The 57,671-nt window shown below is 62.6% G+C and carries 50 protein-coding genes and 1 tRNA gene; 23 read left to right on the top strand and 28 right to left on the bottom strand.

Features of this window, described 5'->3' with window-relative positions; all coding sequences use genetic code 11:
• Positions 1 to 105: 105 nt before the first annotated feature.
• Entirely contained in the window at positions 106 to 906 is an 801-nt protein-coding gene (locus tag NKJ67_RS27170) for an SDR family NAD(P)-dependent oxidoreductase (RefSeq protein ID WP_127318852.1), read from the bottom strand.
• Positions 907 to 1,071: 165 nt separating this feature from the next.
• On the opposite strand from NKJ67_RS27170, the gene NKJ67_RS27165 reads away from it, so the two are divergent.
• The 6 genes from NKJ67_RS27165 (at position 1,072) to NKJ67_RS27140 (ending at position 7,492) form a co-directional block, all read left to right on the top strand.
• A complete protein-coding gene (locus NKJ67_RS27165) occupies positions 1,072 to 1,932 on the top strand; it encodes a DeoR/GlpR family DNA-binding transcription regulator (protein ID WP_127271648.1) in 861 nt (286 codons plus the stop codon).
• Between the two features lie 39 nt (positions 1,933 to 1,971).
• The gene (locus tag NKJ67_RS27160; protein ID WP_023809131.1) at positions 1,972 to 2,772 is read left to right on the top strand and encodes a BtpA/SgcQ family protein; all 801 of its coding nucleotides are present in this window, start codon (positions 1,972 to 1,974) and stop codon (positions 2,770 to 2,772) included.
• A gap of 162 nt (positions 2,773 to 2,934) precedes the next feature.
• Positions 2,935 to 4,455, top strand: coding sequence for an FGGY-family carbohydrate kinase (locus NKJ67_RS27155; RefSeq protein WP_256746056.1), 1,521 nt, complete (start codon positions 2,935 to 2,937; stop codon positions 4,453 to 4,455).
• A complete protein-coding gene (locus NKJ67_RS27150) occupies positions 4,455 to 5,084 on the top strand; it encodes an HAD family hydrolase (RefSeq protein WP_352584228.1) in 630 nt (209 codons plus the stop codon). The genes NKJ67_RS27155 and NKJ67_RS27150 overlap by 1 nt, the downstream gene beginning before the upstream one ends.
• Positions 5,085 to 5,237: 153 nt before the next feature.
• On the top strand, positions 5,238 to 6,224 hold the full coding sequence (locus tag NKJ67_RS27145) for a tagatose kinase (protein WP_352584226.1): 987 nt from the start codon (positions 5,238 to 5,240) through the stop codon (positions 6,222 to 6,224).
• On the top strand, positions 6,224 to 7,492 hold the full coding sequence (locus NKJ67_RS27140) for a D-tagatose-bisphosphate aldolase, class II, non-catalytic subunit (protein ID WP_352584224.1): 1,269 nt from the start codon (positions 6,224 to 6,226) through the stop codon (positions 7,490 to 7,492). Before NKJ67_RS27145 ends, NKJ67_RS27140 begins: the two co-directional genes overlap by 1 nt.
• Positions 7,493 to 7,548: 56 nt before the next feature.
• Here the strand turns inward: NKJ67_RS27140 and NKJ67_RS27135 are convergent, their stop codons facing one another.
• The 13 genes from NKJ67_RS27135 to NKJ67_RS27075 all read right to left on the bottom strand — a co-directional run bounded on the left by NKJ67_RS27135 (position 7,549) and on the right by NKJ67_RS27075 (position 21,680).
• Positions 7,549 to 8,895, bottom strand: coding sequence for an NAD(P)/FAD-dependent oxidoreductase (locus NKJ67_RS27135; protein WP_127318818.1), 1,347 nt, complete (start codon positions 8,893 to 8,895; stop codon positions 7,549 to 7,551).
• Between the two features lie 200 nt (positions 8,896 to 9,095).
• Positions 9,096 to 10,190: a four-carbon acid sugar kinase family protein gene (locus NKJ67_RS27130; protein ID WP_352584221.1), complete on the bottom strand. Its 1,095-nt coding sequence runs from the start codon at positions 10,188 to 10,190 to the stop codon at positions 9,096 to 9,098.
• Positions 10,187 to 11,191, bottom strand: coding sequence for a 4-hydroxythreonine-4-phosphate dehydrogenase PdxA (pdxA, locus tag NKJ67_RS27125; RefSeq protein ID WP_127271304.1), 1,005 nt, complete (start codon positions 11,189 to 11,191; stop codon positions 10,187 to 10,189). Before pdxA ends, NKJ67_RS27130 begins: the two co-directional genes overlap by 4 nt.
• A 41-nt stretch (positions 11,192 to 11,232) precedes the next feature.
• Positions 11,233 to 11,982 carry an SDR family NAD(P)-dependent oxidoreductase gene (locus tag NKJ67_RS27120; RefSeq protein WP_352584218.1) on the bottom strand — a complete coding sequence of 250 codons (750 nt, stop codon included), beginning with the start codon at positions 11,980 to 11,982 and terminating at the stop codon, positions 11,233 to 11,235.
• A 13-nt stretch (positions 11,983 to 11,995) separates the two neighbouring features.
• Positions 11,996 to 12,946 carry a 3-hydroxyacyl-CoA dehydrogenase gene (locus NKJ67_RS27115; RefSeq protein WP_352584216.1) on the bottom strand — a complete coding sequence of 317 codons (951 nt, stop codon included), beginning with the start codon at positions 12,944 to 12,946 and terminating at the stop codon, positions 11,996 to 11,998.
• Positions 12,934 to 13,809: an N-acyl homoserine lactonase family protein gene (locus NKJ67_RS27110; RefSeq protein WP_352584214.1), complete on the bottom strand. Its 876-nt coding sequence runs from the start codon at positions 13,807 to 13,809 to the stop codon at positions 12,934 to 12,936. Before NKJ67_RS27110 ends, NKJ67_RS27115 begins: the two co-directional genes overlap by 13 nt.
• Positions 13,781 to 14,398: a hypothetical protein gene (locus tag NKJ67_RS27105; protein WP_352584212.1), complete on the bottom strand. Its 618-nt coding sequence runs from the start codon at positions 14,396 to 14,398 to the stop codon at positions 13,781 to 13,783. Before NKJ67_RS27105 ends, NKJ67_RS27110 begins: the two co-directional genes overlap by 29 nt.
• Positions 14,391 to 15,431 carry a LacI family DNA-binding transcriptional regulator gene (locus NKJ67_RS27100; protein WP_292336016.1) on the bottom strand — a complete coding sequence of 347 codons (1,041 nt, stop codon included), beginning with the start codon at positions 15,429 to 15,431 and terminating at the stop codon, positions 14,391 to 14,393. Before NKJ67_RS27100 ends, NKJ67_RS27105 begins: the two co-directional genes overlap by 8 nt.
• Before the next feature lie 20 nt (positions 15,432 to 15,451).
• On the bottom strand, positions 15,452 to 16,741 hold the full coding sequence (gene hisD / locus NKJ67_RS27095) for a histidinol dehydrogenase (protein WP_352584210.1): 1,290 nt from the start codon (positions 16,739 to 16,741) through the stop codon (positions 15,452 to 15,454).
• 65 nt (positions 16,742 to 16,806) lie between these two features.
• Complete coding sequence (locus NKJ67_RS27090; RefSeq protein WP_352584208.1) at positions 16,807 to 18,027, bottom strand: sugar ABC transporter substrate-binding protein; 1,221 nt, start codon at positions 18,025 to 18,027, stop codon at positions 16,807 to 16,809.
• Between the two features lie 103 nt (positions 18,028 to 18,130).
• Positions 18,131 to 19,159, bottom strand: coding sequence for an ABC transporter permease (locus NKJ67_RS27085; protein ID WP_292336019.1), 1,029 nt, complete (start codon positions 19,157 to 19,159; stop codon positions 18,131 to 18,133).
• Positions 19,156 to 20,148, bottom strand: a complete 993-nt coding sequence (locus NKJ67_RS27080) for an ABC transporter permease (RefSeq protein WP_256746045.1) — start codon at positions 20,146 to 20,148, stop codon at positions 19,156 to 19,158. Before NKJ67_RS27080 ends, NKJ67_RS27085 begins: the two co-directional genes overlap by 4 nt.
• Positions 20,145 to 21,680: a sugar ABC transporter ATP-binding protein gene (locus NKJ67_RS27075; protein ID WP_352584205.1), complete on the bottom strand. Its 1,536-nt coding sequence runs from the start codon at positions 21,678 to 21,680 to the stop codon at positions 20,145 to 20,147. Before NKJ67_RS27075 ends, NKJ67_RS27080 begins: the two co-directional genes overlap by 4 nt.
• A gap of 109 nt (positions 21,681 to 21,789) precedes the next feature.
• On the opposite strand from NKJ67_RS27075, the gene NKJ67_RS27070 reads away from it, so the two are divergent.
• Positions 21,790 to 22,152, top strand: coding sequence for a hydroxymethylglutaryl-CoA lyase-like TIM-barrel protein (locus NKJ67_RS27070; protein WP_502905241.1), 363 nt, complete (start codon positions 21,790 to 21,792; stop codon positions 22,150 to 22,152).
• Between the two features lie 434 nt (positions 22,153 to 22,586).
• Here the strand turns inward: NKJ67_RS27070 and NKJ67_RS27065 are convergent, their stop codons facing one another.
• Positions 22,587 to 23,231, bottom strand: coding sequence for a TetR/AcrR family transcriptional regulator (locus tag NKJ67_RS27065; RefSeq protein WP_352584203.1), 645 nt, complete (start codon positions 23,229 to 23,231; stop codon positions 22,587 to 22,589).
• A gap of 160 nt (positions 23,232 to 23,391) precedes the next feature.
• Between NKJ67_RS27065 and NKJ67_RS27060 the strand changes: the two genes are divergently transcribed.
• The 8 genes from NKJ67_RS27060 (at position 23,392) to NKJ67_RS27025 (ending at position 31,261) form a co-directional block, all read left to right on the top strand.
• On the top strand, positions 23,392 to 24,363 hold the full coding sequence (locus tag NKJ67_RS27060; RefSeq protein ID WP_352584201.1) for a shikimate dehydrogenase: 972 nt from the start codon (positions 23,392 to 23,394) through the stop codon (positions 24,361 to 24,363).
• Positions 24,360 to 25,346, top strand: a complete 987-nt coding sequence (gene dctP, locus NKJ67_RS27055; RefSeq protein ID WP_352584199.1) for a TRAP transporter substrate-binding protein DctP — start codon at positions 24,360 to 24,362, stop codon at positions 25,344 to 25,346. Before NKJ67_RS27060 ends, dctP begins: the two co-directional genes overlap by 4 nt.
• 89 nt (positions 25,347 to 25,435) lie before the next feature.
• Positions 25,436 to 25,954, top strand: coding sequence for a TRAP transporter small permease (locus NKJ67_RS27050; protein ID WP_352584197.1), 519 nt, complete (start codon positions 25,436 to 25,438; stop codon positions 25,952 to 25,954).
• Positions 25,951 to 27,252, top strand: a complete 1,302-nt coding sequence (locus tag NKJ67_RS27045) for a TRAP transporter large permease (protein ID WP_352584195.1) — start codon at positions 25,951 to 25,953, stop codon at positions 27,250 to 27,252. The genes NKJ67_RS27050 and NKJ67_RS27045 overlap by 4 nt, the downstream gene beginning before the upstream one ends.
• 18 nt (positions 27,253 to 27,270) lie before the next feature.
• Positions 27,271 to 27,702 carry a type II 3-dehydroquinate dehydratase gene (locus NKJ67_RS27040; RefSeq protein WP_256746040.1) on the top strand — a complete coding sequence of 144 codons (432 nt, stop codon included), beginning with the start codon at positions 27,271 to 27,273 and terminating at the stop codon, positions 27,700 to 27,702.
• A gap of 98 nt (positions 27,703 to 27,800) precedes the next feature.
• Complete coding sequence (locus tag NKJ67_RS27035; RefSeq protein WP_256746039.1) at positions 27,801 to 28,634, top strand: cyclase family protein; 834 nt, start codon at positions 27,801 to 27,803, stop codon at positions 28,632 to 28,634.
• A gap of 85 nt (positions 28,635 to 28,719) precedes the next feature.
• On the top strand, positions 28,720 to 30,621 hold the full coding sequence (locus NKJ67_RS27030; RefSeq protein WP_352584192.1) for a bifunctional sugar phosphate isomerase/epimerase/4-hydroxyphenylpyruvate dioxygenase family protein: 1,902 nt from the start codon (positions 28,720 to 28,722) through the stop codon (positions 30,619 to 30,621).
• Positions 30,622 to 30,631: 10 nt separating this feature from the next.
• Complete coding sequence (locus NKJ67_RS27025) at positions 30,632 to 31,261, top strand: alpha/beta fold hydrolase (RefSeq protein ID WP_352584190.1); 630 nt, start codon at positions 30,632 to 30,634, stop codon at positions 31,259 to 31,261.
• Between the two features lie 126 nt (positions 31,262 to 31,387).
• On the opposite strand, the gene NKJ67_RS27020 is transcribed toward NKJ67_RS27025, so the two are convergent.
• Positions 31,388 to 31,666, bottom strand: coding sequence for a hypothetical protein (locus NKJ67_RS27020; protein ID WP_352584188.1), 279 nt, complete (start codon positions 31,664 to 31,666; stop codon positions 31,388 to 31,390).
• Positions 31,667 to 31,685: 19 nt separating this feature from the next.
• Here NKJ67_RS27020 and NKJ67_RS27015 point away from each other — a divergent pair, with 19 nt between their 5' ends.
• The gene (locus tag NKJ67_RS27015) at positions 31,686 to 32,405 is read left to right on the top strand and encodes a lyase family protein (RefSeq protein WP_352584186.1); all 720 of its coding nucleotides are present in this window, start codon (positions 31,686 to 31,688) and stop codon (positions 32,403 to 32,405) included.
• A gap of 139 nt (positions 32,406 to 32,544) precedes the next feature.
• Here the strand turns inward: NKJ67_RS27015 and NKJ67_RS27010 are convergent, their stop codons facing one another.
• The 4 genes from NKJ67_RS27010 to NKJ67_RS26995 form a co-directional block, all read right to left on the bottom strand.
• Positions 32,545 to 33,378, bottom strand: a complete 834-nt coding sequence (locus NKJ67_RS27010) for a 3-oxoadipate:acetyl-CoA acetyltransferase (RefSeq protein WP_352584184.1) — start codon at positions 33,376 to 33,378, stop codon at positions 32,545 to 32,547.
• Positions 33,379 to 34,542: 1,164 nt separating this feature from the next.
• Positions 34,543 to 35,223 (bottom strand): site-specific integrase, encoded by a 681-nt coding sequence (locus tag NKJ67_RS27005; protein ID WP_352584182.1) that lies wholly within the window; start codon positions 35,221 to 35,223, stop codon positions 34,543 to 34,545.
• A gap of 738 nt (positions 35,224 to 35,961) precedes the next feature.
• Positions 35,962 to 36,038, bottom strand: a tRNA-His gene (locus NKJ67_RS27000).
• A gap of 370 nt (positions 36,039 to 36,408) precedes the next feature.
• Positions 36,409 to 36,867, bottom strand: a complete 459-nt coding sequence (locus NKJ67_RS26995; protein WP_127327947.1) for a phasin — start codon at positions 36,865 to 36,867, stop codon at positions 36,409 to 36,411.
• A gap of 248 nt (positions 36,868 to 37,115) precedes the next feature.
• Between NKJ67_RS26995 and NKJ67_RS26990 the strand changes: the two genes are divergently transcribed.
• Positions 37,116 to 40,880 (top strand): PAS domain S-box protein, encoded by a 3,765-nt coding sequence (locus tag NKJ67_RS26990; protein ID WP_352584180.1) that lies wholly within the window; start codon positions 37,116 to 37,118, stop codon positions 40,878 to 40,880.
• Positions 40,881 to 41,207: 327 nt separating this feature from the next.
• On the opposite strand, the gene NKJ67_RS26985 is transcribed toward NKJ67_RS26990, so the two are convergent.
• Positions 41,208 to 43,166, bottom strand: coding sequence for an acetoacetate--CoA ligase (locus NKJ67_RS26985; RefSeq protein ID WP_352584178.1), 1,959 nt, complete (start codon positions 43,164 to 43,166; stop codon positions 41,208 to 41,210).
• A gap of 254 nt (positions 43,167 to 43,420) precedes the next feature.
• On the opposite strand from NKJ67_RS26985, the gene NKJ67_RS26980 reads away from it, so the two are divergent.
• The gene (locus NKJ67_RS26980) at positions 43,421 to 45,271 is read left to right on the top strand and encodes an AsmA family protein (RefSeq protein ID WP_352584176.1); all 1,851 of its coding nucleotides are present in this window, start codon (positions 43,421 to 43,423) and stop codon (positions 45,269 to 45,271) included.
• 22 nt (positions 45,272 to 45,293) lie between these two features.
• Here NKJ67_RS26980 and NKJ67_RS26975 read toward each other — a convergent pair whose 3' ends face one another.
• The 6 genes from NKJ67_RS26975 to NKJ67_RS26950 all read right to left on the bottom strand — a co-directional run bounded on the left by NKJ67_RS26975 (position 45,294) and on the right by NKJ67_RS26950 (position 52,305).
• A complete protein-coding gene (locus tag NKJ67_RS26975; protein WP_127271643.1) occupies positions 45,294 to 46,112 on the bottom strand; it encodes an ABC transporter permease in 819 nt (272 codons plus the stop codon).
• Positions 46,113 to 46,116: 4 nt separating this feature from the next.
• A complete protein-coding gene (locus NKJ67_RS26970) occupies positions 46,117 to 47,091 on the bottom strand; it encodes an ABC transporter permease subunit (protein WP_127327953.1) in 975 nt (324 codons plus the stop codon).
• A gap of 8 nt (positions 47,092 to 47,099) precedes the next feature.
• The gene (locus tag NKJ67_RS26965) at positions 47,100 to 48,239 is read right to left on the bottom strand and encodes an ABC transporter ATP-binding protein (RefSeq protein ID WP_127272201.1); all 1,140 of its coding nucleotides are present in this window, start codon (positions 48,237 to 48,239) and stop codon (positions 47,100 to 47,102) included.
• 84 nt (positions 48,240 to 48,323) lie between these two features.
• Positions 48,324 to 49,421: a polyamine ABC transporter substrate-binding protein gene (locus NKJ67_RS26960; RefSeq protein WP_352584172.1), complete on the bottom strand. Its 1,098-nt coding sequence runs from the start codon at positions 49,419 to 49,421 to the stop codon at positions 48,324 to 48,326.
• Between the two features lie 340 nt (positions 49,422 to 49,761).
• A complete protein-coding gene (locus NKJ67_RS26955; RefSeq protein ID WP_127268368.1) occupies positions 49,762 to 50,712 on the bottom strand; it encodes a DMT family transporter in 951 nt (316 codons plus the stop codon).
• Between the two features lie 150 nt (positions 50,713 to 50,862).
• Positions 50,863 to 52,305: a helix-turn-helix domain-containing protein gene (locus tag NKJ67_RS26950; protein WP_127268367.1), complete on the bottom strand. Its 1,443-nt coding sequence runs from the start codon at positions 52,303 to 52,305 to the stop codon at positions 50,863 to 50,865.
• Positions 52,306 to 52,532: 227 nt separating this feature from the next.
• Between NKJ67_RS26950 and aceA the strand changes: the two genes are divergently transcribed.
• From aceA to NKJ67_RS26935, 3 genes are all read left to right on the top strand, one after another.
• Positions 52,533 to 53,822, top strand: a complete 1,290-nt coding sequence (gene aceA, locus NKJ67_RS26945) for an isocitrate lyase (protein WP_128309403.1) — start codon at positions 52,533 to 52,535, stop codon at positions 53,820 to 53,822.
• A gap of 57 nt (positions 53,823 to 53,879) precedes the next feature.
• A complete protein-coding gene (locus tag NKJ67_RS26940; RefSeq protein ID WP_023766759.1) occupies positions 53,880 to 54,122 on the top strand; it encodes an SMc00767 family acetate metabolism repressor in 243 nt (80 codons plus the stop codon).
• Positions 54,123 to 54,401: 279 nt separating this feature from the next.
• Positions 54,402 to 54,806 carry an ANTAR domain-containing protein gene (locus NKJ67_RS26935; RefSeq protein ID WP_245463682.1) on the top strand — a complete coding sequence of 135 codons (405 nt, stop codon included), beginning with the start codon at positions 54,402 to 54,404 and terminating at the stop codon, positions 54,804 to 54,806.
• Positions 54,807 to 54,857: 51 nt separating this feature from the next.
• Here the strand turns inward: NKJ67_RS26935 and NKJ67_RS26930 are convergent, their stop codons facing one another.
• Positions 54,858 to 55,571 carry an HAD family hydrolase gene (locus NKJ67_RS26930; RefSeq protein WP_352584168.1) on the bottom strand — a complete coding sequence of 238 codons (714 nt, stop codon included), beginning with the start codon at positions 55,569 to 55,571 and terminating at the stop codon, positions 54,858 to 54,860.
• Positions 55,572 to 55,735: 164 nt separating this feature from the next.
• Here NKJ67_RS26930 and NKJ67_RS26925 point away from each other — a divergent pair, with 164 nt between their 5' ends.
• Both NKJ67_RS26925 and NKJ67_RS26920 read left to right on the top strand, forming a co-directional pair.
• Positions 55,736 to 57,172, top strand: coding sequence for a glutamine synthetase family protein (locus NKJ67_RS26925; protein WP_164749124.1), 1,437 nt, complete (start codon positions 55,736 to 55,738; stop codon positions 57,170 to 57,172).
• A 30-nt stretch (positions 57,173 to 57,202) separates the two neighbouring features.
• Positions 57,203 to 57,571 (top strand): four helix bundle protein, encoded by a 369-nt coding sequence (locus tag NKJ67_RS26920; RefSeq protein ID WP_127321903.1) that lies wholly within the window; start codon positions 57,203 to 57,205, stop codon positions 57,569 to 57,571.
• Positions 57,572 to 57,671: the final 100 nt, after the last annotated feature.

The raw sequence follows: 57,671 nt of genomic DNA, 5'->3' as shown, positions 1-57,671 counted from the left end.
AGAGAACAAAATGTAACATTGAAAGCCTGCCTTCTGATCATATGTGTTCACTTTTTTGGATGGCGCGTGCCAGCATCAGGATCCGGTTACAGCCGCCAAAAGCCGTCAGGTCATGTAGACGCCGCCGGTCACGTTGACGCCCTGGCCAGTCATGAAGCGGGCTTGATCCGAGCAGAGGAACACGACGACGTCGGCGACATCCTCCGGCAGTTCGAGCCGGCCGAGCGGCGTCTGCGCGATATAGTCGGCGACCACCCGTTCGGGCGTGACCTGCCGCAGATGCGCCTCCCATTCGACTTCGCGCGATTGCATGCCGGTCTTGACGAACCCCGGGCAGACGGCATTGACGCGGATTCCCTTGGGCGCGAGCTCGCGGGCAAAGGCCTGGGTCCAGCCGAGCACGGCGAACTTGGATGCCGAATAATGCGCCAGGAGCGGCGCACCGACCTTCGCGGCAAGCGAGGCGGTGTTGACGATGCAGCCCGTGCCTTGCTTGACAAAATGCCGTCCAGCGATCTGATTTGCGAGGAATACCCCGCGCGCATTGACCGAGAAGTTGAAGTCCCACTCCTCGTCGGTCAGATCGAGCGCGTGCTGCATGGTGGACACGCCGGCATTGGCAATCAGGATATCGCAGCCGCCTAGCGCTTCCAGCACAGTGGCAAAGGCCGCCTCGACGGAATCGCGACGGCGAACATCGACCGTGACGGCGGCGGCACCGCCGCCAATCTCCTCGGCCGCCTTGCGCGCCGCGTCGGGATCCAGATCGCCGATCGCCACGGCGACACCCTGCCGCGTCAGGGCGGTCGCGATCGCGCGACCGATCCCCGCGCCGCCACCCGTCACAAAGGCACGCTTGCCCGCGAGTTCGGCAAGCACTGGAGGAATGACGGAGGCAGCCGGCATGGTCGTATTCTCTCTGCTTGGTGGCGGAACGCGTTCTGTTAATATCGAGATGCATACCAATAAATTCGAACACTGCAAACATATTTTTGTTTGAAAATGTTTGATCATGCGGTAGAGTCGAAGTTGCAGACCGCTTCGTCAGCGGCTTACCCACCGGATACATCGATGGCCGACGACACCGCCTCTCCCCTATCGTCCACGCATGGCGCACCGCGTGATGCCGATCGTCAGCGCCTTCTCGCGCACGATCGGCAGGCACGCATCCTGGCTTTCCTGCGCCGCACGGGGTCGCTCACCGTCGCTGCGGCAGCGGCCGAACTCGCCGTTTCCGACATGACGATCCGCCGTGATCTGGTCGAATTGGAGCGCGAGGGCAGGCTTGTACGAATCCACGGAGGTGCGATCGAGGCGGACAACCCGCCGCTGGTCGCCATGGACAGTGAGGAGCCGAGTTTCGATTCGCGCTTGCGCCAGCGCCGTGACCCGAAGGCCGCGATTGCCGCCGCCGCGGCCGCCTTGGTTTCGGGATACCGCACGATCGCATTGGATGTCGGCACCACCACCTATCTGATGGCCGAGCACCTCAAGGACCTTCCGCACGCCAAGGTGTTCACCAACAGCCTCAGGATCGCGGCGGCGCTGAACGGCGGCGTGCCCGAAGTCTATGTTGCCGGCGGCCGTGTACGGGCCGACGAGATGTCGACCGGCGGGCCCGCGGCCATCGCCCAGTTCGAGGCGCTGTGGTTCGATGTCGCCGTGATCGGCGTCTCCGGCATCACGGCGGACGGCCTCTTCGACTATTCCTTCGATGATACCGATATGAAGCGCGCCTATCTGAGACGCTCAGGCACCAAGATCGTGCTCTGCGATTCCGCCAAATTCCTGCGCATGTCGCTGGTGCGGATAGCGCCACTGTCGGACATCGACATCCTCATCACCGATGCCGAGCCGCCGGCCAAGATCGCCGCAGCGCTCGCCGCGGCCAAGGTCGACCTGCGCATCGCGCCGCCGCTGACGCGCGACTGAGGCGCAACATTTTCACTTTATCCCCAAGGAGACGACTCGATGGTATTTGAATTTTTCGGCGACAAGAAGAAGGCTGTCATCTCGATGGCACATATCGGTGCCCTGCCGGGAACGCCCCTCTATGATGCCGATGGCGGCCTCGACAAGCTGATCGATGGCGTGCTCTCCGACATCCGCAAGCTGCAGAGCGGCGGCGTCGATGCCATCATGTTCGGCAACGAGAACGACCGCCCCTATGTCTTCAAGGCGCCGCCCGAAGGCATTGCCGCCATGACCGCGATCGTCCAGGCGGTGAAACCCGAGCTGAAGGTGCCGTTTGGCGTCAATTATCTCTGGGACCCGACTGCCAGCGTCGCGATCGGGGCGGCCACCGGAGCCCGTTTCGTGCGCGAGATCTTCACCGGCCTGTTTGCTTCCGACATGGGCCTGTGGGAGCCCGATTGCGCCGCCGCCTCGCGCCTGCGGCACAATCTTGGCCGCGACGACATGAAGCTTCTCTTCAACATCAATGCAGAGTTCGCACACTCGCTCGACCAGCGTCCTATTGAATTGCGCGCCAAGAGCGCGGTGTTCTCGTCGATGGCCGACGCCATCCTCGTTTCCGGTCCGATCACTGGCCAGCCGGCCGACCAGTCCCACCTGCGCAGCGTCTGCGAGACGATCAAGGACGTGCCGGTCTTCGCCAACACCGGCGTGAACATCGACAATGTCCGCGATGTCCTTTCGCTGGCGAGCGGGGTCGTGATCGGGACCCATTTCAAGATCGATGGCAATACCTGGAACGCCGTCGACGGCGATCGGGTCAAGCGCTTCATGGACGTTGTCGCCACTTTGCGCTGAGAACGGCTTCCACGGCGATGCCGGCCATCGCGCCGGCTCGCGGTGATCATATCGATCGTTGCGGGCCGGCGTCCGGAATGATCGACTGGTATCGAGCAGCGGGACACGACGAGGCAGACAGGTTCGCCCGCCTGCCCTTCCCGGCATTTCAATGGATTCGACATGGCGTTCGTTCTCGGTCTCGATATAGGCACCACCTCGACGATCGGCATTCTGATCCGGCTTCCCGATCAGGTGCTGGGCCTCGCCTCGCGCCCCGTCACGCTGCATTCCGAGCATGCGGGCTGGGCCGAGGAAGATCCCGCGCAATGGTGGACCAATGTCCGCGACATCGTGCAGGAGCTGCTGAGGACCAGCGGCATCAAGGCCGAAGAGATCGTGGCGATCGGCACCACCGGCATGCTGCCGGCGGTCGTTCTTCTGGACGACCAGGGCGAGGTGCTGCGACTGAGCATCCAGCAGAGCGACGGCCGCTGTGGCGCCGAAGTTGCCGAACTGCGGACCGAATGCGATGAGGCGGCTTTCATCGCCAAGGCCGGCAACGGCATCAACCAACAGCTGGTCACCGCAAAGCTGCGCTGGATAGAGCGTCACGAGCCGGAGGTGTTCAGCCGCATCGCCACCGTTTTCGGCTCCTATGACTATATCAACTGGCGCCTCACCGGCGAACGTGCGGTTGAGCAGAACTGGGCGCTGGAGGCCGGCTTCGTCGATGTTTCGACGCACCGGATCGACGACGACCTGGTGGCGCTCGCCCACATACCGCGCTCGGCCGTGCCACGAAAGATCGCCTCGCATGAGATCCTCGGTTCCGTCTCGGCGAAGACCGCGGATGAGACCGGCCTGATGGCGGGAACACCTGTCGTCGGTGGTGCGGCCGACATGATCGCTTCCGCGCTCGGCGCCGGAGTTGCCACAGCAGGCGATGTCCTCCTGAAATTCGGCGGCTCGGTCGATATCCTGATCGCCACCGATCAGATCAAGCCAGATCCCCGCATGTATCTCGATTACCATCTGGTGCCGGGCCTGTTCATGCCCAATGGCTGCATGTCGACCGGCGGCTCGGGCCTCAACTGGTTCGTACGCAATTTCGCCGGCGGCGAGATGGCCGCGGCACAGGCCGATGGTATTTCGGTACACCAGCGGCTCGATGCGCTGGCGGCAGAGCGTCCCGCCGGTGCCGACGGCCTCACCGTCCTGCCCTACTTCCTCGGCGAGAAGACGCCGATCCATGATCCAGCGGCTCGTGGCGTGATCGATGGGCTGACGCTGTCGCACGATATCGGCCATGTCTGGCGCGCTTTGCTCGAGGCCTATGCCTTCGCCATCGCGCATCATATCGAGGTGCTCAACGACATGGGCCACCGGACCGAGCGCTATCTCGCCTCCGACGGCGGCTCAAGCAGCAAGGTCTGGATGCAGATTGTCGCGGATGTCCTGCAAAAGCCGGTCCAACGCCTGACCGGGCACCCCGGCTCTTGTATCGGCGCTGCCTGGACGGCGGCGATCGGCGTCGGCCTGACCGACGACTGGTCGGGCGTTTCCGGTTTCGTCAGCTTCGCCGACCGGCTCGATCCCGACCCGCGCAAAGCTGATATCTACCGCGACGGCTATCGCCGCTATCGCGATCTTTATGCGCGCCTGTCGGCTCCTGGCGCGACCAGAGCGGGATCGTCATCGTGATGTATCGCGCCGTCGCCTGGGACATCGACGGAACGCTGATCGACAGCGAGCCGTTGCATCATCAATCCCTCCTCGCCGGCTGCCGCAACTGGAACGTCGATCTTGACGACCTGCCCGACCAAGCCTTTCGCGGCATCCATATGGGTGACGTCTGGACAACGCTGCGTGCGCGTCTCCCGGTCGGGCTCGACCAGGCGGAGTGGCTCGCCGCTATCAATGCCCACTACGTCGCGAACCGGGCGAACGCCGTCCCGATCCCCGAGGCGGTCGAGACGATTCGGACCCTGGCTGACCGCGGCGTCCCGCAGGTCTGCGTCTCGAATTCCGGCCGGCAAGTCGTCAATGCCAATCTCGATGCGCTCGGCGTGCTCGACCATATGAGTCTCACAATCAGCCTCGACGACGTGTCGGCCGGCAAGCCCGACCCCACGCCCTATCGCGAGGCCTGCCGGCAGCTCGCCGTAGCTCCAGGGTCGGTGGTGGCCGTGGAAGACAGCCGCACCGGTACCAGGGCCGCACGGGCCGCTGGTCTGTTCGTGGTTGGCTATCTCCCCAGCGGCGTCCTGCTCGACGACGTCGATCTCAGTACCAACCGTCTGTCGTCGATCCTGGACCTGTTTCCCGGCTGAGGGTTTGCGCGTCGTTCCAAGTGTGCGCTTGACCATGCATGCAGGTTCGTAGCGTGATGGCAGCTGATCGATTCACATCGATCCGGTAGGAATCCTCTTGCGCCTCGGCGTCGTGAAACCGCAAACGACACCACACCCAGGATTGGACGCTTGATGAACGACCTCCCCCAAACGCTTGCACCGGACACGCTCGGGCCAACCCTGACGATTGGAGAAATCCTGGTGGAGATCGTCGCGAGGCAGACGGGCACCGGTTTCCGGGAACCGATCGACTTCATTGGCCCCTTTCCGAGCGGCGCGCCCGCCATCTTCATCGATCAATGCGCGCGTATGGGCGGAGCGGCGGCAATGGTGGGCGTGGTCGGCGACGACGATTTCGGCGTGGTCAACATGGAGCGCCTGAAGCGAGACGGCGTAGACATCTCCGCCATCGCAGTTTCCTCGGATTATCCGACGGGCAGCGCCTTTGTTCGCTACCGCACGGACGGAAGTCGCGATTTCGTCTACAACATCGCCAAATCCGCCGCCGCCCGACTGGAATGGAGCCCGCAGGTCGAGGCGCTGATCGCGCGTTGCGGGCATATCCATGTCATGGGAACGGTGTTCGCAAGTCCCGCAGCCTGGGCGATCACCGAACGCGCGATCCCGCTGATCAAGGCACGCGGCGGCACGATGTCGCTCGATCCGAACCTGCGCAAGGAATTGCTGGCGCACGGCCAGACCGAGGAGAAATTCGCCGGTCTGGTGGACGAAGCGGACCTGCTGCTGCCGTCGGGCAATGAATTGTTCCTGGCCGCCGGCACGGACGGGGAGGAACGCGCGATTGAGGCGCTGTTCAGACGAGGGGTCAAGGAGATCGCCGTGAAGCGCGGCGAACATGGCGCGTCAGCCCGTCAAAGCACCGGAGCCCGCGCCGATTGCCCCGGCCTCATCGTCGAGGAAACGGACCCCACCGGCGCCGGCGACTGTTTCGGGGGAGCCTATGTCGCATGCCGGCGGCTGGGGATGGCGCTGCAGACGGCGCTCGAATTCGCCAACGCGGCAGGGGCGCGCAACGTCACACGCCTCGGTCCCATGGAGGGAGCCGGCACGCCGGCCGAGCTGGAAGATTTCATGGCAAGAACGGCGAGAAGAAATTGATGCGTGTGGCGATCGACGATTTGCCGGACCTGCACAGGGACGGGAAGAAAATCGGGGTGACCTCGGTGTGCTCGGCGCACCCGCTGGTGCTGAAAGCCGCACTGCGCCACGGGCGGGAAACCGGCACCACCGTCCTAATCGAGGCGACGTGTAATCAGGTCAATCATCTGGGTGGTTATACGGGCATGACGCCGGCCGATTTCGCGGCGATGGTGGAAGCGCTCGCGGCAGCCGAGCAGTGCCCGCAAGAGCTGATCGTGCTTGGCGGGGATCATCTCGGCCCCAATCCCTGGAGAGACCGGCCCGCCGAGGAGGCGATGGCGCAGGCCGGGACGATGATCGATGCCTATGTCCGCGCCGGCTTCCGCAAGATCCACCTCGATGCCTCGATGGGCTGCGCGGGTGAACCGGCGGCGCTCGACGACCACACGGTGGCCGGGCGCGCGGCCAGGCTGGCGGGCGTCGCGGAGCAGGCGGCAGCGCAGAGCGGCGGGGCCAACCCGGTCTACATCATCGGCACGGAAGTGCCGCCGCCCGGCGGCGCCGATCACGCTTTGGATGCGATCACCCCGACCAGTCCGGAGGCGGCTCGCCAGACACATGCCATTCACGCCCAGGCATTCCAAACCGCCGGGCTTGAAAGCGCATTTTCCCGCGTCATCGGGCTTGTCGTGCAGCCGGGCGTGGAGTTCGGCAACCAGAATGTGATTTTCTACGATCGGACCAAGGCCAGCGACCTGGCGGCAACTCTGAGCACATTGCCGTCGCTCATTTTCGAAGCTCATTCGACGGACTATCAGGGCGAGAGGCCGCTGCGTGAACTCGTCGAGGACGGCTTCGCCATCCTCAAGGTCGGCCCCGAGCTGACCTTCAAACTGCGCGAGGCGCTGTACGCGCTCGACCTGATCGCTTCCGACCTGGTGCCTGGCTATGGCGAGCGGCCACTTTACCACGCCATGGAAGAGCAGATGCAAGCCACCCCCAAGAATTGGGCAAGCCACTATCATGGAAGCGATGCCGACAAGCGGACGCTGCGCCACTACTCCTATTCCGATCGCATCCGATATTATTGGGCGATCCCGCAAGCCCGTGCCGCCTGCAACCGTCTCTTCGATACGTTGAACGGCCGCAAGGTGCCGGTGACGCTGTTTCTCCAGCACCTGCCTTCTGCAGTCACATGGGCTGACCGCGCCTGCGACGTCGAGGAGATCGCGATCGGTCACGTCCGGCGGAGCATCGAGGCCTACGCCGGGGCATGCGGCACCTGAACCCTTCGCCGGTTGTTCAAGGCCAGAGCGGATGGGCTGGCGGGCGGCAGGAACGCTTACAGCGATGGCCCCAATCGGATCGGACTGCCGTCGCTGAAACGGGATTGACGGAACCTGTAGAGATTGTGCCCGGTCTCGTTGCCTTGGACGAGGTCGGACAGCACACGGCCAATGCCGGGTCCGATGCCGAAGCCGTGACCACTCATCCCGGTCGCTATGACGAGACCTGGGATCGCAGCGGCGCGATCGACGATGGGCACGACATCAGGCATCGCATCGATCATGCCCGCCCAGCTCGCCTTGATCGGCACAGTCGTGAACTGAGGGAAAAGCTCCCTGAACCCGCGGTCGATGGCGCGAAGCGCCGACGTCTCGGGAGCGGGATTGAGGACCCGCATCCGTTCGAAAGGGCTTTCTTCATCCGCGTTCCATCTGCGCGGCGTCGACCAGCCATCCGGGTATCCTCGCGGCGCGGCCGGCAGGTAGCGCGTGCCGAAGGGATTGGCCATCAGGGCGCTGAAATATTTGCCCGCATGGCGAAATGCGTCCGGCCCTATGTAGAGTTGGCTACTGCCTCCCGATGCGAGCGTATACCCGCCATCCTGCCTGCGCCGGAAAGCGATGCATTCATCCGCGGCGGCACCGGTGTGGATTTCCGGCATCGGTGCTGTCGCGGCGACGGTCGCCCTGACGCTGAGCTGCGGAATCGAGATGCCGTGGGCGCGCAGAAAGAGCGACGTCCACGCGCCGCTGGCGACGACGACGCTCGAGGTCGCGATGTGCCCTTTCTCGGTCCAGACGCCACTGATGCGTCCCGCGGAGATGTCGAGCATACGTGCCGCGCAATTCTCGATGATCGTCACACCTTCGCGGGCCGCCAGGCGAGCAAGCGCGGGCACCGCGACCCAAGGTTCCGCCCGCATGTCCGATGGTGTGATCATTGCCCCTTTGAACGGTCGCGACATGGCAGGGATCAGGCTTGCCAACTCACCTTGGTCGAGGAGACGCGTGTCGACGCCATGAGCCTGGGCAATCTCGAGAAACTTCGCGAAACCGGCCATCTCCTTGTCTGTCCGCGCAAGATAGGTAACGCCCGTCTGCTTCAGTCCTATGTCCTCGCCACATTCCTGCGCCAGTTGCCGCCAGAGGCGCTGCGCTTCGATGACGATCGGCAGTTCGTCGGCATCGCGGCCCTGCTGCCGGATCCAGCCCCAATTGCGCGAGGATTGCTCGGCGGCGATGCGGCCCTTTTCCAGCAGCGTCACCGAGACGTTCCGTCGCGCCAGGAACAGTGCCGTGCTCACGCCAATGACCCCGCCGCCGATGATCACGACGTCCGAAGTCTTCGGCAGGGGATGCTGGAACTGGATCGAGGTGGCTTCGGTGAAGGGGAAGATTGTCAAAGAGCACCGTCCTTCTTGGTATGCTGCGGCGACATCCGGTCCACGCTGGCAGCGATATCTGGGCAGCGATATCTGGCCGCCGTGAAATGTCGATACCACGCGAGGAGATTGATCGTCAGCTAGTGCTTCAAGGCCGCCTGTCGCGACGCGGGCGGCAAAGGTCGAAACGGCATCGTAAAAGCGAACGGACCTGACGCGCCCTACGGTAGACGATTTCGTCTATCTGGAAATACCAAGTGAGCGAGAAGATCGTCGCTCCCGAACCCGCCTGACTTGGAGACGATGACAGCGCCATTCCATGTGGCCGACACCATCCTGCTGACCGCCACGCCGGGCTCGTAGAGTCCCTCGCACAAGAAATGGCTGGCTCCGCAGATGCCTGCCAGCAGCCGCAGCGTCGACCCGCCTGTCACCAAGACAGAACGCGGCGTCGGCAGCCTGGCCACAAGCTGGATGAGCGATCGCTCGATGGCAAGGCGCGCCTGGGATTCCGAAGCAGCGTGGGAGGGCGCGAGCAAAACAAACGGTGGTTCGAGAGACATGGGACTAGAGCCGTCCATCACGACGGTCTTCAGCCCGCTGACCGCCGCGACCTGGCGCAAAGCAACCGGATGGTTCGTGCCGCAGATGGCGAGATCGAGTGCCTGTGGCCGAAGGTGGGCCGTCCGACTTCCAGCGAGCATGGAGGCCAATCCACCTGAGCCGACATAAAGATCCTCGCTATCCACTCCAAAGGCTGCAATCGCCGCGGCAAGCTCGGCATCGCTTGACGCATCGGCGACAAAAAATCCCTCGCTTGCGCAGGCCTCGCCGATCATGGCAGCCGGAACCCCGTGGCCCAATAATGCATCGACAAGTGCCGGGCCGACGGGTGTTATCCCATCCTGCGATACTACGTGCTGCCGGCCGTTGACTGTTGCCCGGCCCAACGCCGGAAAAGCAGGGGCGAAAAGGGCACGCCTAAACCGTCCGGCGCGAAAGGCCGCAACCGACTCTGCGACAGGGTGTCCACGCATGACGCTATCGATTTTCTTGAACGACAGCGACCGTGCGCCGGCTTTGCGATCGGCAAAAACGCCTGTGACACGATCGTATGCCGCTCGTTCCCCTAAGTCCCGGCTGTCGAGATCAATGGCGTTGCAGCCGGAGAGGCCCGGCGGCACGTCGAGCCAGACCTTCACCGGTTTTTCTGAACTCGCGAAATAGCCGGCCGTGTCGAGCGCACCGGTGATGTCGTCCGCGACGATCAGGACATCCGGCTTGCCAAGCTCGCGCCCGTCGGGGCTACGGTTCACGCAGCGTTCTCCGTGGTCAGCGACAAGGCGTAGTCGATCGCCTCTATGAGGCTGCTTTCGCGGGCGATCCCGCGGCCGGCGATGTCGAAAGCGGTCCCGTGGTCGACGGAGGTCCGCGCGATCGGCAGGCCGAGCGTGATGTTGACGCCGCTCAGGCCAAGCCATTCACCGGTCTGCGGGTCGATCTGGAAGCCAAGCAGCTTCACCGGAATATGGCCTTGATCGTGGTACATGGCCACGACCGCGTCATAGGCGCCGCCGCGCATTTTCACGAAGACGGTATCGCCCGGAACGGGACCATGGACGTCGTGGCCGCGCGCCCTGTAGTCGGCGACAATCGGCTGGGTAATGCGGATGTCGTGGGTCCCGAAAATACCGCCCTCCCCGGCGTGCGGATTGAGCGCGGCAATCGCAACGCGAGGCGCCGTGATCCCCAGATGATTCAGGGCTTCGATCGTCAGGTCGAGAACCCGCCGCATGCGCGGCTCCGTCGCCCTCTTCGGCACATCTTCCAGCGGAATGTGGGTCGTGACGTGGCTGACGCGAAAAGAACCGTGCGCGAGCATCATCGCGCTGTCTCGCGCCCCGGTAAGCGCCGCCAGCAGCTCGGTATGACCCGGGAACCGATAACCGGCAAGATGCAGCGATTCCTTGTTGAGCGGCGCGGTGACGATGGCCGAAGCCTCGCCGGCCATCGTACGCCGCACACCCTCGGCCACGGCCTCATAGGCCTGCCTGCCGCCTTCCGCCGACACCTGTCCGATCTCAACGGCGGAACCCTCGATCGGCCAGATGCCGAGAGGTTCATCCGCATTCGCGACGGCGGGCAATGGTAAGGCCAGCGACCGGGCTGTCCCGCCCAGCGCCGCAAGTGACCCGATCAGGCGGAGCCGAACCGTGCCAGTCTCAAGGACCGCCGCGAAATGATGGGCGGCCTTGAGCGCGATCTCGGGTCCAACGCCGGCCGGATCGCCGATGGTGATGGCTATGGTTGCGGTCATTCAGCTCTCCATAAGCGCTGTGCGGACGTTCAGGACAAAAATCATACCAGGGGCCGCCCGCCGTCGACCGGAATGACAACTCCTGTCGCGAAGCGAAGATGGGTCGCGACTGCCAGAACCGCCTCGGCAACATCGTCGGGCGTGCCCAATCGCCCGAGCGGCGTCCGGTTCGCCTGTTCATCTCGCCAGGACTCGTCGCGGCCCTTGATGAAATCGGTGTCGACGACGCCCGGTGACACCGACACGACCCTGATTTTCGGAGCCAGGGCGCGCGCCAGCGACTTGGTTAGGTTGTCGACAGCGGCCTTGGAGGCGCAGTAGGCGATGTTGCTGCCCATGGCGGTTACGCCAGCAATCGAAGAGATATTGACAACGACGCCGCTGGCGGCGCGGTCGAGCAGCGGCCGCATTGCCCGCGTCGCGGCGATGACGCCACGCACGTTGACGCTGAAGATGCTGTCGATCAACGCGTCGTCCAGACCATCGAGGTCCGGATGCGATACGAAACGGGTTATGCCGGCGCAATTGACCAGGATATCGAGCCGGCCGAACCTTTCCTCGATCTGGCCGGCCAATCGCGCGAGGCAGTCGCTGTCGGTGACGCTCGCCTCGGCGACGAGATGATCGCGGGGCGTTAGCGACGAGACCAGCGCTTCGGCCGCCTGGCGTGAACTGTTGTAGCCGACGACGACCGACGCCCCTTCCTGCGCGAGCCTCGATACGATCTGCGCGCCGATACCACCGGTCGCTCCGGTCACCAGGGCAACCTTGTCTTGCAGCATTGCCGCCATGGCCCTCTCCGTGTCAGACGCTGGTACGTTGCTTATAAGCGACGAGCGCCATGAGATTGCGGTCGCGCCAGGTGCTGCGTTCACCGAGGCGGGATGCCGACAGTTTCTCGCGGCGTTCGGCTTCGGCCTTGCCGATCAGCGCTTCGGACCAAGGTGCCGGATCGCGCCTTGCCAGTGCGATCGCGTGGTAGAGCGGCCCCAGACGCCGCGCATAGTCGGCAATCCCGCCAGGCGCGTTGAGGTCGATCGTCTCGAACGGTCCCATGAAGGACCAGCGGTAGCCGAGCCCGTGCGACACCGTCAGATCGATGTCGGCGGCACTTGCGACACCTTCCTCAAGCAATGCCCAGGCTTCGTTGAGCAGCGCACCCTGGAGCCTGTTCAGGACAAAGCCCTCCACCTCCTTGCGCACGACGATGGCCGCCTGGCCCACGGCTTCCATTTGTTCCCGTAGCCAAGGAACGATGTTTGCGTCCGTCCATGGCGCCGGAACCAGTTCGACCAACGGGATCAGATGTGGAGGATTCACCGGATGCACCACGAGGAAGCGTGCGCGTTTTACACATTGTTCCGTAAACGCCGAGGCAGGAATACCTGAGCTGGAGCTGCCTACGACGGCATCGGGCCGCATGGCCCGATCGATCTCGAGGCAGACCGCCTGCTTGACATCGCGCCGTTCGAGCACCGACTCCTGGATATAGTCGGCATCGGTAACCGCACTCTCGAGCGTGTCGACCACCCTTAACCGCCGCATGACAGGATCGATCGCATCGATCAGCCCGGCTTCGTGCATGTCGGCAAGACTGGCGCGGATCCTGTCAATCACCGCCACGCGGATGTCGTCGCTGCCGTCATAGATGGTCACGTCATGACCAGCACGAGCGAAGACGATCGCCCAGCCGCGGCCGACGAGCCCTGCCCCGACAATGGCCACCTTGCGGATTTGCTCCATTACTGCACCCACGATTTCTCGCCGTCCGCGAGGCAGATTTCAGTGATGCGCAGGCCATCCTTGGTGATGCGCGAGGGGAAACGGTCCTTCAGCCGCTCTTCGTGGATGGGAATGACGCGCCGTGCCGCGTAATTCACCTGCTTCATCATCTCCTCGGTCGCCAACACGAGATTGGTCTGGCTGCCGACCGCAAGGCCCACCGGGACGTAGAGCGTCTCGACATCGACGGCAGCTCCCGAGCCCTCGATATTGTCGAAGACATAGACGAGATCGCCTGCCAGCACCCAGGTATCTTCGTTGCCGTTGCGTACGGTGACCCACATCGAACCGTAGGTGTGGCTATCGAAGGCGGGATTGAGATCGACATTCGGCAGCACGTCCTGCTTTGCGCCATCGATCGTCACCAGCCGCTTCTGGCGGGCCAGGTCGACACCGCGTACGATATCGCCAGGGTCGACGGCGACGTTCATCCAGCGCATGCGGTCCGGCAGCGACATCGCCCAGACCCATTTCGCGATTTCGCGCTCCTGGATGTAGAAGGTCGCCTTCGGGAAGTCCTCGACATTGCCGAAATGATCGAAGTGGGCGTGGGTGACGAAGACCGTGTCGACGTCCTGCGGCGACAGGCCGATCTCGCTGAGGACGGCCTCGGGTGAGTGCCAGTTCTCGACGCCGAACTTGTCGCCGAGATGCTTGCCGTAGTCCTTGTTGTTGTAGCCGACATCGACCATGGCGACGTGGCCGTTGCCCTTGATCAGCGCATAGCAGTAGGGAAGCTTGACGTGACCCTGATTGTGGGCGCCGTAGAGCACGCCGCTCTTGTGGTAGTTGGTGACGTAGCTGTACTCAAGCACCCAGATCGAATATTGACCCATCGTTTCCTCCCTGTTTTCGCCAGCGCTGTGCACAACTGCAGCAGGCATGATTGAAATCGATCGGCGTCATCCCGGCGCGCGGCTCCGACGCCGCCTGCAGCCAGGCATAGGCGTGCTTGATCCTCTCCGCTGCCCGGTCGAGATGCTGCTGCCAGTCGCGCCGCAGCCGGGCCAGGCCGAATTCGTCAAGCACTTCGCCGAGCGTCGCGTGCGCGGTCTCCAGGCGCACGCAATGGGCCTCCAGACCGCGCGGCGTCTGCAAGGCGCCCAGGCGCTGCTTGACCTCGGCCCATTGTTCACAGGCCGCCGGGATATCCGGCAGGTCGAGCACATCGCGGCGACCGCCAGCTTCGGCCAAAACCAGCAAGCCCGCGACCTGCCCGATCAGCCGGCGCAGGCCGTCATAGATGGGACGGGTGGCGACCACGTAGCGGACGACGGCCTCGTCGGTCGCCCCGTCCTTGTCGATGGCTGGTTGGAATTGCCCGCTTTCAGCGTCCGACGGCTGCGGCGCTGCAACCAGCTCGCAGTCGTAGCGGTGAATGTTGACCGCGCGTTCGAAGAAGCGCTTTGCGGATAGATCAGTCATGATGCCTCCTGCGCGTCGTCGCGCGCTCGATCACGGCGCCTGGCGCAATCATCTGCACGACCGGCTCCCGGCCAGCATTCGTGCCTAGTTCCTTGGCCAGCGAAATCGTCGCCTCCAACATCTTTTCGATGGGCTGCTTGACGGTCGTCAGCCCGTGCGAAGGCCAATGCGCCATTTCGATATCGTCGAAGCCGACGATCGAGAGGTCGTCCGGCACGTTGAGGCCGAGTTCCCGAACGCCGTCGAGAAAGCCTATGGCGAGAATGTCGTTGGCGCAGAACACGCCGTCGGGCATCTCTTCGAGATCACGTAGCTTGCGGGCGGCCTCGTAGCCGGCGTGGTAGCTGAACTGCCCCGCATCGATGACGGCAGGCGCTGCAAGGCCGCGCTCGACCGCGCGTTCGCTGAAGCCGCGGTGACGGGCAACATTGGTCGAGGCATCCGCCAGCGCGGCGATGTAGGCCAGGCGCCGGTGGCCAGTATCGGCCAGATAGTCGGCAATGCTGCGGCCGCCCAGGATGTTGTCGCAGGAGATGCCGAAAGCGTGGTCGTCGGCCGACAGCCGGTTGAAGAAGATCACCGGCGTGCCGGCGTTGCGGCACTCCTGCGCAGCTTCCGACGACAATGTTGCCGCGAGGATGATGGCGAGGTCGGGCTGGTAGTTGAGAAGAAGGCGCAGCGCCTGGTCGACCTCGCCCGACTGGTCGGCCGCGACCAGCATCACGTTCATGTCGATGGCGCGCAGCTCGGTGGTGAGCCGGGTGAGGACTTCCGGGTAGAACGGATTCTTGATGTCGGCGACGACCACGCCGACAATGCGCGTCTTCTTGGTGATGAGACTGCGCGCGAAGGGGTTTGGCGAATAGCCAATCTCCCTCGCGCGGTTCAACACCACGTCGCGCGTGCCCTTGGCGATCACCGCATCGGCGTGAAAAGCCCTGGAGACGGTCGAAACAGACATGCCGAGGTCGCGCGCCAGATCCTTCACGGTCAGGCGGGGTTTGCTGTTCTTGTTGCGGGCGATGACCGACATGAAAACTCCGTTGCGCTGCCTTAGGCCTCGTTGCGACCTCCGTAGCGGCGGACCCGGATGTTGGCCTGCTCGGCATGTCCGTAGAAACCCTCCAGGGCACACAGGCGCGAACAGTACTCGCCGATCATGGCGCTCGCTTCGTCGGTCAGGACGCGCTGATAGGTGCAGGTCTTGATGAACTTGCCAACCCACAAACCGCCAGTGTAGCGGGCCGCCTTCTTGGTCGGCAGCGTATGGTTGGTGCCGATGACCTTGTCGCCATAGGCGACATTCGTGCGCGGCCCCAAAAACAGCGCACCGTAGTTGCGCATGTTGCCGAGGAAGTAGTCGGGATCGCGCGTCATCACCTGCACGTGCTCGGAGGCGATACGGTCGGCTTCCACAACCATTTCCTCGTAGGAATCGCATACGATCACCTCGCCGTAGTCAGCCCACGCCTTGGCGGCGATCTCGGCCGTCGGCAGGATTTTCAGCTGCCGCTCGATCTCCGCCATGGTGTCGCGCGCCAGCTTCGGCGAATTGGTCAGAAGCACCGCCGGGCTTGTCGGGCCATGTTCGGCCTGGCCGAGCAGGTCGGTCGCGCAGATCTCGCCGTCGACGCTGTCGTCGGCGATCAACAGCGTTTCGGTCGGACCGGCGAACAGATCGATCCCGATGCGCCCGTAGAGCTGGCGCTTGGCCTCGGCGACGAAGGCGTTGCCCGGACCGACAAGCATGTCGACGCGCCCGATGGTCTCGGTTCCGAGCGCCATGGCGCCAACGGCCTGGATGCCGCCCAAAACGTAGATCTCGTCGGCGCCACCCATGTGCATGGCGGCGACGATGGCCGGATGCGGCCCGCCTTGGAACGGCGGCGCGCAGGCGATGATCTTCTTCACGCCGGCGACCCTTGCCGTCACCACGCTCATGTGCGCGGAGGCGACCATCGGATATTTGCCGCCCGGCACGTAGCAGCCGACCGTGTCGACGGGAATGTTCTTGTGGCCAAGGACGACACCCGGCAGCGTTTCCACCTCGAGATCCTGCAGGCAGGCGCGCTGCTTCTCGGCGAAATTGCGGACCTGCGCCTGGGCGAAGCGGATGTCCTCAAGATCCCTTGCCGAGACTTTGGAGATGGCCTGTTCAATATCGCTGTCGGTCAGCCGGAAGCTCTGCGGCGACCACTTATCGAAACGCTCCGACAGTTCCCGGACGGCGGCGTCGCCCCGCTTCTCGATATCGGCGAGGATCGTCTCGACGGTCGTTCGGACAACCGCGTCGCCCTGGGCGACAGCCTCGGGATCTCTGCCCCGCTTCAGAAAGGTCGGCATGTTTTCATCCTTGTCTTGGGTGGGATGGACGGCAGGGTGCCGTCCATCTATCGCATTGCTGGTCGTCAGGGCTTCACCGTCGCCTCGATCTTGGTGAGCTTGTATTCGTCGGCCGGGGCCTTGCACGACGAGCAGTTGATGCCGGGCGCGTCGGGCGCCTGCTTCACATCCGCCGGCAGCGGCTGGATGGTCGCTCCGGGCGTCGGCTTGCCCTCGAGCGCCGACTGTAGCGACAGTTCCGGCAGAAGCTCGGGATTGAAGACCTCGGTGACGAAGGATGAGGGCACCTTGTCGGACGGGAACACGTTGCAGCCGTCGGCGAAGGTGTCGCCCTTGCAAGGCTTGACCTGATCAGCCGGCACCCACGGCAGCGGGTACTCGATGTTCATCGGCTTCAGGTCGCGCTTCTTGGTCAGGATCTCCATCATCAGCTTGAAGGCGTAGCCGGAGGTGGCGGGCGGCGAGCCGGCCGAGACGCCTTTGAGACCCATGCCCTGCATCTTCGGATCGGCAAGGCCGAGGCGAAAGCCGTCGGAGTTCTCGCCGGTCATCGGCACGAGCTTGTTGCCCTTGTCGAGCTGGGCTTGGATCGCACCGTATTCGCCGGCCTGGGCCCAGATGCCGTCGACGTCCGGATGCGCGGCGAGCGCCTTGGCCGTCTCCTGCTGCGTGGTGCGGTCATCCCAGTAGGAATAGTATTCCGCGACCACCTTGATGCCGGGATACTGGTTGAAGATGTGCATCGCGCCGTCGGTGTGGCGCTTATCGACCGAGTTGCCCGGAACGCCACGGCTCAGGAAGATGTTGCCCTTGCCGCCGAGGATGTTGACCAGCGCCTGGGCGCTGTTCTCGCCGAAACCAGCCGTGATGTAGCTGACATTGTAGGCGCAGGGTTCGGTCACCGTCGCGTCATACATGAAGAAGAGCACGCCCTTCTGGCAGCCGCGATGGATGGTGCGGTTCAGCGCCGTCGACGAGATCGGGAAGCTGATGATGCCGTCGGCGCCATCCTGGATCATGCTCTCATAGGCCGAGATCTGCGCCTGCGGATCGGTGCCGGAGATGACCTCCTTCAGCTCCACGGTCTTATCGTAAGGCGGCGTCTGCGCCAGCGCCTTGACGATGTTCGCGGCCTCCGACTGCCAGGAATTGCCGCTGTAGCTCAGCGACAGATAGACCTTGAGCTTCTTGTCCTGCGCGTCGGCATGGTCGACGACCGTCGCAACGCCCGCAGTTGTGGCAAGCGTCAGCGACGCGGCCAGTCCCAGTCTTCTTAACAGCTTCATTTCCATCAACCTCCCTTTGGAATTTGGCCCTTTCAGGTGCCGGACCAGAGCTTGTGAGAACGTTCTCACAATTGGACAAAAAGCATCACACGCAGGCGCATGGTCATTTCCTTCGCGTCAGCATCCGATTTCCGATGTGGGTCAGGAACTCACCCCGCAGCACCAGCAGCGCCCCGACGATGATCGCGCCCTCGATGATGGTGCGCCATCCCTCGCTGAGCCCGATGGCCGAGATCATCATGCCGAGCGTGGTCAGAAGGATTGCGCCGCCGACCGTGCCGATGAAGGTTCCGCTGCCACCGAGGATCGAGGAGCCGCCGATCACGACGGCGGCTATCGAGGGCAGCATGTAGCTGTCGCCCATCCTGAGCGTCGCGCCGTTAGAGTAGCCGACCAGCATCATGCCGACGAAGCCGGCGCAAACGGCGCTGATCGCATAGGGCACGAGTTCGAGCCGGTTGACGTTGACGCCGGCGATGAGCGCGGCGTTCCTGTTGGTGCCGAGCGCGCGAAGCCGACGTCCTAGCGCGGTGAAGTTCTGCAGCAGCCAGCCGAGCAGGATGAAGGCGAGGGTGAAGTAGATGACCACCGGCACGCCGAGAAACCACGCCTTCATCAGCCATAACAGGGCCGATGGCGAACCGCCGCGCGGCGTGCCGCTAGTATAGCCGAGCGCCGCGGAGGCGATGACGATCGACGTCGCCATCGTCATGATGAAAGGCGGCACCTTTAGCCAGACGATACCGACGCCGCTCACCGCGCCGACCAGGGCACAGATGAGCAGGATGGCCGGCAGCATGTACCAGATGCCGGCGTCGTTCGTGCCGATCCAGTTCGTCGTCAAAACGCCGCCGAGCGTGATGAGGGCGGGTATCGACAGATCCAGTCCGCCGATCAGGATGACAAGCCCCTGCCCGAAGGAAAGGATGATCAGGAAGGATGCAAGGATCAGCACTGTGAGAACCTGGCTCCAGGAGCCGAGCGCCGGACTGATGAAGCGCGAGCACAACACGAGCACGATGCTCAGTCCGAACACGACAAGTGTGTTCACCGTTTCGCGGTCCAGCTTCTGCCTGCCGCGCTGGTCGGAAGAGGCGTCGAAAGGCATCGCCATGTCCTTATGCGCGTTCACCGGGCGTCGTCCTTCTTGAGCAGGCGCGCCACCGCGTTGCCGAAGACGATCGCGAGCACCAGCACGAAGCCCTGGAAGATGCCGGTGTAGAAAGACGACACACCGCCCGAGAACAGCACTTTCTGCAAAAGCATGAGCGTGCCGGCGCCGAGGATCGAGCCGATAAGGCTGCCGCGGCCACCGCTGAGCGGTGTGCCGCCAAGCGCCACGGCGGCAAAGGTGAGCATCAGGAATGGAGTGCCCGCCGTCGGATTGCCGGTCGCGGTCTGGGCGCTCAGCATGAAGCCGGCGACGCCATAAAGGATGCCAGCGCCGACGAAGGCAGTGATGCGCACGCCCGATACGGCCACGCCGGAGTAACGGGCCGACTGCTCGTCGGCGCCGATCGCATAAAGGCCGATGCCGGTGTTCGTTCGCCGGAAGGCCAGCCACAGCACGGCGGCGGCAACCAGGAACAGACCGGCAATCGGAACGACACCGAAGAGCGTGTCGGTCAAGGTGTAGGTGACAAAGTCGGAGACCATGCCGCCGGGCGCGTCGAGGATGACGAGCGCCAGCCCCTGGCAGATGATCATCGTGCCGAGCGTCGCCGCGATGGTCTGGAGCCCGAGCCTGGCAACCAGAATGCCGTTGATCATGCCGACGATGGCGCCGATCGCGCAGCACATCAGCAGGCTGATCAGCGCTCCGCCCGGGCCGTCGAGCGGATAGACGGCCATCAGCACGTTGGTCAGCGAGACGACGCCCGCGACTGACAGGTCAAAGCCGCGACTGATGACGACCAGCGTCTCGCCCGCCGCCGCCAGCGCCAGCGGCGTCGAATTGTTGACGAGGTCGGTGAATGTGTAGACCGAGAGCGCATCGGGCTGCCAGAACGCGTAGAGCGCGTAGAGCAGGACGTAGATCAGCGCGACGATACCGGTGCCGCTGATGACGGCGCGCCAGAAAGGCGAGCGGCGAGGCGCTGGATTTGCCGCGATCGCGCTCATGCAGCCACTCCCTTCGCCGCACTCCGAGCGTGGCCGATCAGCGCGCCGACGATGGTCTGCTCGTCGATGGCGTCGCCCTGATATTCGGCAAAGATGCGGCCGCCGTAGAGCACGATACAGCGATGCGCGAGATGGACGAGTTCCGGCAGTTCGGATGAATAGAAGAGCACCGAGCCGCCGTCGGCGGCGAATTTGCAAATCGCCTCGTAGATCGACTGCTTTGTGCCGACATCGACCCCGCGCGTGGGATCGAAGAGCAGCAAGGTGCGCGCGCCGGTCATCATGACGCGCGCCAGAAGCGCCTTCTGCTGGTTGCCACCCGAAAGCTCGTCGATCTTGAAATGCAGGTAGCGCTCCTGAAGGTCGACCGCCGCGGCGGTTTTCCTCGCGGCGCGACGCTCGCCGGCGGGCCAGACGATGCCGCCCTGCGCAATGCGGGAAATGATCGGCAGCACCATGTTGCTGGCCGTGGTAAGGCCGCCGAGGATACCTTCCGATTTGCGATCCTCAGGCAGGTAGGCAAGGCCGTTGCCAAAATAGAGCGCGTCGCCTGGGCTGCCGATATGAGCGCGCACGCCGTCGACCTCGATGCTTCCGCCCTTCGCCTTGGCAAGGCCGACCAGTGTCCTGAACAGGTCGCGCTGCCCTTGACCTTCAAGCGCGGCGATGCCGACGATCTCGCCCTGCCTGACATTGAACGACACCTCGTTCAGGATGCCGCCCGAAAGCCCTTTGACGCTTAGCGCGATGGGCGCGGCATCACCTGCTACGGGCAATGTGTTGACCGTTTCACGCGCGCTGCGGCCGACCATCATCTCGAATATGTTCTCGTCCGAGGCGCCCGAAAGCTCGACGGTGCCGATGCTGCGGCCGTTGCGCAGTATAGTGGCACGCGAGCACAAGCTGCGTACTTCCCCGAGGCGATGGGAAATATAAAGGATTGCGGTCTGCAAGGATTTTTGCCGCCGCACCAGCTCGAACAGCCATTCGACGTCGGCCAGCGCGGCCGTCGGCTCGTCGAGGATCAATAATTTCGAAGCGTGGGTGAAAGCACGGACGATTTCGAGCCGCTGACGGTCCGACAGCGAGAGCACACCCACGGGCGTGTCAGGATCGAAATACGCCAAACCATAATCCTTAAGCGTCTTTCGAGCGGAGGCTATCGCCGTGCGATGCGACGCGAGACCGAGCATGCCCCTGGGCATTTTCGGCAGCATCAGATTCTCGGCGATGCTGAGGTTGGGCAGCAGGCTGAGTTCCTGGAAGGCCGTCGCCACGCCCTGCGCCCGCGCACCGACGATGTCGTGCGGCGCATAGGGCGCGCCAAAGATCGACAGCGATCCGCTGTCCGGCTTCACCACGCCGCTGAGGATCTTGACAAGCGTCGACTTGCCGGCGCCGTTCTCGCCCAGCAGTGCATGGACTTCACCCGGACGCAGGTCAATGGAAACGGAATCGAGCGCGACTGTCGGTCCGTAAGACTTCGCAATCTTGGCGATGCGAACGGCTAGAGGGGTCTCGTCGGTGCTCATCCCTCCTCCCAAGGTAAGGTCGCAACTGCAGTGAGAACGTTCTCTGAGAACGTTCTCACCCTTTCATAAACCGATATTCGTTGTCAACCGGGTATTTGGCGGCCGCATCATGAAATCGGTCATCGCAGCCACGGCGCCAAGGCGTGTCGCCTGTCATTTCCACGATACGCGGGGGCTCGGCCTCGCCAATGTGACAGCGGCGCTGGATGTCGGCATCCGTGCTTTCGATGCCTCGCTGGGCGGACTGGGGGGCTGTCCCTTCGCGCCGGGCGCGACCGGAAACATCGACACGGAGGATACGGCGTTCCTGCTGGAACAGCTTGGCTTCGACACCGGTGTCGATGTCGAAGCACTGGTCGCATTCCGGCGTCGCGTCGAGGAGTGGCTTCCGCTGGAGCGGTTCTCGGGAGCGATCGCAAGGGCCGGCCTTCCCAAGACCTACAGGGGAGCGCCCCCGCTTCATCAAGCGTGAAGTGAACGCAAGACCGGGCTGTCGCGACGGGTGAATCCTTTCTCACCCGCCCAATATCGCGCGCCTATTCGCGGAGGAGCCTATCCGGATCCTCGTTTTGGACTAAGCCGTGTACCTCCGATAGCAGAAGAACGCCTCTTCGATAGTGGGTCTCGCGATGTAGCGGTCTCCCGCTACAAAATCCAGTAAGTTGTTGAAATAACTAGAAAATCACGCATATGTGGTAGCGCCCCCGGACAAAATTACCCAATAATTTCAATGCTGCACGGCGACGGTACCGACAAGATGCTCATATCCGTCACAAGCCGTCATTCGGGCTGAGGTCCGAGCGCGGTCGACGGCGGACGGCGACGGGTTGTCGCCGAGTATGCGATTGCTACATGCATCATTGGTCCGCAGAGGAGCGTCCCAGTTGCTAGGGGCGGAACCGCCGGTCAGATTAGAGCAAGGCCGACGACCATTTCGACCAAATGCTTCTTGAGCAATTGCTGTCGGTCGGAGCTGAAGAGCCTGTCGCCGAAGATGCGGGAGAAAGTCGCCCGGTTGGACACATTGAAGAAACTCAGGGCACTGATATGCCAGTGCAACTCCAGCGGTTCAACGTCGTCCCGGAACAGGCCCGCCTCCCGCCCTCGGCGGCAGATTATCTCCAGCTTCTGGATCGCGCCGGCATTAAGCAGGCGGATCAGGTCGGATTTCTCCAGATACGCCCCGTGATGGATGTTCTCGATCATGACGATGCGAATGAAATCGGGATTGCGGCTATGATGGTCGAACGTGAACTCTGCCAGGCGTCTCAGGGCATCGACGGGCGGAAGGTGATCGAGTTCCAGTTCCTGTTCCCCTGCGCGCACCTCCCGGTAGGCTTCCTCCAGCACGCGGCCGTACAGACCCTCCTTGTCGCCAAAATAGTAATAGATCATGCGCTTCGACGTATTCGTCTTCGCCGCGATCTCATCGATGCGCGCTCCCGAGAGGCCGTTGGCAGCGAATTCCGCCATTGCCACCGCGAGGATATTCTTCCGGACTCCCGCCGGATCCTGCTTCCAGCCGTTTCTGCCGCTCGTCTTGTCGTCCATGGATGACCTGCCCTTGCCGCGCGAACGTTACACTGAGCGCAGAGAGAATGAAATTAACCAGCTCGTACAAAACTGTTGACGAAATTAACCAGGCAGTACAAAGTGCTTCTCGATGGCACGAGGAGCATGCGAAAGCGTGGTTGCCATCCCGGAGGTCCGATTGGCATCAGCAGCCGCCAGCGCGGTAGTGACGGAAAGGAAGGCGGTCGCCAATCCTCGACCGATTCTGGTCGGGCTTCTTGGCCGCGGCATTCAACAGTCCCGCACCCCGGCCATGCATGAGGCTGAGGGCCGTGCGAACGGCATCGCCTATATCTATCGCCTTCTCGATGCCGATCGGATGGGCGCCACGCCTCCGCGGCTTTCAGAGGTCATCGACTTTGCCGAGTACTTTGGCTTTGATGGCTTCAACGTCACCTTCCCCTATAAGCAGGAAATCATTCCGCTTCTGGATGAGCTGTCCGATGCCGCGCAGGCTATCGGCTCGGTGAATACAGTCGTCCTGCGGGACGGACGGCGCGTCGGGCATAACACCGACATGTGGGGCTTCAAGGAAAGCTTCCGCCTCGGCATGACCCTCGCACTACGTGACCGCGTGTTGATGCTCGGCGCTGGTGGCGCGGGCGCTGCGGTTGGCCACGCTCTGCTTGAGAGCGGCGTCGGCAGGCTGACGATCGGCGATATCGATACGGCTCGCGCGACCGCGCTTGCCGACCGGCTCTCTTCGCGATTCGGCGCAGACAAGGTCGAAGCGGTCACGGACATTGTCCAGGCGTCGCAAGCGGCCGACGGGATCGTCAATACGAGCCCCGTCGGCATGGACAAGCTTCCCGGCATGCCCATCGATGCCGCTCTGCTGAGGCACGGCTGCTGGGTGGCCGACATCATTTACTTTCCACTCGAAACTCAGTTGCTCGCGGCGGCCCGCCGGCTGGGCTGCCGCACGCTCGGCGGCGAGGGCATGGCAATATTCCAGGCCGTGCGGGCATTCGAGCTTTTCGCTGGCGTTGCGCCGGACGCGGATCGGATGAAGGCGGTCTTCTCGGCGTTCGGTGGCGCGCCACCGACTAGAGATCAACCGGATTCGCTCAAAAGTCATTCGTATCGCAAAAGGGAGGAAGGAATAAGATGAGCTTCACAACAACACGCCGCCAATTCCTGGTCGGGACTGGCATCCTTGCCGCCGCGGGCACTTTTCCGGCCTTCGCGCAGGATAAGCCGAAGCTGCGCTTCTCGGCTGTTTTCTCGGAGCAGGACATCCGCGCCGAGATGATGAAGATGTTTGCCGACGCTACCAAGGATGACTTCGTCTTCGAAGGCTACTACGGCGGCAACCTGTTCAAGCAGGGGACCGAGCTCGTCGCTATCCAGCGCGGCAACCTCGAAATGGGCAACATCGCCCCGCAAGACATCTCAAAGCAGATTCCAGCGTGGTCGATCGTGACGGCAGGTTACCTGTTCCGCGATGCGGCTCACCTCAAAGCGTTCTTCGCAAGCGAGTCCGGTGCGGAACTCAAGAAAATGACCGAGGACCAGCTTGGCGTGAAGGTGCTCGGCCCTACCTATTTCGGCGTACGGCAGGTTGGGCTGAAGCCGGACAAAGAGATCAAGACGCCGGCCGATCTCGCTGGCGTCAAGCTGCGCATGCCTGGTGGTGACGCCTGGCAGTTCCTGGGAACGGCACTCGGCGCGAACCCAACGCCGATGGCATATGCCGAAGTCTATACAGGCCTGCAGACCGGCGCGATCGACGGTCAGGACAACCCGCTGCCGAACGTCGAAAACATGAAGTTCTACGAAGTCATGTCGCAGATCGTGCTCACCTCGCATCTCGTGGGCTTCGATCTTCTCAGCATCTCGAAGAAGGTTTGGGACGAGATGGGCGCCGACAACCAGGCGAAGGTCCAGGCCGCCGCCGACGCGGCGATCGACTTCTCGACCGAGAAACATCTGACCCACGAGAAGGAACTCGTCGAGACCTTCAAAGGCAAGGGCCTGAAGATCTACGAGCCGGATGTCGCCGCCTTCCGCAAGCACGTTCAGGAACAGTATCTCGCGTCGGATCTGGCCAAGGACTGGCCCGCGGGCATGGTCGACAAGATCAACGCGCTCTAGGCGCGGGCGGTGAACAGGTCCCGCCGGCGGCGCGTCGGCCGGACCTCGCGGTGACGACGGTGTGAGGCCGTCAAGAATGGGATATGTCATTGAACAGGCAGCTCAAACAAGCCGGCCGCTGGCTCTATCGCCGCGCAGAGAACGTTCTGGCCGCGATGCTGGGGCTGATGTTCGCCGCCTTCATCCTGCAGATCGTTTTCCGTTACCTGCTCAACCTGCCAATCGGCTGGACCAATGAATTGAGCGTCATTCTCTGGATATGGCTGGTTCTGTTCGGCGCTGCTTTTGTCGTGCGCGAGGAAGAGGAAATCCGCTTCGATCTGATCTATTCCGCCGTCGGCCCCGGCGCGCGGCGCGTCATGTTCCTGATCTCGGCCATAGTGCTGATCGTTCTCTATGGCATCTCGTTCCCGGCGGTCTGGGACTACGTCATCTTCATGAAGGTCGAGAGCACCGCCTATATGAAGATCCGCTTCGACTGGCTTTATTCGATCTACGTCATTTTCGTCATCGCCGTGATCGTCCGCTACCTCTGGCTCTCCTGGCAGGCGATGTTCGGCAAGGCGCCGAAGGAGTTCGACCCGACCAAGGCGGGATCGGGCGTATGAACCCCACCAGTCCCTTTTCCCTCGCGATCATCGCCATCATCGCGCTGTCGTTCCTCGGGCTGCCGATCGGCCACGCCATGATCGCCGGTTCCATCTTCTATCTTCTGCTTGCCGGCCTCGACATGGGCACCGCTGCCGAACAGATCCTGAACGGCATGTATACAAACTACATCCTGCTCGCCGTGCCGTTGTTCATTCTGGCGGCGGAACTGATGAACATTGGCTCGATGACGGATCGTCTCATGGCCTTCTGCAACGCCATCGTCGGGCGGTTCCGTGGCGGGCTCGCCTATGTCAACATCGTGCAGTCGATCATCTTCGCGGGCATGTCCGGCTCGGCCATCGCGGATGCCGCCGGCTCCGGCAAGATGATGCAGCAGCTGATGACCAAGGACAACAAATATCCGGCGAGCTATGCCGCAGCACTCACCGCCGTGACCGCCGTGATCGGCCCGATCATTCCGCCGTCGATCCCCATGGTGATCTATGCGCTCGTTTCCGACGCCTCGATCGGCTACCTCTTCCTCGGCGGCGTCATCCCTGGCCTGCTCATGGCCCTGGCACAGATGGTCATCGTGTTCTTCGACGCGCGCCGGCTGAATTTCCCTGTCGAGAAGCCCGCGCCGGTCCGCGACCTGCCGCGCATCACGTGGGAGGCATTGCCGTCATTGATGATGCCGGTGGTGCTGCTCGGCGGTATCTACAGCGGCGTCACCACGCCAACCGAGGCGGCCGCCGTGGCCGCCGCCTACGCGCTCCTGATCTCGGTCGTGCTCTACCGCAGCGTCTCGTTTGGGGATTTTTACCGCTCGGTGCTCGCCAGCGCGCGCACGACCGCCTCGATCGGCATGCTGATCGCCGGTGCCCTCATCTTTAACTATGTCGTGACTGTCGAGAATATTCCGCAGACCGTGGCCTCCATCCTGAAAGCATGGGACTTGTCGCCGACCGGCTTCCTGATCCTCGTCAATGTCATCCTGCTCGTTCTTGGCTGCCTGCTGGAAGGCACCACTATCCTGCTCGTCGTCGTGCCGGTGCTGATCCCGACCGCACAGGCGCTTGGCCTCGATATGGTGCATTTCGGCGTCATGGTCGTCGTCAATATCATGATCGGCCTGATCACCCCGCCTTACGGGCTGCTGCTTTTCATTATGACCCGGATCGCGGAAGTGCCGCTGCGCGACCTAGTGCGCGATACACTGCCGTTTCTCTGGGCGATGATCGGCTCGCTAATTCTGATCACATTTGTTCCGGACCTAGTGCTCTGGCTGCCCCGGCTCTTCGGCTACCAGGGCTGATTGGGGAGAGGCGTCGCCATGAAACCGATCTTCATCATCAATGGCCCCAACCTCAACCGGCTCGGCAAGCGGGAACCTGCGATCTACGGAACCACGACGCTTGCCGAGATCGAGGCGATGTGCCGCGAGGCGGCGGGCGGGACGCCTGTCCGCTTCCAACAGTCGAACGCCGAACACGAGATCGTGGATTGGATCCACGAGGCGATCGACGACGGCGCCGGCATTCTGATCAACCCGGCCGGCTTGAGCTTCCGCTCAATTCCGGTCCTGGACGCGCTCAAGATGTTTCCCGGTCCGATCATCGAGTTCCACATCTCCAACATTCACAAGCGTGAGCAGATTTATCACCAATCGCTCGTCTCGACGGTTGCGACGGCTGTGCTCGCGGGTCTCGGGCCAAGGGGCTACGCCCATGCAGTTCACGCGCTGTGCGAGATGATCATGAAGTAATTCAAGAGCGGGAGGAGAAGATACGGAAGAACTAGGAAGGAATGGCAAGCCGATCCAATTCACAAGCTTCAAAAACATCGAGAGGGAAGGAACGATACATGTGCCCACCAGGATGTCTGCATTCGATCTGCGAGAAGGCCACCCGCAGGGGGTTGCTGAAAGCGGGATTCGCACTTGGCGTCGGCGCGGCCGCGGCCACCGCGTTTCCGATCGCAAAGCCTGCCCAGGCCGCGACCACGAGTTTCACTGATACGGTCGATCTGTCGCACGCCCTCTATGAGGGGTTTCCAACGTTTAGCGGCGAAAAATGGTTCACTGTCGAACAGCTTGTCACGTTCGCCAAGGACAAGGTCAACCTCAATCGCTGGACGATCGTCGAGCACAGCGGCACGCATATGGACGCGCCGATCCATTTCTCCGCCGACGGCTTGACGGCCGACTTGATCCCGATCTCGGACCTCATCGTTCCGGTCGCCGTCATCAACATTGCCGCCCGCGCCGCCGACAATGTCGACACGTCGCTGACGCCAGATGACGTCAAGGCGTGGGAATCGAAAAATGGTCCGCTGCCGGAGGGATGCTGCGTCGTCATGAATTCCGGCTGGCACAGACTGGTCGGCGATCCGAAATTCACTGGCAACGACGACCAGAAGAAGAATCACACACCCGGCTTCCACGTTGAAACGGCACAGATGCTGATCAACGAACGCAAGGTGAAAGGCATCGGTGTCGACACGCTGTCGCTCGATACCGGGCTGAATTCGGGCGGAGCGTTCCCAGTTCACTACGAATGGCTGGGAAGCGGCCGCTGGGGCGTGGAATGCCTGGCGAATCTCGATGCGATTCCAGAATCCGGAGCGCGTCTCTTCCTCGGCATCCCAAAGGTGAAGGGCGCCACCGGCGGTCCTACCCGGGTGATCGCGCTCCTATGAAGCCGCAACAAGATAGCTTCGAGAATGTCGTTTTCTCCCTCGATCCTTTCGGGTGGAGGGTCTTCCAGCGCAGGTCCGCAAAGAGATGAAAACCTCGATCGCCACGGTCTCGATCAGCGGCGACTTCCCCGAGAAGCTCGCCGCGATCGCCGCCGCCGGCTTCGACGGCGTCGAGATCTTCGAAAACGATTTCCTGGGTTTCGACGGCTCGCCCGCCGATGTCGGCAATATGGCGCGCGATGCCGGGCTCGCCATCACGCTGTTCCAGCCCTTCCGCGATTTCGAGGGTCTGCCGGAGCCGCAGCGCGGTCGAGCGTTTGATCGCGCCGAGCGCAAATTCGACGTCATGCAGGAGCTTGGCACCGATCTGATGCTGATCTGTTCCAGCGTCTCGCCGGTGGCGCTCGGCGGCATCGACCGCGCGGCGGCGGATTTCCGGGAACTCGGCGAGCGTGCGGCAAGGTGTGGCTTGCGAGTCGGCTACGAGGCACTGGCGTGGGGAAGGCACATCAACGATCATCGTGACGCCTGGGAGATCGTTCGCCGCGCCGACCATCCCAATGTCGGGATTATTCTCGACTCGTTTCACACGCTGGCACGGAAGATTGACGTTGGCTCGATCCGCTCGATCCCGAAGGACAAGATCTTCATCGTGCAACTGGCCGACGCGCCGCTGATCGAGATGGACCTGCTCTACTGGAGCCGGCATTTCCGCAACATGCCGGGGGAGGGCGACCTGCCGGTCAAGGCTTTCGTCGGCGCGGTCGCCGCGACGGGCTATGACGGCTATCTCTCGCTAGAGATATTCAACGACATGTTCCGCGGGGGCTCGCCGAAATCCATCGCGGTCGACGGCCGCCGGTCGCTGCTTGCGCTGATGGATCAGGTGCGGCGCGACGAACCCGGGCTAGCGCTCGAGATGCCAGAGATGCCGGACCGGGTCGGCGTCGCGGGCGTGGCGTTCGTCGAATTCGCGGCCGACGCCGCTGGCGCCGCCGTGTTAGCAGCGCTTCTGCACACCCTGGGCTTCAAATTGGCGGGACGGCATGTGTCGAAGGATGTCAGCCTCTTTCGGCAGGGCGAGATCAACATCGTCGTCAACACCGAGCGCGAGGGTCTGGCTCACTCCTCATTCTTGGTCCACGGGACGTCTGTCTACGCCATCGGCCTCAAGGTCGAGGACGCGAAGGCGACGGTCAAACGCGCACGGGCGCTCGGCGCCGAGCTGTTCGAGCAGGCGGTAGGACCGGGCGAACTGCAGATTCCGGCAATACGCGGGGTCGGCGGCGGCGTCGTCTACTTCATCGACGGCACGTCGACACTCGCCAGAGTCTGGGACGTCGAGTTCCTGCCGGTCGAGGACACCAGCCCATGCGGGCCTGCCGGCCTGACCCTAATCGACCATGTCGGCCAGACGATGGACTACGGCGAAATGCTGACTTGGCTGCTCTTCTATACATCGATATTCCAGACTAGGAAGACGCCGATGGTGGACGTCATTGATCCGTCCGGCATTGTGAGAAGCCAGGCGATCGAAAGTCACGACGGCCAGTTGAGGCTGACATTGAACGGGGCCGAGAACCGGCAGACGCTGGCCGGGCGCTTCATCGCCGAAAGTTTCGGCCCGGCCGTGCAGCATTTGGCGTTTCAGACGGGCGATATCTTTGCCACCGCGGCGGCGCTGAGACGAAACGGCTTCACGCCGCTCGCCATCTCATCCAATTACTACGACGACGTCGAAGCGCGGTTCGGGCTCGAACCGGATCTCGCCGACCGGTTGCGCGCCGAAAACATCCTCTACGACCGCGACGACAACGGCGAGTTCTTCCAGCTCTACGCGCCGACCTTCGGCGAAGGCTTCATCGTCGAGGTGGTGGAACGCCGAAGCGGCTACAAGGGCTACGGCGCGCCCAACGCGCCGTTCCGCATCGCGGCCCAGAAACGGCATCTGCGGCCGAAGGGCATGCCCCACGATTTGCGCCGGTGATGGTCCCATTATGAATTTCGCTAGCATCAAGGGCGTCACGCTGCACTATCGCATCGACGGGCCGTCGGCCGCACCGCCGCTCGTGTTCGTCAATTCGCTGGGTACCGACGCCCGCATCTGGGACGATTTCATCGCGATGCTTGCCGGCCGCTATTGCGTGATGTCCTACGACAAGCGGGGCCACGGGCTGTCCGATGCCGTAAGCGGCCCCTATCGGCTCGAAGATCATCTCGATGATCTCTTCGGTCTCGCGGATTTTCTCGGTATCGGCGACTTCGCCCTGGCCGGCGTATCAGTCGGCGGTCTGATTGCGCAGGGAGCGGCTGTCCGCCACGGCGCCCGCGTACGCGCGCTGGTCCTTTGCGATACGGCGGCAAAGATCGGTACCGCCAGTTTCTGGGACGACCGGATCAGGGCGGTGATGGCCGGCGGCACCAACGCCATTGCCGATTCCGTCATGGAACGCTGGTTCGAGGATGAAGCCGAGGCCAACGAGATGGACTTCGTGCTCAATCGGATCATGGACGTGCGCCGCCGCAAGACCCTGATCGCGGCCCGCTCCGACGCGGACGGCAAGGCTGTTTACACATTCGACATCCGCCTTCAAGGCGGCGACGAAACAGTCTTCTTCGACATCTAAGACGATGTGCTGGGCCCTTTCCATTCCGTTGATGCGGTTAAGTGCTCCGCCATTTGTATCGATGTCGGCCTGCGTCAGGAGATCACCTGAATGAAGCCATCGATGCACGCGCCTCGGCGCCGATTGCTAGACGCGCTTGTTGGCGACGACGGGACCGAAGCGCTGCTCGGCGACGAGGCACAACTCGCAGCCATGCTCGCCTTCGAGCGCGCCCTTGCGGAGGCCGAAGCCGATGCCGGGCTGATCGGAAACGATGCTGCAGCGGCGATTGCCTCGGCTATCGACAGGTTCACCGTCGATTGGGATGACCTTGCGGCCGGCCTCGCGCAGGATGGTGTGGTCGTGCCGGCGCTGGTGCGTCAGTTGCGCACCGCGGTCGGCGAACCCCACGGTCAGTTCGTCCATCACGGCGCGACGAGCCAGGATGTTATCGACACGGCGCTGGTGCTACAATTGGCTCGTCGCCCTGTTTCTCGATCGGATCGCCGAGCTGCAGTCGGCCCTCGCCGCGCTCTCAGCAGCTTCCGCCGCGATGCCGCTGATGGCCCACACCCAAATGCAAGCGGCACTGCCTTTTACCGTCGCCGAAAAGCTCAGGACCTGGTTGGAACCGCTCGGCCGACATCATGCGTCACTGTCCGGCATTCGGCGCCAGTTGCTGGTGGTCCAACTCGGCGGACCGATCGGCGACCGATCGACTTTCAGCGGGAAGGGCGTTCAGGTTGCCCGAGGACTGGCTCGGCTGCTCGACCTTGGCATTGCGGAACCATGGCATGCAACCCGTGATCCGATCGTGGCCTTCGGATCGCTGCTCTCGTTGATAACAGGATCGCTGGGCAAGATCGGCGCTGACGTGACGCTGATGGCCCAGACCGAAGTCGCCTCGATCAAACTCTCCGCCGGCGGCGGGTCCTCCGCCATGGCGCACAAGTCCAACCCGGTGAACGCCGAAGTGCTGGTGGCATTGGCCCGCTACAATGCTGGCCTAGTCGGCACGCTGCATCAGTCCATCGTGCACGAGAACGAGCGGTCCGGCGCTGCCTGGACCCTCGAATGGCTGACGCTGCCGCAAATCATAGTTACGACAGGCGCAAGTCTTAGGCTTGCGACACGCCTCACAAGCCAAATCCACTTCCAACCATAGTGAAGAGCAAATCGGGCACAATAAGTCGTTCACGAAATGCGGCGATCCCCGGAATTGGGCCGCCGCGGTGGCGTTGAAGCGCTGTTCCGAAACGCTATACTCGGCTGCGCAACTCAAATCGCACCAAACGCGACATGCTTCAGCTCGGCGCCAGACCGAGCCTTGTGCGAGCCTCGGTCGTGGAAGCGACACGCCGACCTTGTTCGAAGATGGCTGCGACGGCGCATTCGACCAGCTCCGCATTCGAACTGGCGAGGCGTTCTTTTGTAATTCGGATGTTGTCCTCCATGCCGGTGCGCACGCCGTCCGCGGAGCGCGCGAGTGCCCAGCGCATGACCAAACTTTGGTTGCGACCGATGCCGGCAGCGGTCCAGGTGCAACGAGGAAACAACGTCTTTGCTTCGCTGAGCATGATATCCAGCAGGCGTTCTTCCGCCGGCATCGCATTCTGAACGCCCAACACGAACTGAATATGTGGCCGCTCACCGATCAGGTCGAGATCGGCCAGCCTGCGGGCTGCATGAAGATGGGATAGATCGAAGATCTCGATCTCCGGTAGAATCCCATTAGCCTTCATCTTCGACGCAAGCTCGTCAACCAGTGCCGGATGGTTCTCGTAGACGATGAGGGGGAAGTTGACAGATCCGGTCGAAAGCGAAGCCATGTCGGGCTTGAGGTGGAGCGAAGAGCCCCGCGCGGACGGATCGCGGCCGCGCCCACCGGTCGAGAACTGCACGATCATGCCGGGGCAGTGCCGGCGCAGGCCCTCCTGGACGGCAGCGAAGCGCTTCGGATCGGACGAGGACGACTGATCGTCATTGCGGACATGAATATGCACCAGCGACGCACCGGCCTCGAAGGCTTGGTGCGTCGATTCGACTTGCTCTGACGCACTTATCGGCAGCGCTGGGTTGTCTTCCTTGCGGGGAAGCGAACCGGTGATCGCCACCGCGATAATGCATGATTCCGGCATGGATAGGCTCTTCGTCGATCTTGTAGGTCCCTTGAGGGCGCCTGCGATTGTTCATCGAAACGCGATTTCCTCCAAGCACTTCTACATGATGGTTGTGCAGCGTCGCATACCCACACTAAAGGCCGTTCGCTGCGCTTTCCTCCGGCGTTGACCTGAAACCCTGCTGTTCACGAGCAAGCTCAAGGTTCGCCGAACTGCTCCCGTCCGCCAGGTGATCAGCTCGCCCTCGGTCTACGTGTCGCCGGTCTTCTTTGACGACGACGGCCTTGATCTCCTCCTCGTGACTCCGGTGCGGAGCTCCGATGACCGCGCCCTAGGCCGGCCATGCCTGCCCCACGCTGCATGCTGCAGGTCACCGGCAGCTTTCACGACAGCCTCAAGGCGGCCTAAACGGCCGAAATGCGGCGCATTCCAGACATTCACTCGCGTTGTGACGCTTGGTTGTCCGATCGCGACGGATGTGGATTGGGGTGAGCTCTAAACAGTACCTCGGGCTGTTCGATGCTCTGGGCCAACTCAACATGTGGGGACACTGGCCGGATCGGAGGACTTCGATCTGGCACCGCACAAACCCGATGCTGCCGGCTGCGATGGCCACGGGGAAGTACGCAGAAGATGCGATGTCGACACGACCACTGTATCAGCGTCAGGCAAGAATATCTCAGTATCTGGCCTTTCGTATGGTCTTCTTCCCAGAAGAAAGATGTGGTCTCTCTCTTCAGAGGCATCGGCTAAATTTCGACTAAACCGCGTGCCGTCGATAGGAGAAAAATGCCTGTTCGATAGTGGGTCTCGCGATGTAGCGCGCTCTCGCTACCAACCCCCGACCGGCGTAACCCGTAGCAACTCCTATTTACAGGTCGCGGCCGCAATTTACCGCCTGAACCGAAGGCACCCCTTCCCTCCTCCAATCAAAGTCCGTCTACGCATAAAGGCATGCCGAGTTCATGGACATGCAGAGAGCCGTAGCCGTGAAGCGGTACTCGCCCGCGCCTCGGCTGATCACCGCGGAGCGTATAGAACGAGCGCTCGACCGCGTCGCCGAGATCATCGTGGCGCGAGGCGACCATGGTGAGGCATGGCTCCCGCTATACGACCATTTGGAACGCGCCCTGCAGGATCATCGAGCGAAGGAGGAACGCCTCGCGGCAGTGCGCCGGCGTGTCATACGATCCCAGGATCGAACGGCAACACGATCTTCATAAGTTCCTCTTGCCACATCTTCATGTCGCCGCCCTCGCCGTATTTCGGACGGTCGATCGTGTGGCCCATCAGCATGCGCCGAAGCTCCTCGTCCAGCCTACCGTTCTTCATGCGGTCTTCGAATGAATGGCGCAGTGAATAGACGGTGTGACTGTCGGTCGGGAACAAACTGTAGCTCTTGAAGTGCTTGTTGAGCAGGGCTGACAGCGACGCCTCGCGATCCTTGTACCGTGGGAAGCCCTTGGGATGCTTCTTGAGCACCTCAAGCGCCACGCCGACCAACGGCACCTTGCGCACCGACGAGGCGATCTTGATCTCTCGTGGATCGTCGGGATCGTCGCGCGGCTCGACTGAAATGTGCGGCACCTCGTGGTCAACATGGATGACACCGGCATGCAGGTTCGCGAGTTCGCTCGGCCGGGCTCCTGTCTCAGCGAAGGCAAGCACGATTCCCCGGGCCTCATCATTGAGTGCCGCAAGCGCGCCAGGCGCAAATATCTTGTCTCGAATCCAGTCGGTCGGGAACGGCGGTCGACTGCGTTTCGACTTGTCGGCGAATGACAGATCGGCGAACGGGTTCTTTTGTTCGGGGAAACCGAGATGGCGAAAGTAGTCGGCGTAGAGGGTTCGAAGATTGCCCATGTTTCGGTTGCCTGTCGACGCTGAACGATCCGCTCTCCCTTTCTCCGGCGCAATTCGATCCAGCCAATATTTGTGTACCACTCGCGCGTCATCACGCGTGATCTCACTCATTGGCTTGTCGCCGACCAGGCCGATAAACACGTCGACGCTCATTTCGCGCTTTGCCTTCCAGCGCTTCTTCTGATCAGGGCTTTTTGTGCGGATTTCGTCGCGGGCAATCTCGTTGAAATACAGCTTCAGCGCTTCCGATATCTTGTCGTGAGGGCGGGCGACCGCGCCACCGACTGCGTCGACAGATGGTGATCTGGGAGACTCGCCTATTGTGCTCTCGACCCGCTGCAGGATCGTATCGAGCGGCTCGGCGACCAGGATCTCGGCGAGTGGCCGATAGATGAACCCCAGCGACTCGGCGCGCTATCGGCGGCCTCGTGGAGATCCCGGGCGGTGCGCGCCTTTATGCGGTCAGTGGTGTCGAGGGCGCGGCGCACGAACACGCCACGCTCGTCGAGGTCCCTAACCTCTCTGGGCACCCGGCGGTAGTAGTGGAAATGATCGCCCCTCAGTTGCAGGAAGCGGTCAGGATCATGCTCTTCGCGTCGTCTTCCCACGTCTCTGATGCACCATTTGTATCACAATAAGTAACACATTAGGTAACACAAAATCGGAAATAGCCGCAGGGCTAATCACTAGCTGTCGAAACTTCTGTAGTAAATTCAATAGCTTAGCGAGGAAAGTCGATGGTACCGTTGGCTGGGATCGAACCAGCGACCTCCGGATCCACAATCCGGCGCTCTAACCATCTGAGCTACAACGGCACGTTGCCTGAGCGGATCGAAACAGAAACTCATCCGCCCGCTCTGTCGTTCGGCGATGCGTCCTTACGGGCTTATGGATTCTAATTCAAGGCTTTTGGAAAGCAAAGGTCACTTCCCCACATCGACGCGGCATTTGCCCAGCAAGAAGGCGCAGGCAAGGGCCGGGCGACGGACAAAGAAAAAGGCCGGCGGGAGGAGGTGCCGGCCTTTTCCTGTTACGAGCCAGCGGGAGGAGGTGCTGGCTGGTCACCCCGGGGAGCAGAGGGAGGAGGTTCCACTCACCGGGTATTCCTTGATGGCTGCTATCATACACCTGATCGCTTTTAAGAAAATGCGACCTTTTGTTGCATCTTCAGATCATGCGCAAATGTTAGGCAACCTTGATTTCCTTCATCGCCTTCTCGAAGGCGGTCTTGATCGGCTTGGAGACGTCCTCGGCCGCCTTGGAGGCAACGGCCTGGAAGTCCTTGGCCTGTTCGACGGTCGATTCGACGCGCTTGCGCAGGAAGGCGGTCTGCAGCTCGACGACTTCCGACAGCGACTTGGCGCCGATCAGGGCTTCGAGGTGGGAAAAGCCGGCCTCGGCATTGGCACGCAAAGCGGAGATGGTCTTGAGCGACAGGTCGTTGGAAACGGTCTTGGCGGTCTCGTAGGTCGACTCCAGAGCCTTCTGGGTCTCCTCGGCGCCGGTCTTCAGCTTGGCATAGGCCTCTTTCGACTGCTCAACGCCCTTTTCGGCGAAGGCGCGCATCTGGTCGGTGGCCTTGGAAGCGTCGAAGCTCGGGAATTCAACGTTTTCGATCGTCTCGGCGGTCTTGGTCCTGGACATTTTCCATCCTTTTCAGCGGCAGCGGCTTTGACAGAAAGCCGTCTCGTTCCTGTATGATGGCAATATAAAGGCAAATTTTGTGCGTTGCAATATCTTTGTTGCAGTGCACCATAAATTTCTTTTGGGCCGTTAACCAAGAGCCCAGATTCCAGCCTTTGCACGTTCTGGCTTGTGGACCTTCGCGCCTCCGGCTTTTATTAACAAAGCGTTAACTGCAAAATCGCCGCTCCGTGAGGTCCGCCAAGCGCATGCCGTCCGAATATTCCTTCCTCGATGTCGCCGTGCTCGACGCGGTCCGCCAGCGCTTTGCGGCAGGCGACGCGATCGCGATCCTGTCGGCGGATCTGGAGCAGGTGATCTGGGCCAACGGGCCAGGAGCCGCGATGTTCGGTTATCCCGACATCGAGGCGATCATCGGCGCCTCGGCGCAGTTGCCCGTGATCGCCAGGCGCCAGATCATGGCGACCAGCGGATTTCCCGAGATTGGCAGTGACCGCGCCATCATGGTGCGGCTGGCGACCGGCATGACCAGCCGCGCCGTCGGCTTCCTGGCCAGTGCGGTGACCATGCCGGACGCCGAAAAGGCGATCATGCTGGCAGTGCCGGCGGCTCAGACCGGGTCACGCAGTGCCGGCGAAATCGCCGCGCGCGCCATTAGCGGCCTCACCGAGGATGGTCATTTCATCGCCTTTGTCGATGCCGGGGGCAACGTCGAGGCGGCCTCGGAAGGATTTTCGGCACTGGGCATCCTGCCGGAGACGCTGGCGGCACTGGTTGCCGACGTCGCAGCCGAGAGCGACCGCATCGTCAAGCGCCTTGTCCCCGGCGGCACGGCCTCCTACCCGGCAGGGCTGGCAAGATTGACCGAGGAGCGGCATCTGCTGGTGGTGATCGACGAGGACCAGCTCGACGACACAGCCCCTGCGGGCGAACAATTTACGCAAACCATTGCCGAGACGGCACCTGCTGGCGACGCGGCTTCCCAGCCGGAACAGGGTCGCGAGGCACCGACCGACGAACCGAGCGCCTCGCAGCCGGCCGGTGACACCGCCGCATCGCAGCAGCATGAGATCGCCGATGCGATCGGACAGGCGCCGACGGCGGCCAACAGCGATCGGCCGGCAGCAGAGCGCATGCCCGCGCAGCACGACCATTGGTACTTCAACGCCGGCGAAGACGGAGGGCAACAGGCGCCGCGACCTGCCGCGTCCGGACCTGAAGCGCCTCAAGAGCCGGCCGCCCTGGAAGTCCAGTCCACGGCCACGCCGACGACCGTCTCGGCGATAGACCGCGCAGCGGCGCCGGTGCGTTTCGTCTGGCGCACCGATGCCGAAGGCAAGTTCAGCGCGCTGTCGCCGGAATTCGCCGACATCGGCGGAAAGCGGGCGGCCGACGTGAGCGGCCGCCGCTTCAGGGATGTCGCCGCTACATTCGGCCTCGACCCCTCCGGCGAGATATCAGGGCTCCTCGAACGGCGCGATACCTGGTCCGGGCGCTCCGTGCTGTGGCCGGTCGTCGGCACCGATCTGAAGATACCGGTCGACCTGGCGGCGCTGCCTGTCTATGGCCGCAGCCGCGCCTTCGAGGGTTTCCGCGGCTTCGGCGTCGCCCGCGCCAGCGACGCGGTCGTCGATCCGGAGGCCATCGGCATGGCGCTGGTGCCCAATAGCCAGGCGCCGGCAACGCCGGAACCGCAAATCATCCAACCCGCGCCCGAACAGCCGAACGCCGAAGAGCCCAAGACCGAGGACACGCAGGCATCGGATCCGTTCAAGGGCGAGGTGCCGGCGTTGACCATCGTGCCGAAACAGGAGCGGCGCTTTGCCGATAAGGTGATCCGGCTCGCCGAACATCGCCAGCCTGCCAACGACAAGGGCCTGTCGACCCTGGAACGCAGCGCGTTCCGCGAAATCGGCGAGCGGCTGAAGAAGGATAGCGCTCCGGTCGGGCCGCCAGAGACCGAGACTGTGGAGGCATCGGCAGCGGAGACCGAGGCTCCGGTCAATGCGTCCGACGACCCGATGCGCACCGACGGCATCCCTGCGTCAGGGCCAGAGAACGAACCGGTCGAGGCATCCGATGTCGATGCCGAAGACGAGCGGGATCTGGCACGGCTTGACGGTCACGCGGACGAAGCCCCTCGTGACGCCCGCTCGGGGGTGAATGTGACGGGCTCGTTGCTCGACTATGCCGGCCAAGATGACGAACGTGGCCCCGTGGCGGCGGAACCTGAGAACACAGCTGCCGTTTCGCCCGGCGAAGAGCCTGAAGCCACTGACGCGACACATGATAGCCTCGATGACGACAGCATGACGTCGGCGGATTTTCGCGATGCCGAAGACAATGAGGATTGGGCGCAGCCCGACGAGGAAGCCGCGTCGCCCGACGAGCAGACGGTTGGCGAGGAAACCGCAGGCGACTCTGCGGAAATACCCCTCGAGCGCCCTCGCCTGCAGGTTCCGCCGCTCAAGGCCGAAGGGTTCGTGCCGTCGGCGTTTTCCGCCGGAGATGAACACAAGGCTCCGGACACGTCGCTGCTCGGCAAGCTGCCCGTGCCGCTGCTCATCCATTCCGGGGACCGGTTGCACTATGCGAATGAGGAATTCCTCAGCCTGACGGGTTACGAGGCGCTTGACGATCTGGCGGATGCCGGCGGCCTCGGCGCGTTGTTTGCCGACCCCTATGCCGACGACGGCGTTTCCGACGGCACCGATCGCGCGCTGCGGCTGAAAACGCGTGACGGACAGGAATTCCCGATCGAGGCCATTTTGCGCTCGGTCCCCTGGCGCGACGGCAAGGCGCTGATGCTGGTCGTGCGACGCTCCGGCGAGGATGATGCGCCGGCGAGCCTGCATGTGGTTGGCGACGAGCAGACGCAGCCGGATATTTCCGAACTCAAGGCGCGCATCGCCGAGATGCGCACCATTATCGACACCGCCACCGACGGCGTCGTGTTGATCGGCCGTGACGGCACCATCCGATCGATTAGCCGGCCTGCGGAAGCGCTGTTCGGCTTCGACAGCGACGATGTGACCGGCAAGCCGTTCGCCTCGCTGTTTGCGATCGAAAGCCAGCGCGCGGCGCGCGACTATCTCAACGGACTGTCCGAGCCCGGCGTGGCGAGTGTCATGAACGACGGCCGCGAGGTGATCGGGCGCGAGTCGCAAGGCCGCTTCATTCCGCTGTTCATGACCATCGGTCGGCTGCCCAACGACAGCGGCTTCTGCGCCGTCGTTCGCGACATCACGCAGTGGAAGCGGGCCGAAGAGGACTTGACGCAGGCACGTGCGGTGGCCGAGCGCGCGTCCTCGCAGAAGACCGATTTCCTGGCCCGCATCAGCCACGAGATCCGCACCCCGCTCAATGCCATCATCGGTTTTTCGGAATTGATGGTCGACGAGAAGTTTGGACCTGTCGCCAACGATCGCTACCGCGACTATCTGCGCGATATCAACCGCTCGGGCAATCATGTGCTCGATCTGGTCAACGACCTGCTCGACATCTCCAAGATCGAGGCCGGCCAGCAGGAGATGGCCTATGAAGCGGTGTCGCTCAACGACACGCTGGCCGAGACGGTGGCGATGATGCAGCCGCAGGCCAACCGCGAACGGGTCATCATCCGCTCCAGCTTCGCTTCGCGGCTGCCGGAAGTGGTGGCGGACCTGCGCAGCGTGCGCCAGATCGCGCTCAACATCCTGTCGAATGCCATCCGTTACACCCAGGCCGGCGGCCAGGTGATCGTCTCGACCGCCTATGAGACGTCGGGCGACGTCGTCATGCGGGTGCGCGACACCGGCATCGGCATGAGCCATGCCGAGATCGAGCAGGCGCTAAAGCCGTTCAAGCAGATCAACGCGCTGAAGCGCGGACGCGGTGACGGTACCGGGCTTGGACTGCCGTTGACCAAAGCGATGGTGGAAGCCAACCGTGCCCGGTTCACCATCAATTCGACACCGGGCGAAGGCACTCTGGTCGAGGTCGCTTTTCCGTCGACCCGTGTGCTCGCGGAATAGATCAGCCCTCTCCGCGGTTCGGTCCCGATAAAAAGAAAAGGCGCCCAAAGGGCGCCTTAAGAGATGGGATTGCTGTCACAACGGGGGCTTGAGCGAATTCGGATCCTCGGGGCTGAGGAACGGGATTTCTCCCTCAAGTTACCTGCGACTATCGACGCCGGACCTTAACAACTCCTTACCGGAGTGCCGGAAAATTTACGAATGTGTACCACTCATGAAATCTAGGTAAATTCTAGCGAGATATTTCGTTAACCATGCCGGAAAGGCCTTTTTCATGCATGTCGTTGTCTCAAAACCGGACCACTTTTGAGCGACATGCAGTAGCAGCTACTCGGCCAGCTGCGGCAGGTTCTTGAACAGGTCGAGCGCTTCCGGGTTGGCGAGCGCTTCCTTGTTCTTGATGGCGCGGCCGTGCACCACGTCGCGCACCGCGAGTTCGGTGATCTTACCCGACTTGGTGCGGGGAATATCCGACACGGCAATGATCCTGGCCGGGACATGGCGGGGACTGGCGCCACTGCGGATCTTGGCGCGGATGCGTTTTTCCAAATTTTCGTCGAGCTGCGCGCCGGCGGCCAGGCGCACGAACAGTACGACGCGCACGTCGTTGTCGAAGTCCTGGCCGATGCACAGCGCTTCCAGAATCTCCGGCATCTGTTCGACCTGGTTGTAGATCTCCGCCGTGCCGATGCGCACGCCGCCCGGGTTGAGCGTGGCGTCGGAGCGGCCATGGATGATCAGGCCGCCATGCGCGGTCCATTCGGCGAAATCGCCGTGACACCAGACATTGTCGAAGCGCTCGAAATAGGCCGCCCGGTACTTCTTGCCCTCGGGGTCGTTCCAGAAGCCGATCGGCATCGCCGGAAAAGCCTTGGTGCAGACCAACTCGCCCTTCTCCTGCCGGACCGGCCTGCCGTCATCGTCCCAGACATCGACCGCAAGGCCAAGGCCGGGTCCCTGGATCTCGCCGGTCCAGACAGGCTGCGTCGGCACGCCGAGCACGAAGCAGGAGACGATGTCGGTGCCGCCGGAGACCGAAGCCAGATGCACGTCCTTCTTGATGCCGTCATAAACGAAGCGGAAATCTTCCGGCGATAGCGGCGAGCCGGTGGAGGAGATTGCCCGCACAGTGGCCAGATCATGCGTGCGGATCGGCTTGAGGCCAGCCTTGCGCACGGAATCGATGAACTTGGCCGAGGTGCCGAGGAACGTCATCTTCTCGGCATCGGCGAAATCGAACAGCACACTGCCGTCGGGGTAGAAGGGCGAACCGTCATAGAGCAGCAACGTGGCCCCCGAAGCGAGCCCCGACACCAGCCAGTTCCACATCATCCAGCCGCAGGTGGTGAAGTAGAAGAAGCGGTCGCCATCGGTGAGACCGGCATGCAGCCGGTGTTCCTTGACATGCTGGATCAGCGTGCCGCCGGCCGAATGGACGATGCATTTGGGAATGCCGGTCGTTCCCGACGAAAACAGGATGTAGAGCGGATGCGAAAACGGCAGCGGCTCGAAGGCAACGGGCTTGCCGACGAAGGGCGACAGCGCCTCTTCCAGCGCTACCGCCTTGTCGATGGTCCCGGCGACATCACTCGATGTGCCGAGATAATCGACGACCAGAATCTTGCGGACAGTGCCGAGCTTGGCCGCGACCGCGGCGATCTTGTCGGCGACTTCGATCGCCTTGCCATTGTACCAATAGCCATCCGGCGCGATGAAGACGACGGGCTCGATCTGGCCGAACCTGTCGAGCACGCCCTGCTCGCCGAAATCGGGAGAGCAGGACGACCAGACCGCGCCGATCGAGGCGGCGGCCAGCATGGCGGCGACGGTCTCCGGCATGTTGGGCATCATGGCGGCGATGCGGTCGCCCTTCTTCACCTTGAGCGACAGGAAAAGCTGCTGCAGCCGCGAGGTCAGCGCGTGCAACGCGTTCCAGGACAGCCGGCGCTCGACCTTGTCTTCGCCGCGAAACACGATTGCGTCGCCTGAGCCGGTCTTCTTCAACAGATTCTCGGCGAAATTCAGTGTCGCATCGGGAAAGAAAGAAGCGCCGGGCATCTTGTCGCCGTCGACGAGCAGCTTATCGCCCTTGTCGCCGACGATGCCGCAGAAATCCCAGACCAGGCTCCAGAACCCTTCACGGTCCTCGACCGACCAGGCATGAAGCTGCGAATACGAGGAAAACGCTACGCCGGCTTTCACTCCGGCGGCCTTGGTGAAGGCGGTCAAGGGTGCTGCGTCAATCTGGTCTTGCGTCGGGGTCCAGAGCGGTTGTCCGGCAGCCATGATCGTTCCTCCACGGTCGCCATCGCTTATGCATATCGCAGCGCAGCAGAGCAAGATTTTGTTCGGCTGATGCGACCAGATGTGCGCAAATGCCATCGCCGGGCCATAAAGACTTGAAATGCCTCAGCCCTAAGTCGTAGTGACAACTTGAAGTCGTGGTGACGACTGGGGGTCGTGGTGACGACTGGGGTCGTGGTGACGACCGGGGTTACACCCGCCGGGCGATTTGTCGGAATGGAAGCATACGGGGCCATATGCCATCATCTATGATCCGGCGCGGAATATGGGCGATCGGCGCTGCCGTGATCGTCGTCGCGCTGGTCGTTGCCGCCCTGCCGCTGATTGCCTCCACCCGTATCGTGCGCGACCGCATCGCCTGGGAAATGAGCGCGTGGAGCGGCTTCCGGGTCGCCATCGACGGTTCGCCGCGCATCGAGGTCTGGCCGACATTCCGGGCAATCCTGACCGATGTGACGCTTTCACAATGGACCGACACCGAGGCGCCGCCTGTGGTCGAGGCAGAACGGGTCGAGGTCGACCTTTCCGCCATGGCGGCGCTGCGCGGCGACGTGGTGTTTTCGACGGCGCGGCTGGTGCGGCCGACGATCCGGGTCCAGCGCACGCCTGCCGGCCTTTTCCTGCCCGCTGTCCCCACCGGCGGGCGCATCACGCGTTCCATCGACACGGCGCGCGGCGTGGTCAATGCCGACCCCGCCAAGCCGGACCTCGACAAGCTGCCTACCGACACCTTCGGCACGGTCGAGTTTCGCGACGGCCGAATGGTAGCGTCCATCGGCGGCAAGGACGTCGAGATCCTGAGCAGTTTAAACGGTCAGGCGAATTGGGCGGCGATGAACAGCAATGCGACGCTGTCGGCAACAGGGATCTGGCGGGGCGAAAGCGTCGCGCTGGACGTCGCCTCGGCCAGACCACTTGTGCTGTTTGCCGGCGGCACGGCGCCGCTGACGCTGTCCTTCAAGGCGGCGCCCGCCACCTTCTCGTTCGACGGCACGGCCAGCATGTCTGAAAATACCTATTTCGACGGTCAGGCGAAGTTCTCGGCACCCTCGCTGCGGCGTGTCCTGGAATGGTCGCAGGCCGGCATCGCTCCGGGTGCGGCGATCGGCTCGGTCAGCATTTCGAGCAAGATCACCGCGACCGGCGGGCGCGTCAAGTTCGACAACACGGCAATTGCACTCGACAACAATCCGGGGATGGGTGCACTGGACCTCTCGCTTGGCGCACAACCTGTGATCTCCGGTACGCTCGCCTTCGACACGCTCGACCTCAGATCGTTTCTTTCGGCCTTCACCCCGCTGGTGCCGACCGGAGGGGCGGGACCCGGCGAAATCGACACAAGTTTCGCCGACAAGATCAATCTCGATCTGAGGCTGTCGGCAGCCCACGCCACGGCGGGACCTATCCAGCTCGCCGATGTCGCCGCCACCGCCCAGGTCAAGGATGGTCTGTCGGTATTCGACATCTCCGATGCCTCGGCCTTCGGCGGCAACATCCAGACCAGCCTTCGCTTCGATCGCAAGCCGGAGGGCTCGCAGGTCGAAATCCGCCTTCTGGCGTCCGACATCGACGGCGGTGCGTTCGGCACGGCGGCAGGGATGACGCGGCTGGTGCCGGTCGGCACGGGCACCGTCTCGGTGATCCTCAAGGGGCCGGGCAGAACCTGGGATTCCATCTTCGACAATGCCGACGGCTCGGTCTCGGCGACCTTCGGGCCGGGTGCGTTGAGCAAGCTCAACCTGCCGGCCTTCCTCAAACATACCGAACAGGGCGGCTTCTTCGCGCTCGACGATGTCTCTGACGGAACATTGCCGATCGACGGTGCCGAGATCAAGGCCACCATTTCGAAGGGCGTGGCGCGGATCGACAAGGCCGAGGCCAATTCAGCGAAGTACAAGATCTGGCTGTCCGGCATCGCGTCCTACGCCGGGCGCGGACTGGCCTTGTCCGGCGGCGTCATTCAGCCTGACCAGGCGGCAACGCAGGCCAACGGCCAGCAAGGTCCCAACCAGTCATCATTCTTCGTCGGCGGAACCTGGAGCACGCCGTTCATTTCCCCGATCAGCCGCGGCATTTCGGGGGAATAGGCGACACTGCGCCTTCTGTCTTTCACCCGCGCTGCGCCACCTGCTCGTCGAGCTGGCGCTGCACCTCACGCCGCTTGTTGGCAAGCGAGGCGATGATGACGCCCATCGCCACGACGGCGATCAAAATGGTACAGGCGGCGTTGATTTCCGGCGTCACGCCGAGGCGAACCTGGCTGTAGATCTTCATCGGCAGCGTCGTCGCGCCCGGCCCGGAGGTGAAGCTTGCGATGACCAGATCGTCGAGCGAAAGCGTGAAAGCCAGCATCCAGCCGGAGACGATCGCTGGCATGATGACCGGCAGTGTGATCTGGAAGAAGGTCTTCACCGGCGTTGCGCCAAGATCCATCGCGGCCTCTTCCAGCGAGCGGTCGAAGGTCATGAGGCGCGACTGCACGACCACGGCGACGAAGCACATGGTCAGCGTGATGTGAGCGAGCGTTACGGTGAGAAAACCGCGGTCGAGCCCGACGGCGACGAAGAGCAGCAGCAGCGACAGGCCGGTGATCACTTCCGGCATGACCAGCGGCGCAAAGACCATGCCGGAGAACAGCACCCTGCCCTTGAAGCGCGTGTAGCGGGTCAAGGTGAGTGCCGCCAGCGTGCCGAGAACGGTCGCTACCGTGGCCGAGATCAGGCCAACGCGCGCCGTCACCCAGGTCGCGTCCATGAGGCCCTGATTGTGGAACAGCGAGACGTACCATTTGGTCGAGAAACCGCCCCAGACCGTAACCAGTTTCGACTCGTTGAATGAGAAGACGATGAGCAGCACGATCGGCAGATAGAGAAAGGCAAAGCCAAGCACGATCGAGGTGATGTTGAAGCGGCTCCAGGTGGCGTTCATGAGGTCACCTGTCCATTTCCTGAGCGCGCGCCTGGGCCCGCTGGAAGAGCATGATCGGCACGATCAGCAGCAACAGGAGGATGACGGCAACGGCCGACGATACCGGCCAGTCGCGATTGGCGAAGAACTCGTTCCACAACGTCTTGCCGATCATCAGCGTCTGCGAGCCGCCGAGCAGATCGGGAATGACGAACTCGCCGACGGCGGGAATGAACACCAGCAGACAGCCCGCTATGACGCCGGGCAGCGACAGCGGGAAGGTGATCTTCCAGAACGCACTTGTCGGCGGACAGCCGAGATCCTTGGCTGCCTCGATCAGCGAATAGTCCATCTTCTCAAGCGCGGAATAGAGCGGCAACACCATGAACGGCAGGTAGGAATAGACGATGCCGATGAAGATCGCCGTATAGGTGTTGAGGATGATCAGCGGCTGGTGGATGACGCCGGTGGCGAGCAGCAGCTGATTGAGCAGCCCTTCGGGCTTGAGAATGCCGATCCAGGCGTAGACCCGGATCAGGAACGAGGTCCAGAACGGCAGGATCACCAGCATCAGCAAGGTCGGGCGGATCGTCGCCGGCGCGCGCGCCATGCCATAGGCGATGGGGTAGCCGACGAGCAATGTCAGGACCGTCGAGATCGCGGCGATGATGACGCTGGTCACATAGGCGTTGAAGTAGAGCGCGTCCTGCGTCAGCCAGGTGTAATTGTCGAGGCTGAGTTGCTTCAACTGAGCCAGGAACCCGGAAATGCCGCCGCTGAAATCGAGCGCCGGCGTATAGGGCGGAATGGCGATCGCCGTCTGCGACAGCGAGATCTTGAAGACGATGACGAACGGAATGAGGAAGAAAAACAGCAGCCAGACATACGGGATGATGATGACCAGTCGGCCAACGAAGGCAGCACCCAGCCTGGCAAGGAGGGATTTGCCGGCATTGGATGCCGGAGAGGCTGATGAGGTGGTGACGGCGGCGCTCGACATGGTCGCCCCTACCGCGTCAGCACGACGCCGGCATCGGGCCGGAAGGAAACCCAGGCGCGGTCGTTCCAGCTCAGCGGATCCTCGGTGATGCGGGCCGCGTTCATGGTGCTCGCGCGCACCACCTGGCCGTCGTCCAGCCTGACATGGTAGACGGTCATGTCGCCGAGATAGGCGATGTCGTAGACCTCGCCCTCGATGGCGTTGACCGCCTCGGCCGGCTTCTTCGACGACACCTTGATCTTTTCGGGCCTGATGGCGAAGGTGACGGCCGTCCCGGCGCCGGCAGTGCCGGCATTGTCGGTGCGGATGGTGAGGCCATTGCCGGCATCGATGCTGGCGCTGCCGGCCTCGCCACGCGCGATCTTGCCCTCGAACATGTTCACATTGCCGACGAAGCCGGCGACGAAGCGCGATCCCGGCGCCTCGTAGACTTCGGCCGGCGTTGCCACCTGCATCACCTCGCCCTTGTCGATGATGGCGATGCGATCGGCCATGGTCATCGCCTCTTCCTGGTCGTGGGTGACGACGACGAAGGTGAGGCCGAGGTTCTGCTGCAAATCCATCAGTTCGAACTGCGTCTCTTCGCGCAGCTTCTTGTCCAACGCGCCGAGCGGCTCGTCGAGCAGCAGCACCTTCGGCCGCTTGGCGACCGAGCGGGCGAGCGCGACGCGCTGGCGCTGGCCGCCGGACAGTTGGTGCGGCTTGCGCTTGGCGAACTGCTCGAGTTTGACCAGCTTCAGCATCTCGGCAACGCGCGATGCGATTTCGGGCTTCGGCATGCCGTCCTGCTTGAGGCCGAAGGCGATGTTGTTCTCGACCGTCATATGCGGGAACAGCGCATAGGACTGGAACATCATGTTGACAGGCCGCCGGTAGGGCGGGATGCCGCGCAGATCCTGGCCGTCAAGCAGAATGCGGCCGGCTGTCGGCTCCTCGAAGCCGGCGAGCATCCTGAGCAGCGTCGACTTTCCGCAACCGGAGGCGCCGAGCAGCGCGAAGAACTCGCGCTCGAAGATGGTCAGAGACAGATTGTTGACGGCGGTGAAGTCACCGAACTTCTTGGTGACGTTGTCGAACTGGATGTACGGCTTGGCATTCGGGTCGTTCCACGGTGCAAAATCCCTGCGGATGCTGCCAAGCGATTTCATGTCCCACTCCGTCCTGATTTTCTTGCTTCTTGCCCCAGGTAGAAACGGTCCCGGCAGGTGGCTGCCGGGACCGTGTCGGATTGCTTACTGGCCAGTGACGATCTTGGTCCAGGTGCGCGTGATGACGCGCTGGGTCTTGGGATCGTATGGCGAGACGGTGTAGAGCTTCTTTATGGTCTCGGCATCGGGATAAACCGAAGGATCCTCCAACAATGCCTTGTCGACGAATTGCTGCGAAGCCTTGTTGCCGTTTGCGTAGAGCACGTAATTCGACGACTTGGCGATAACTTCCGGCTTCATCATGTAGTTGATGAACTCGAGCGCCTCCGCCACATGCGGCGCGTCGGCAGGGATTGCCATCTGGTCGAACCACATCTGCGCGCCCTCCTTCGGCACGGAATAGCCGATTTCGACGCCCTGCTTGGCCTCGACCGCGCGGTTGCGGGCCTGGAACACGTCACCCGACCAGCCGACCGCCAGGCAGATATCACCGTTGGCGAGCGCGTTGATGTATTCGGAGGAATGGAACTTCCTGATGTAAGGCCGCACCTTGAGCAAGGTCTCCTCGGCCTTGGCGATATCATCGGGTGACGTGCTGTTCGGGTCGAGGTTGAGATATTTCAACGCCGCCGGGATGATATCTGCCGGCGAGTCCAGCACGTAGACGCCGCAGTCCTTCAATTTGGCCAGGCTATCGGGATTGAAGAAGACGTCCCAGCTGTCGATCTTGTCAGTGCCAAGCGCCGCCTGCACCTTCTTGATGTTGTAGCCGATGCCAACCGTGCCCCACATGTAGTTGACCGAGTATTCGTTGCCGGGGTCGTACTTGGCGGTGCGCTCGGTAACCGTGTCCCACATGTTGGAAATGTTGGGCAGTTTCGACTTGTCGAGCTTCTGGAACACGCCGGCCTGGATCTGGCGCGCAAGGAAATTGCCGCTGGGCACGACGACGTCATAGCCGCTGCCGCCGGCAAGCAGCTTGGTCTCAAGGATTTCGTTGGAATCGAAGGTGTCATAGATGACCTTGATGCCGGTTTCCTTGGTGAAATCGTCGATGATCGAACTGTCGATATAGTCCGACCAGTTGAAGACGTTGACGACACGATCCGCGGCGTGACCGCCGACGGTGAACAATGTCAGGAATGCCGAGGTTGCCGAAAGCCAGAGCGCTTTGCGGATCATGCTATTCTCCTTTGATGAGTGTTCCTTCACCGGCTCGTCGCGATATCAGCGCGACCGGCATTTTCTTCAGACTATTGAGCTTTCCAAGGGGCGACAAGCGCGAACTGCCGAGACCATGCAGGCGGTTCGATGAGATGGCTGGTTGCCCCTGAGGTGGCCTGGGAGGCGTGCCAATACCGTCATAGGCTTTCGCCGTGGCGCGGGCAGAGATACGACGATATGGTCCGGTCCCGATCGGACCGGCTGGGAGACTTGGCAAGATACGCCTGTCTTGTTGTTGCCGTATCCCCAGCCTGCCCGTGCTGCAGCGACGTTGTCAATGGCAAAGCTGCAGGCCGCTTCAATTAGGCGACGGCACCCCGGTGACCCCTGCGCGTTCGGGCCGTGCCTGGCGCTTGAATTCGAGCCCGATATGGACGAGCAGCGCCGTGACCACCACCGCGCCACCGATGATGGTGCGCCCCGACGGCACCTCGGAATGGATGAGCCAGACCCATATCGGGCCCAGGATCGGCTCGAACGTGCCGAGCAGAGCCGCGATGGCCGCCGGGATCAGTCGTGCGCCGGTGGCGAAGAAGGCGAGACCGAGGCCGAGATTGACCACGCCGAAGGCAAACAGAAAGCCCATGTCGCTGACTGACACGGTGAAGGTCGATGCCTGCGAGACGGCAAAGCCGGCCGCGAGCATGGTGCCGAGGCACGTCGCCGGCGTCATGCGCACGCCGGAAAACCGCCGGGTGATGACGGTGGCGACCGAGAACATGACCGCGATCAACAGCGCCAGCCCATCGCCTATGGGCGAGACGGCGCCATCCAGCGATTCCGACACCATGATGGCGACGCCGGTGATGACGGCGGCGATTGCCACCCAGGTGGCGACACCGACCCTTTCGCGAAACAACGCCCAGGCAAACAGCGCCGCCAGCAACGGCACGCCTGCCTGCATCAAAAGGATGTTGGCGACGGTGGTGTAGGCCAGCGCCACGACGAAGGCGGTCGATGCGGTGGCAAAGCAGATCCCGACGGCAAGGCCGGGCAGACCCATGTCGTGGAACAGCTTCAACGTGCCACGCCAGCCGTCACGCCAGACCATGAAGCAGACCAGGAAGGCGGCTGCCCAGACGGATCGCCAGAAAATGACCGTCCAGCTGTCACCGACAGTGATGAAGCGGGCGATGGTGCCGCCGAAGCTCCACATCAGCGCCGACAGGAAGACCAAAAGCATGCCGACGCGCTCCTCGCGCGGCGAGACGGCTGGCGATGCGACGATCGGCGATGCGGTATCGATCATGAGCGCGACTGTCGGGCTTTTGTGGACGGGACGATGCGCAAGGGACGACAAAAAGATGCTCTGTTCGCGTAACGCAAAGGCGCAGGCCGGAACTGAGCCAGCGGCCGGCGACAATTATGGCACCTTGCCCCCATTTCAGAGGACACGGCGTTACTGGAAATCGAAGGCACTCAGGCCCGTCACCATCTCGTCAAGGCCGAGCGGGCGCGTCACCGGCGGCTCGGCCCGCGCCAGGCAGCCGACGCGTTCGCAAAGCCGGCAGGCAGGCCCGACCGGCGTCGCCGCAATACTGCCGGCCTTTGCGGTGATTGCCGCACCGGGCAATGCCGCGCCATAGACGATCTCGTCCCGAAAGCCGATGTCGCAACCGAGCAGCAGCGCGGTGCGGCGCGGACGTTCCGAGAATGCGCCTTGCGGCCCTTCCAGCGTGCGGGCGATGCACAGGAACTCGGCGCCGTCGGGCATTTCCACTGCCTCGACGAAGACCTGGCCGGGTTGGGTGAAGGCAACATGCACGGGCAGCTTGGGACAGCCGCCGCCAAAGCGGCTTTGTGGAAAGCCCTGGCTGCCGGCCTTGCGGAAGCGGTTGCCTGCATTGTCGACCTCCAGCATGAAGAACGGCACCCCCGAGGCACCCTGCCGCTGCAGCATGGTCAGCCGGTTGGCTGCCTGTTCGAAGGAGACGCCGAAGCGCGAACGCAGGACATCGATGTCATAGCGGGCGCGCACGGCAGCCGCGTGAAAGGCCTGATAGGGCATCATCAGCGCATGCGCCGCATAACGGCCAAGTTCGAAGCGGGCCAGGCGGCGCGCCTCGTCGGTGCTCAGCTTGAGCGCCTGGATCTCGCCGGCGACCGCGACCGTCATGCGGATCAGGCAGGCCTCCATCGCGACTTCGCGCAACTGGTCGAACGGCGACAGGCGTTCGGACAGGAACAGGCGCTGCGAATGACGATCATAACGGCGGCGCCAGTTCGGCATGGTGGCGACCGGCAGCACCTTGACCACGATGCCATATTCGCGCTTCAGCCAGGCCTTCAGCGCGCCGAACAGATCGTCGCCGGGATCGAGCACCGAGGTGAACGCCGCGGCCTCCCCCTCGAGGGCAGCGAAATGGTTCGGCCGGCGCTCGAAAATCTCGTGCACCTCGTCGATCGGCAGGCGGGCGCCGGAAAGCGCCGTCGCCCGACCTTCGCGCGCCAAAAGCTCGTTTAGGTCGGACAGGCGCTCGGCCTGCTCGCGATAGGCGCGGAACAGTTTTATCACCGCCGCGGACGCGTTGGGCGCGGCCTCGGCAAGCTCGATCAGTTCCTGATCTCCCGGCAACTCGCCGACCAGCAGGGGATCGGTGAACACTTCCTTCAAGGCAGCGACCGACCCCCTCGCCTCGCCCTGCAGCTCGTGCGGATCGACCTTGTAGACGGAGGCCAGTCTGAGGATCAGCTGCACCGTCAGCGGCCGCTGGTTGCGCTCGATCAGATTGAGATAGGAGGGCGAAATGCCAAGACCCTCGGCCATCGCCGTCTGCGTCAGGCCCTTGGCGTTGCGGATGCGGCGGATGCGCGGCCCGGCGAAAATCTTCTGGTCAGCCACGGACTGTCCTTTACAGCATTTACACGAATTTCTGGACTCGGTCCTTTTACAATAATGACAAATTTACAACGCACCTCTGTCAAACGCAACACAGGTTTTCTCTTATATTCCGTCGGTTTCCCTGATTTTTGTGGCTGATGTCGCGCAGAAATGTAAATCCAGTCATACCCCAACGACCCCAAATTCTTGAAGCCTTGACACAGTTCAGCAATTCCTCGGAGTGACCAATGACTGATTTTTACAACCTCGTGCCATCGGCCCCGGAAGGTCGTTTCGACGGTATCGAACGGCCCTACTCCGCGGCGGATGTGAAGCGTCTGCGCGGTTCGGTGCAGATCCGTCAGAGCCTCGCCGAAATGGGTGCCAACCGGCTGTGGAAGCTCATCCATGAGGAGGACTTCGTCAACGCGCTCGGTGCCATGTCCGGCAATCAGGCGATGCAGCAGGTGCGCGCCGGGCTGAAAGCGATCTACCTGTCGGGCTGGCAGGTTGCCGCCGACGCCAACACGGCTGGCGCGATGTATCCGGACCAGTCGCTCTATCCGGCCAATGCAGCGCCCGAACTGGTCAAGCGCATCAACCGGACGCTGCAGCGCGCCGACCAGATCGAAACGTCCGAAGGCAACGGGCTTTCGGTCGAGACATGGTTCGCGCCAATCGTCGCCGACGCGGAAGCCGGTTTCGGCGGACCGCTCAACGCCTTCGAAATCATGAAGGCCTTCATCGAGGCGGGCGCCGCCGGCGTCCATTATGAGGACCAGTTGGCGTCGGAAAAGAAATGCGGCCATCTCGGCGGCAAGGTGCTGATCCCGACCGCGGCGCACATCCGCAACCTCAACGCCGCGCGCCTGGCGGCGGACGTGATGGGCACGCCGACCCTGGTCGTCGCGCGCACCGATGCGGAAGCCGCCAAGCTGCTCACCTCCGACATCGACGAACGCGACCAGCCTTTCGTCGACTACGACGCCGGGCGCACGGTGGAAGGCTTCTACCATGTCAGGAACGGCATCGAGCCCTGCATCGCCCGCGCCATCGCCTATGCGCCTTACGCGGATCTGATCTGGTGCGAGACCTCGAAGCCGGACCTGACGCAGGCCAGGAAATTCGCCGAGGGCGTGCGCAAGCATCATCCCGACAAGCTGCTCGCCTACAATTGCTCGCCCTCGTTCAACTGGAAGAAGAACCTCGACGACGCGACGATCGCCAGGTTCCAGAAAGAGCTCGGCGCCATGGGCTACAAGTTCCAGTTCATCACGCTCGCCGGCTTCCACCAGCTCAACTACGGCATGTTCGAACTGGCGCGCGGCTACAAGGCGCGGCAGATGGCGGCCTATTCCGAGTTGCAGGAAGCGGAGTTCGCGGCCGAGGCCAATGGCTACACCGCAACCAAACATCAGCGCGAAGTCGGCACCGGCTATTTCGACGCCGTGTCGATGGCGATCACCGGCGGCCAGTCATCGACCACCGCCATGCATGAATCGACCGAGCACGCGCAGTTCAAACCGGCCGCGGAATAGCGAGCAGCAAAGTACAGAGGAAACGCCCAACAGGGCCGGGAACACAGGAGAAGACCAATGGCATCGATAAGCCGCGTCAAGGAACGCGCCGAGGAACAGTCGACGACGATGAGCGTCGACCAGCAGGCGACGATCCGCATGCTGGCCAACGACCTGCACCGCCTCAACCAGTCGGTGATGAAGGCGGTCGAGGCGGGCGTCTCGGTGGAACTCGTGCGCTCGGCACGACATCACGGCGGCGACGGCAACTGGGGCGATCTGCTGATCCCGGTGATCGTCACGCAGCAGAGCCACAGCTGACTGAAATCCATGCAACCGACCCTTCACCTGCGCAGCCCCTGCGCAGGTGAATCTTCTCTTTATGAAATCCACGTATGGACAGTTGAGTACAGTAGCGTTGCTTGAAATTCACTGCTACCGGCGATGATTTCGGGCACTTTTATTTCAACTTGACACAGGCTACGATCTCACGCCAATTGCGCTCCGGATTCAACTCTGCATTGAAATAGGGGCGAGCTTCTTGGCCGACTTGTGTGCCCGGTGAATCGCGAAGGCGAGACTCCAAGACATCCGAATCCGGTGACCCGCGACTCAACCACCGAGGCGATCCGCGATCCGTCGCAGGTGCTTGTCGTCGGGAAATCGCCGATCAATCGCGTGGTGATTTCAAAGATCGTCGAGCGATCCGGGCTCAAGCCGATTTCGGAATCTCCCGACACGGCGGCAAGGATCTTGCGGTCGCTCATTCCCGGTGTGGTTGTCCTCGACGGCGGCGCCGACAACAAGGACTGCGACAATCTGATGTCCAGCATCGACGCGTTGCGCCGCGCCTCGGGCAAATCGCTGCCACCGGTAATCCTGCTGTCAACCAAGAACGGCACGACGGAAAGTCTGGGCCTGTCTGGTATCATCGACGTGGTGGTCGCCAAGCCGATCACGCCCGAACGGTTGCAACCGGTGATCGATCGCCTGATCGGCCGCTAAGGCAATTGCGGGAAAAGTACGCAGGCGGTTTTCCGTCCGGAATTGAGGCGATCACGGATCGATGATGCTTTCGATCAGTCCGGGCAGTTGTCCGAGATCGGATATCTGGCGGAACCTCGATTCGGTTACCGGCGCCTCGACATGCTCCAGCACCCATGTCAGTTCATGCGGCACATGGACACCCCAGCCGCCGGCCTCTATGGCCGGCACCACATCCGACTTCAGCGAGTTGCCGACCATCATGCTTTTCGCCGGACCATCACCGTGGCGGTTGAAGAGCCTGCTATAGGTGGCTGCATTCTTGTCACTGACGATCTCGACCGCGTCGAACAGATCGCCAAGGCCTGAGCCAGCCAGCTTGCGCTCCTGATCGAAGAGGTCGCCCTTGGTGATCAGCACGAGGCGGAATGCGCCGGCAAGCTTTTCGACCGTCTCGCGGGCGTGCGGCAAGGCCTCGATCGGATGGCTCAGCATCTCGCGGCCGGCATCGAGAATCTCCGCTATGACCGAAGCCGGCACGCGGCCTTGCGTGACCTCGATCGCCGTCTCGATCATCGACAGGGTAAATCCCTTGATGCCGAAGCCATAGACGGCGAGGTTGCGCCTTTCGGCCTCCAGCAATCGTGCCGAGATATGCTCGGCTTCGCCATGGTCGACGAGCATGGCGGCAAAGCGCTTTTCCGTCAGCCGGAAGAACTGCTCGTTCTGCCACAGCGTGTCGTCGGCATCGAATCCGATCGTTGTCAGTTTGCCGTTGGGCCGCATTCAATTTCTCGATTAAGATTTGGGGGCCTCGATTGACATGGGACGGCCGAAACTAAGCCGATTGGCGTGATTTTCAACCGCGCCGGCCAATGCCCGACGCGGCTCCCCTTCCCTTCCATAGGAGGGCACGGCTATACTCCACAATCCGCAACCCAATCTGGTGAATGATGCCGCCTGCAAAAAAGGAAGTCCGTCCGTCGAGCCGCGGAGGACGCGCCCGCACGCCTGCCTTCGTGAAAAACCAACGAGGCGTCAAGAACTGGAAGGAAGTCAGCGCCTGGCTGGAGTGGCGCGGCATCGAGGACATCGAGTGCATCACGCCCGATCAGGCAGGCGTTGCGCGTGGCAAGATGATGCCATCGAAGAAATTCACCTCCAACACCTCGCTGGCGCTGCCGTCGGCAGTCTTCATGACGACGATTTCCGGCGGCTACCCCGAGGATGGCAACGGCTTCCATTACCCGGAAGATGACGGCGACCTCAAACTCATGCCCGACCTGTCGACGCTGACGGTGGTGCCTTGGGAAGAAGACCCGACGGCCGCGGTCATCTGCGACCTCGTCCACCAGGACGGACGCTCGGTCGAGTTCACGCCGCGCAATGTGTTGAAACGTGTGGTGGCCGCCTATGACAAGCTCGGCCTGAAGCCAGTGGTGGCGCCCGAGATCGAGTTCTACCTCGTGCGCAAGAATCCCGATCCGGACTATCCGCTGACCCCGCCGGTCGGCCGGTCGGGACGCGCGATCGGTGGCGGCGCCGGCTATTCGATCGCCGGCGTCAACGAATTCGACGAACTGATCGATGACATCTACCATTTCTCTGAAAGCCAGGGCCTGGAGATCGACACGCTGATCCACGAGGAAGGCGCTGGCCAGCTGGAGATCAATCTGCGCCACGGCGACCCGATCGAACTGGCCGACCAGGTGTTCATGTTCAAGCGCACCATTCGCGAGGCGGCGCTGAAGCACGAGATCTACGCCACCTTCATGGCCAAGCCGATCCAGGGGCAACCCGGCTCCGCCATGCACATCCACCAGTCGATCATCGACAAGAAGACCGGACGGAACATCTTTTCGGCCGCTGACGGATCGGAAACCGACGACTTTTTCCACTTCATCGGCGGCATGCAGAAGCATGTGCCGAACGCACTTGTGATGTTCGCGCCCTATGTCAATTCCTACCGCCGGCTGACGCAGGCGGCGTCGGCGCCGGTCAACAACAAATGGGGCTATGACAACCGCACCACGGCGTTTCGTGTGCCGCGCTCGGATCCGGCGGCGCGGCGCGTCGAAAACCGCATCCCGTCCTCCGATGCCAACCCCTATCTGGCGCTGGCGGCATCGCTTGCCTGCGGGCTGATCGGCATCACCAACAAGATCAAGGCCGAGCCTCCCGTGCTGACCACAGCCAATGCCGACGAAATCGACCTGCCGCGTGGCCTGCTCGAAGCCGTCGACCTGTTCGAGGGCGACGAGGAACTCTGCGCGCATCTGGGCAAGTCCTTCGCCGCCACCTATGCGGCGATCAAGCGGGCGGAGTTCGAGACCTTCATGGAAGTGATCAGCCCGTGGGAGCGGGAGTATTTGTTGCTGAATGTGTAGGGAATAGGGCAGTAGGGCAGTAGGGCAAGGATGGCGGCCAAGATTGAATCGTACAGGGATTTAATTGTCTGGCAGCAAGCTATGGATCTGGCGGTATCGATCTACGAAACAACCAGAGCTTGGCCAAGGGATGAACTCTACGGACTGACGACTCAGGTACGCCGTGCAGCCACATCCGTTCCCGCCAACATTGCCGAAGGTTACGGGCGAGAAAGCCGAGCTTCCTATCAGCAATTTCTCAGGATTGCCCAGGGATCCCTCAAGGAACTGGAGACCCATCTGCTAATCGCGCAACGCGTCGGAATCGCCTCGCACGAGACGGTCGAACCCTTGATGACCCGCAGTGAGAGTGTAGGAACGCTCTTGCGGCTTCTGATCCGAAAACTGTCACCGGAATAGCCCCACCTACTGCCCTACTGCCCTACTGCCCACCATGCCTAATGCACAACTGCCCAACTGACGACGACTACAACTGGCGAGCAGGAGATAATCACAAAAG

It is taken from the genome of Mesorhizobium sp. M0088 (assembly GCF_040322895.1).
Taxonomy (GTDB): domain Bacteria; phylum Pseudomonadota; class Alphaproteobacteria; order Rhizobiales; family Rhizobiaceae; genus Mesorhizobium.
This window is presented reverse-complemented; position numbering and strand designations above follow the sequence as displayed.

Bases quoted from the DNA above. Each gene is read 5' to 3' on its own strand.
- NKJ67_RS26970 (WP_127327953.1), bottom strand. From the start codon at position 47,091: ATGTCGAGCGCCGCCGTCACCACCTCATCAGCCTCTCCGGCATCCAAT.
- NKJ67_RS27040 (WP_256746040.1), top strand. From the start codon at position 27,271: ATGAAACCGATCTTCATCATCAATGGCCCCAACCTCAACCGGCTCGGC.
- NKJ67_RS27150 (WP_352584228.1), top strand. From the start codon at position 4,455: ATGTATCGCGCCGTCGCCTGGGACATCGACGGAACGCTGATCGACAGC.
- NKJ67_RS27170 (WP_127318852.1), bottom strand. From the start codon at position 906: ATGCCGGCTGCCTCCGTCATTCCTCCAGTGCTTGCCGAACTCGCGGGC.
- NKJ67_RS27010 (WP_352584184.1), bottom strand. From the start codon at position 33,378: ATGCCGGAATCATGCATTATCGCGGTGGCGATCACCGGTTCGCTTCCC.
- NKJ67_RS26975 (WP_127271643.1), bottom strand. From the start codon at position 46,112: ATGAACGCCACCTGGAGCCGCTTCAACATCACCTCGATCGTGCTTGGC.
- NKJ67_RS27030 (WP_352584192.1), top strand. From the start codon at position 28,720: ATGAAAACCTCGATCGCCACGGTCTCGATCAGCGGCGACTTCCCCGAG.
- NKJ67_RS27045 (WP_352584195.1), top strand. From the start codon at position 25,951: ATGAACCCCACCAGTCCCTTTTCCCTCGCGATCATCGCCATCATCGCG.
- NKJ67_RS27165 (WP_127271648.1), top strand. From the start codon at position 1,072: ATGGCCGACGACACCGCCTCTCCCCTATCGTCCACGCATGGCGCACCG.
- NKJ67_RS27015 (WP_352584186.1), top strand. From the start codon at position 31,686: ATGTTATCGACACGGCGCTGGTGCTACAATTGGCTCGTCGCCCTGTTT.
- NKJ67_RS27120 (WP_352584218.1), bottom strand. From the start codon at position 11,982: ATGGCGGCAATGCTGCAAGACAAGGTTGCCCTGGTGACCGGAGCGACC.
- NKJ67_RS26965 (WP_127272201.1), bottom strand. From the start codon at position 48,239: ATGAAATCGCTTGGCAGCATCCGCAGGGATTTTGCACCGTGGAACGAC.
- NKJ67_RS26940 (WP_023766759.1), top strand. From the start codon at position 53,880: ATGGCATCGATAAGCCGCGTCAAGGAACGCGCCGAGGAACAGTCGACG.
- NKJ67_RS27105 (WP_352584212.1), bottom strand. From the start codon at position 14,398: ATGACTGATCTATCCGCAAAGCGCTTCTTCGAACGCGCGGTCAACATT.
- pdxA (WP_127271304.1), bottom strand. From the start codon at position 11,191: ATGACCGCAACCATAGCCATCACCATCGGCGATCCGGCCGGCGTTGGA.
- NKJ67_RS26985 (WP_352584178.1), bottom strand. From the start codon at position 43,166: ATGGCTGCCGGACAACCGCTCTGGACCCCGACGCAAGACCAGATTGAC.
- NKJ67_RS26930 (WP_352584168.1), bottom strand. From the start codon at position 55,571: ATGCGGCCCAACGGCAAACTGACAACGATCGGATTCGATGCCGACGAC.
- dctP (WP_352584199.1), top strand. From the start codon at position 24,360: ATGAGCTTCACAACAACACGCCGCCAATTCCTGGTCGGGACTGGCATC.
- NKJ67_RS27020 (WP_352584188.1), bottom strand. From the start codon at position 31,666: ATGGACGAACTGACCGTGGGGTTCGCCGACCGCGGTGCGCAACTGACG.
- NKJ67_RS27065 (WP_352584203.1), bottom strand. From the start codon at position 23,231: ATGGACGACAAGACGAGCGGCAGAAACGGCTGGAAGCAGGATCCGGCG.
- NKJ67_RS27080 (WP_256746045.1), bottom strand. From the start codon at position 20,148: ATGAGCGCGATCGCGGCAAATCCAGCGCCTCGCCGCTCGCCTTTCTGG.
- NKJ67_RS27155 (WP_256746056.1), top strand. From the start codon at position 2,935: ATGGCGTTCGTTCTCGGTCTCGATATAGGCACCACCTCGACGATCGGC.
- NKJ67_RS27090 (WP_352584208.1), bottom strand. From the start codon at position 18,027: ATGAAGCTGTTAAGAAGACTGGGACTGGCCGCGTCGCTGACGCTTGCC.
- NKJ67_RS26920 (WP_127321903.1), top strand. From the start codon at position 57,203: ATGGCGGCCAAGATTGAATCGTACAGGGATTTAATTGTCTGGCAGCAA.
- NKJ67_RS26960 (WP_352584172.1), bottom strand. From the start codon at position 49,421: ATGATCCGCAAAGCGCTCTGGCTTTCGGCAACCTCGGCATTCCTGACA.
- NKJ67_RS27025 (WP_352584190.1), top strand. From the start codon at position 30,632: ATGAATTTCGCTAGCATCAAGGGCGTCACGCTGCACTATCGCATCGAC.
- NKJ67_RS27035 (WP_256746039.1), top strand. From the start codon at position 27,801: ATGTGCCCACCAGGATGTCTGCATTCGATCTGCGAGAAGGCCACCCGC.
- NKJ67_RS27140 (WP_352584224.1), top strand. From the start codon at position 6,224: ATGCGTGTGGCGATCGACGATTTGCCGGACCTGCACAGGGACGGGAAG.
- hisD (WP_352584210.1), bottom strand. From the start codon at position 16,741: ATGCCGACCTTTCTGAAGCGGGGCAGAGATCCCGAGGCTGTCGCCCAG.
- NKJ67_RS26925 (WP_164749124.1), top strand. From the start codon at position 55,736: ATGATGCCGCCTGCAAAAAAGGAAGTCCGTCCGTCGAGCCGCGGAGGA.
- NKJ67_RS27005 (WP_352584182.1), bottom strand. From the start codon at position 35,223: ATGGGCAATCTTCGAACCCTCTACGCCGACTACTTTCGCCATCTCGGT.
- NKJ67_RS27110 (WP_352584214.1), bottom strand. From the start codon at position 13,809: ATGGGTCAATATTCGATCTGGGTGCTTGAGTACAGCTACGTCACCAAC.
- NKJ67_RS27100 (WP_292336016.1), bottom strand. From the start codon at position 15,431: ATGTCGGTCATCGCCCGCAACAAGAACAGCAAACCCCGCCTGACCGTG.
- NKJ67_RS27145 (WP_352584226.1), top strand. From the start codon at position 5,238: ATGAACGACCTCCCCCAAACGCTTGCACCGGACACGCTCGGGCCAACC.
- NKJ67_RS26990 (WP_352584180.1), top strand. From the start codon at position 37,116: ATGCCGTCCGAATATTCCTTCCTCGATGTCGCCGTGCTCGACGCGGTC.
- aceA (WP_128309403.1), top strand. From the start codon at position 52,533: ATGACTGATTTTTACAACCTCGTGCCATCGGCCCCGGAAGGTCGTTTC.
- NKJ67_RS26955 (WP_127268368.1), bottom strand. From the start codon at position 50,712: ATGATCGATACCGCATCGCCGATCGTCGCATCGCCAGCCGTCTCGCCG.
- NKJ67_RS27070 (WP_502905241.1), top strand. From the start codon at position 21,790: ATGAAATCGGTCATCGCAGCCACGGCGCCAAGGCGTGTCGCCTGTCAT.
- NKJ67_RS27160 (WP_023809131.1), top strand. From the start codon at position 1,972: ATGGTATTTGAATTTTTCGGCGACAAGAAGAAGGCTGTCATCTCGATG.
- NKJ67_RS26980 (WP_352584176.1), top strand. From the start codon at position 43,421: ATGCCATCATCTATGATCCGGCGCGGAATATGGGCGATCGGCGCTGCC.
- NKJ67_RS26995 (WP_127327947.1), bottom strand. From the start codon at position 36,867: ATGTCCAGGACCAAGACCGCCGAGACGATCGAAAACGTTGAATTCCCG.
- NKJ67_RS27075 (WP_352584205.1), bottom strand. From the start codon at position 21,680: ATGAGCACCGACGAGACCCCTCTAGCCGTTCGCATCGCCAAGATTGCG.